Below are 57,671 nucleotides of genomic sequence, written 5' to 3'. Positions count from 1 at the left end.
GCTCGCTGGAGTACAGCATTGCCTATCTTCATGTGCCGCTCATCGTGATTCTGGGCCATGACAGTTGTGGCGCCGTGACGGCCACCAAGGGAGCGGTTGAGACCGGGGACATGCCGGTCGGCTTTATCCGGGACCTGGTGGAACGAATCACCCCCTCCGTACTCACTTCGCTTCGCCGGGACAAGCACGATGTCAACGACATGGTGGTTGAGCACGTCAAACAGACGGCCCAGCGCCTGGTGGAGAACTCCCCGATCATCGCTTCAGCCGTGGCGGAGCAGCGGACCGCCGTCGTGGGGCTTGCATACCGGCTGCAGGAGGGCCGCGCTGACCTGGTCTCGAATTTCGGGACGTTGTGATTTCGGGACGTGGTAGGCACGCGACAGGCGGACGACAGGAGACACCGGAGCCATTTGCCGCTGCGGATCGGGACGGTTCCGCAGCGGCAAATGGCCCGGTTTCGGGCCTGCCTACAGGTGGCGTTATTCTTGGTGTCATGACGCAGACACCGGAGACCCCCGTCCAAGAATCCGATCAGCAGTTCCGCATCGAACACGACACGATGGGCGAGGTCCGGGTTCCGGCCAATGCCCTGTACGGCGCCCAGACGCAGCGTGCCGTTGAGAACTTCCCCATTTCGGGGACCACCTTGGAGCGCGCACACATTCAGGCGCTGGCCCGCGTAAAGAAGGCTGCCGCCACCGCAAACGCAGAATTGGGTGTGCTCGACGGCGAGCTTGCCAGGGCGATCGAAGCAGGGGCCGAAGACGTCATCGCGGGGAAGTACGACGGCGATTTCCCGATTGACATCTTCCAGACCGGCTCCGGCACGTCATCGAACATGAATGCCAACGAGGTCATCGCTTCCCTGGCCAACCGGGTGCTCCAGGAGGCCGGCAGCGACAAGGCCGTTCATCCGAATGACCATGTGAATGCGTCACAGTCCTCCAATGATGTCTTCCCGACTTCAGTACATGTGGCAGCGGCTTCGGCTTTGACGAAGGACCTGATTCCGGCCCTCAAGCACCTGGCCGCGTCGCTGCAGCGCAAGTCGGAGGAATTCGCCACCGTGGTTAAGTCCGGCCGCACCCATCTGATGGACGCCACCCCCGTGACCTTGGGGCAGGAGTTCGGTGGTTACGCCGCACAGGTCCGCTACGGCGTCGAACGCATCAACGCTTCGCTCCCGCGCGTCGCCGAGGTCCCGCTGGGCGGCACCGCGGTGGGCACCGGTATCAACACCCCCAAGGGCTTCTCCGAACGCGTCATCGAACTGCTGGCCCAGGACACCGGCCTGCCGCTGACCGAGGCGCGCGACCATTTCGAGGCGCAGGCGAACCGCGACGGCCTGGTGGAGATGTCCGGCCAGCTGCGCACCATCGCCGTGTCACTGAGCAAGATCAGCAACGACCTGCGCTGGCTGGGATCCGGCCCCAACACCGGGCTCGGCGAAATCTCGCTGCCTGACCTGCAGCCCGGCTCCTCGATCATGCCCGGCAAGGTCAATCCTGTCATCTGCGAGGCGGTATTGCAGGTCTGCGCTCAGGTGGTCGGCAACGACGCCACGGTGGCCTGGTCGGGAACCAACGGCGCCTTCGAACTTAATGTGGGTATCCCCGTGATTGCCGCGAACCTGCTGGAGTCCATCCGGCTGCTGGCTAATTCCACCCGCGTCATGGCGGACAAGATGATCGACGGCATTGAGGCGAATGTGGAGCGCGCCCGCTTCCTGGCCGAGGCTTCCCCATCCATCGTCACCCCGCTGAACAAGTTCATCGGATACGAAAGCGCCGCCAAGATTGCCAAGCACGCCATCAAGGAAGGGCTGACCATCCGCGAGGCGGTCGTGGCCCTGGGCTTCGTGGAGCGCGGGGAACTGACGGAAGAACAGCTGGACACCTCCCTGGATGTGCTGTCCATGACGCGGCCGCCGCAGTAGCCGTATCCGCGGCAGGAATTTGCCGCACCAGCGACCGCGCTTCACTAATGACGGCGCTGGTCATGGTGCTGACCGGAGGTCCAACGGACTTGATGGACGACGGCGGACACGGGCTTAAGGAGGCCGCGAACCGTTAGCGCGAGAAGTACGTCTCACCGGCGAAATCGAGGGCCCACTGCAGCCGCTGCAGATGTGCCTCCCCCAGCGGCGGTAGTTCATCGAGGCCGAACCAGCCGACCGCCGTCGACTCGTCGTCATTCACCCGTGCTGCACCGGACACCGCACGGGCCCGGAACACCAGATTCATGAACTGGCAGCGGTCCTTGTTGACGAATTCCACGGGAGGCTGGCTGTGCACCGCGACCAGACTCTCGATCAGCACCACAACGCCGGTCTCCTCCAGCACCTCACGGGCACCGCCCACCGCGGGTTCCTCACCCGGGTCCAGGATCCCGGTGATCAGAGTCCACTGCGCCGTGTCGGCGCGCTGGCCCAGCAGCACCCTGCCGCCGTCGTCGAACGCCGCCACCGTCACACCGGGCAGCCACAGCAGATCATGGCCAATCTTTTCTCGCAGGGCCAAAATGAATCCGGGGGTAGGCATACCCCACCTTAACCGGCGGGGACAAGCATGACGGCGAGGGCGCCTGCCAGCATAAACGGACCAAAGGGTATCTGCGTCTTCGGGCCACCCAGCCGCGTGACGATCAGCACGATGCCGCACAGGCCTCCAAGCAGGAACCCCGTCATCGTGCCGAACAGCACCTGCGGCCAGCCGAGGTAGCCCAGATACAGTCCCAGCAGGGCAGCCAGTTTTACGTCTCCCAGTCCCATTCCGGCAGGGTAAATCAGCCGCAGCAGTAGATAAAAGGCCCCCAGCACCATCGCCCCAAGCAGCGTCCGGACCGCGGTACGGAAATCGCCGGCGGCAAAACCAGCCGCCAGCAGAAGCACCATTGCCGCCCCGAAGGACGGAAAGACAATCCGGTCCGGCAGCCGGTGACTGCGGATGTCAATCACGGTCAGCCGCACGGCCGCCAACACCAGTCCGGCGCAGGCCAGCAGCACCAACCAGGCCGCCACTGGATGGTCCGTCCAAAGCCCGGTCAGGCGTGTGATCATAGCTGGATATTACTGGACGGTGCCCTGCGCGCCCAGACCCGGGAAAGCTGTGGACATGACTGAGTAAACTGTGGATATGACTGGGCCCGTGGAGCAATTCAGAGACTTGTGCAGGTCATCACCGTGGAAATGGCAGAGCCTGCGCTTTGAACTGCGTTTCCGGCAGGCGCCCGGGGCCTTCGACGCCATGGACGCCGCGGGCGACCCAGCCGAGCCAGGTGAGCCAGGTGCCCCAGCCAATTCAGACGAATCAGCCAGCCAAGCCAGCCAAGACGCCGCAGACGGCGCAGAAGGCCCGGGCAGCACGGACGAAACCGGCGCCGTCCAGGAACCCGATGCGACGGTCAACTGCTGGCTCCGCCGTCCGCATGCACTTCGCGTGGAGACCCCGGATGGCACGCTGCTGCACAGCACCACGGGGATCAACGATTCCAAGGACGGCCTGTTCATCAGCGGCCGCCGGAAGCCTTGGCTGTTGCCGGCCCATCTGGTCACACCGGTGTACGACGACGGAGGCCTGGTCCGCCGTCGTCCGGAAGCCGCCTACGGTGAGCCCCGGTTCGGCGACGGCCGGTTCCCCGCACTGCTGGACCCGGTGGAGCTCGCCGGCGATGCCCCGGTTCCGCTGGATTTCCCCTTTGCCAACGTGACCGAACCGGGTCCCATTGCCCTCGTGGATCATGAGGGCCGGCCGGCGCTGGAGAGCATCCTGACGCCGAACCCGTCGTACCGGCCGGTGGTGGCGGAGCATCCGTTGCTGTATCCCGGACGAACCGCGGTTCGCATCGACGCCGGCACCGGAGTCTGCGTCGCCAGTCAGTCGTTGGATGGTCCCACCACGGGGGCCGGGCACTGGCTGAAAATTCTGGGCGTGGACGAGTACATGCTGGACGATCTCTTCGTGGAGGTCAGCATGGGGCTCACCGATGTCCGCAGTCACATCAGCTGGGACGTCGGGCCAAGCGCCTGAACAGTCCTGCCGCCCGCCCCAAAACCTCTGCGCCCCTTGCCCCAAAAACACCACACGCTGCCGCAAAAAACACCACACGCTTACAGGCCAGTGGGTACATCTGCCCCCGAAAGCTCCCGTCCACAGGGCAGATGTCCCCACTCGGCGGGTCAGATGTCCGTGCCTTCGAGCAGTTCCGTGACGAGTGCGGCGATCGGTGATCGCTCAGACCGGGTCAGCGTGACATGACCGAACAGCGGATGGCCCTTGAGGATCTCGACGACGGCGGCAATCCCGTCATAACGTCCCACCCGGAGGTTGTCGCGTTGGGCGACATCATGCGTCAGCACGATTTTGGAGTTCTGCCCAATTCTGCTCATCACCGTCAGCAGCACGTTCTTCTCCAGCGACTGGGCCTCATCCACGATCACGAAAGAGTCGTGCAGGGACCGTCCGCGGATGTGCGTCAGCGGCAGCACCTCGAGCATGCCGCGGTCCATCACCTCTTCGACCACCTCCTGTGAAACCAGCGCGCCGAGGGTGTCGAAGACCGCCTGCGCCCAGGGGTTCATCTTCTCGCTCTCCGATCCGGGCAGGTAGCCGAGCTCCTGACCGCCGACGGCGTACAGTGGGCGGAACACCAACACCTTGCGGTGCTCGCGGCGTTCCAGCACAGCCTCAAGTCCCGCGCACAGGGCCAGCGCCGACTTCCCGGTCCCGGCCCGGCCGCCGAGCGAAACAATGCCGACCTCCGGATCCATCAGCAGGTCGATGGCCAACCGCTGCTCCGCCGAGCGGCCGTGCAGCCCAAAGACGTCCCTGTCACCCTTGACCAACCGGACCTGTTTGTCCGCACCGACCCGGCCCAGTGCCGAGCCGCGGTTCGAGAGCAGCACCAGCCCCGTATTAGCAGGCATTTCCGCGGCCGCGGGGATGAACACCGGCTCATGGTTGTACAACGCGCCGACCTCGTCATCGCGGACGTCCAGTTCGGCCACCCCGGTCCAGCCCGAATCCTTGACCAGTTCGTTGCGGTATTCGTCCGCCTGCAGCCCCATCGCCGAGGCTTTCACCCGCATCGGCAGGTCCTTGGACACCACGGTCACGTTGCGGCCCTCATTGGCCAGGTTTTTGGCCACGGCCAGGATTCGGCTGTCATTGTCCCCATTGCGGAATCCGGCCGGCAAAACGTCGGAGGAAATGTGGTTCAGTTCCACCCGCAATGATCCGCCCTCTTCCCCGAGTGGGATCACCTGATCCAGGCCGCCGTGCTTTATCCGCAGCTCATCGAGCAGCCGCAGCGCCTTGCGGGCAAAATACCCCAGTTCGGGGTCGTGGCGTTTCTTTTCCAATTCGCTGATGACCACGATGGGCAGGATGACTTCATGCTCGGCAAAGCGGAGTATCGCGTGCGGGTCGGAAAGCAGCACCGAAGTGTCCACCACAAAGCTATGCTCCGCCGTCGTCTGTTCAACCTGGGCTCGTTCAGAAATAGCCACATCGACTCCAGTCCCGGGCGCACGCACCCGGATTTACTAGGGGTGAGGCGGGCGGCCCGGTAGGCCGCACGCGGCCCCGCGATGTATTCCGCGCAAAAACGCGCTTCATAGCCGGCCTCCCGATCGTCAGGCATTGGGCCCTCCGATAGCACCTAAACTACGCCTAATTCTGGATTTTACGCGTTCCGGCCACGCGGTGTGTCGATGAACAGCGGGTGAACGACTGCCGTCCGCTGTGGACAGCCCGGGATGCCGTTACTCGTGAACCGGAACCCTGCGGGATATCAACGTTGCGGTCAGTATTCCGGCAACCGCCAACCACAGCGCGTCCAGGCTTAGCGCATGGTATGCCAGACCGCCCATGATGGAGCCGCAGGTCAGTGCGAACCACAGCAGAAAGTACCGCAGCCAACCGAGCCTTTCGCCACCAGCGAGCGCCCCCGCAATCCGCTGCCCCATCTTCACCAACGTTCCGGTCATATAGGTCAGTCCGATGCTCACCTCCCCGTCACGTTCAAAGACGACGTTCTCCGCGCCCATGGCGAACGCCATCATCGGAGGAACCAGGGACACCCAGAAGCCAGCATCGAACAACACAGCCGCGGCTGCCAGCATCGCTGCGATGCACAGCAGAACTACGATGCGCTTGTGCACCGGTACCGTCCGGCGCAGCAGCGAACCGGCAATGACACCTGTCAAAAATGCTGCCACCAGACCCATCGCCAGGGCTACACCCAGCCAAGATCCGTCGGCCAGAAGGGCACCGGCCCGGGTGGAGTTGCCGCTCATAAAGGAAACAAAGTAGCCACCCAAATGTATAAAGCCGATGGCGTCAACAAAACCGGCGACCGCCGAAAGCCCGACGGCGAGGACTATTTCCGTCCGGTGGTGCCGGTGCATCGGATTTTTTCGATCCGTTCAGGCGCCGAAGCGGCGCTGCCGGCCGGCGTAGTCCCGCAGTGCGCGCAGGAAATCAATCTTCCGGAAGGCCGGCCACAGCGCCTCACAGAAATAAAACTCGCTGTACGCGCTCTGCCACATCAGGAAACCGGAAAGCCGCTGTTCACCGGAAGTGCGGATCACCAGATCCGGATCGGGCTGGCCGCGGGTGTAAAGGTACTTGGAGATGTCGTCCACGTCGAGTTCATCGGCGAGCTTGCCGATGTCATGACCCTTGGCCACGGCGTCGTGCAGCAGCTCACGCACGGCGTCCACGATCTCGCGTCGGCCACCGTAGCCTATGGCCACGTTGACGTGAATGCCCTCCTGCTCGGGACGCCGGGCAGCGAGCGTGGACAGCCGGTCCGAGAGGTAATCCGGCAGCAGTTCCGGCGCTCCCATCGCGTGGACGCTGATCTTGCTGTCCGCATCCAGGATGTCCAGGGTGTTCGCAATGATGCCCATCAGCTCATCGAGCTCATCGGGCGAACGGCTCATGTTGTCCGTCGAGAGCATGTACAGCGTCACCACCTTGACGCCCAATTCCTGGCACCAGCCGAGGAACTCGAGGATCTTATCCGCCCCGGCCTGGTGTCCCTGGCGGGTAGGTGCGTTGAATTGCCTGGCCCAGCGCCGGTTTCCATCGACCATGACGCCGATGTGGTTGGGGATCCTGTCCAGTTTCAGCGCCCGGGTCAGCCGGCGCTCGTAGAAGTCGTAAACCAGTCCGGGCAGCCTCTTGGGCGACAAGTACGGCTGCAAAGATTGTCACCTGGCTTCCACTGCTGGGCCCTAGCGGCCGCGCTGATATGCACCCCCTACGTTACCCCGCGGTGCGGCCCTGTGGGCACCGCGGCGGCCCTGCCCGGGTCCGGCATCCGGGCGCCGCACAGGGACTGCCCGCGCGGGGAGACGGCATGCTCAGTTAGAATCCGGATATGAATGGCACGGCGTCTTCTCCCTCCCCGGCCTCCGGGAATCCGCAGCAATCCGCACGTTTTCCGACCCAGCCAGCGCACCGCGCCGGCGCTGCGGCCGGGTCGGACGGGTCGGCTGGTGGTGGGTTGGCAAACGGGGCGCCGGACGGCGGGTACGGTCCGCTCGGTGCCGCCGCGGAGAAGCTGGCGGATGCCATGGAGATCAAGCCCAGCTGGCGGGGCTGGATCCACGCCGGTGCGACACCGGTGGCCATTATGGCCGGCATAGTGCTGACCGGCATCGCCACGTCGCCGCTGGCCAGCATCACCTCCGCCGTGTACGCCATTACCGGAATCCTTCTTTTTGGCACGAGTGCGCTATATCACCGCGGGAACTGGCAGCCGAGGACCAAGGCCGTGTTAAAACGACTGGACCACACCAACATCATGCTGGTGATCGCCGGCTCGTACACTCCGCTCTCGGCACTGCTGCTGCCGGAGTCGAAGGCCACCTTGCTGCTGTGGGTGATCTGGACCGGGGCCATCGCCGGAGTGCTCTTTCGGGTGCTGTGGGTGGGTGCGCCGCGCTGGCTCTATGTGCCGATTTATGTGGTGTTGGGGATGGCGGCGGTCTTTTTCATGCCGGATTTCTTCGCCGCCAATGTCCCGGCAAGCGTGCTGATTTGTCTGGGTGGAGCGTTCTACATCGCCGGGGCGGTGGTGTATGGCATCAAAAAACCCAACTTCAGCCCGCAGCATTTCGGCTTCCACGAACTCTTCCATGCCTTCACCGTGGTGGGATTTGCTGCCCAGTTTGTGGCCATCGTGATCGCCGTCCTGCGCTGACAGCTGATCGCTGCCGGCTGCCGGCTGCTGTGGGATGCCACCGGCGGTTCGCGGGCGCTCTGCAGACTACGCGCTCTGCAGACTACGGGTTCAGGGCCCGGCGCAGCTCGTCGGCCGTTGCCACGGGTTGCAGGCACACCATCATCCGGCAGACGTAGGCCAGCGCCGACTCCCCGCTCCCCCGTCCGGACAGCAGCGGTACCGAAGTCCCAATGCCGCTGCCACCGCTGGTGCCGCTCCCAACGGCGATGATCAGTCCCGGCGAAGGGTCCAGTGCCGCCCCGCGCAGCAGCTGCGCCCGGGCCGGCGTGTCCGGGCCGACGATGGCGACTTCCAGCGGGCCGGCCAGCATAGCCTGCGCGGTGGCCAAGGCGCAGCCCGCTGCCCGTGGGGCCTTGACCGCCACCGTCGGCAGCCATCCCAGCAGGCCTTCCGCCAAGGCGCGGTGCCCGGTGGATCCGCTGTAGCCGGCATAGCTGAGCAGGGCAGCGGCGAAAGCTGACGTCCCGCTGGGGGTGGCGTTATCGAACGGATCCGCCGAGGACACCCGTCCGGCGGCATTAAAGACCTGCTCGGATTCCGGCGCGGAATCCGCCACCGCGCCGTCCCGGACAAAGCGCCGCTCGGCCGCCAGCAGCAGCTTTTCCGCCAGGACGTACCAGCGTTCGTTTCCGCTGGCCGCGTAGAGCGCCAGCAGCCCGTCGGCGCAGAACGCATAATCCTCCAGCAGTCCGCCGATGCCCCGCGCTGCAGCGGCGTGGGAGACGCGGATCAATACCGCACCGTCCCAGTGCACCGTCTCTAAGTAGTCCGCGGCGGCCGCCGCAGCCTGCAGATAGGTGGGTTCGTCCAGCAATAACCCGGCATCCGCAAGTGCCGCGATGGCCAGCCCGTTCCAGCCCGCCACCACCTTGTCGTCGCGCTGCGGCTGGACCCGTCCGGCGCGCTGCCGCAGCAGTTCGGGGCTTACCCGTTCCCAGATCCGGCGGTCCGCCGGGGCCAGCGGGCCAGCGGGGTGCAGCGGGGATCCGGGGTGCAGCGGGGATCCGTCCGGTGCGCGGTCCCGACCCGCCGAATTCCCGGCCGCCCGGACGCGGCCAGCGACATTCATCATCCGCGCGAGCCGCGGCCCGTCGTCCGGATATCCGGCTGCCGCGGCCCCGGCACTGAGTTGCTCAGCCGTCCACAGATAGGTCGCGCCCTCCCGGTGCACGCCGTCGATCACGGTATCGGCGTCCAGGGAGGAGGCAAACCCGCCGCCGTCCACCCGCAGCGCGTCCAGCAGCCAGCCGGCCGTCATCCGGACCACGCGCTCGGCATCGGCGCGGGGGAAGTCCGACCCGTCGGGCAGCCGGAGCCAGTGCGCACAGACCCGCAGCAGCGCGGCATTATCGTAGAGCATTTTCTCGAAGTGCGGCAGGGACCAGTCGGCGGTCACCGAATACCGCGCAAAGCCGCCGGCCAGCTGGTCGAACAGCGCCGAACCGGACATCGCCGTCAACGTCCGGGATGCCATCGACCGTGCTTCGGCGGCGGCGGGACCGCCAGCGGCGGCGTGGCGGAGCAAAAATTCCAGGACCGACGACGGCGGGAACTTGGGGGCGGTGCCGAAGCCGCCCGCGGCGCGGTCCTCGGAGGCAGCCAGCGCTCGCACCGCAGCGGTCAGGATGTCCGCGCCGGGCGGTTCTGCGGGCAGGCCGAGGCCCGCGATGTGGTTCAGCGGACTGTGGGCCAGCCCCGCTGCCAGCTGCGCGGCGCTGTGCTCGACATCACCGCGGCGCTGCTGCCAGGCCTCGGTCACTGCCTCAAGGACCTGGCGGAAGGATGGCCGGCCTGCGACGGGCCGCGGACCGAAGTACGTGCCGGCATGGAAGGCAAGCCCGTCAGGTGTCAGGAAGACGCTCATCGGCCAGCCGCCCTCGCCGCTGATCGCCTGGGTCGCGGCCATGTAGACCGCGTCCACGTCAGGACGTTCTTCACGGTCCACCTTCACCGGCACAAAATGCGCGTTCAGGTACTCCGCGCTGACGTCGTCCTCGAATGATTCGTGGGCCATGACGTGGCACCAATGACAGGCCGCGTAGCCGATGGAGAGAAACACGGGAACATCCCTGTCCCGGGACTGCGCAAACGCCGCGTCGCCGAAGGGCTGCCAGTGCACCGGATTACCGGCATGCTGGCGAAGATACGCGGACGGCTCAGCCGCCAGCGCATTGGACCCGCTCGGGTCAGCTCCGCTCGTGGGGTCCATCAGCCGGTCCATCGTCCTGTTTCCCGGATCCCAGGAAGTCCCCATCGGGGCCGTGCTTGCCGCCCGCGTAGTTCTGACCCGAGGCGGGCCGCCCGGGCCGCCCGCCGCCGTCGTCCGCCCGCAACAGTCCGCCTGCCCCCGGATCTTTGTCACCTTGACCCCCGTCGCCCTCCGCAGCGAGGGCATCTTCCTCGACCTGGGCGCGGTAGCGGACCCGACGGATCCGCTTGACCATGTCCCGGATGAGGAAAAACATGATGACCACCACGCCGAAGGTGAAGAGGAACCCGAGGAAACCCGGGCTGACCTGATCCGGATCCAGCCCCGGCCGGATGGTCGGGGAATCGCTGGGCGGCGTGGTGGCCAGCAGCAAAATCAAATTAGGCAAAGTCAAACTTTCTCTGGTCCCCATGGCGCTCTTCCGGCGGCCGGCATGTCACCGCCGTGCCCCTATCTATCGTAGGCCAGCAAACAGGTCGTGCTCCGGCAGGGAAGTGTCCACCCGGCTCTCGATCAGCGAATAATCCTCCCAAGGCCAGATTTTTCGTTGCATATCCGCCGAGACGGCGAAGAAGAAACCCTCCGGATCCACCTGCGTGGCGTGCGCGCGCAGAGCAGCTTCACGGGCCTCGAAGAAGTCGCCGCAGTCCACCTGAGTGGTGGCCGGATGCCGGCCCACCGGCGGCTTGTGCCCCTCCGCATCCGCTTCCATCCAGGCCGCGATCCGCTCAGCGTAGGGCGACTGGATCCCTGCCTCTTCCAGGGCAAAATGCAGCGCCCGGAAACGCGCCGGGTTGAACGCGAGGTCGTAATACAGTTTGGCGGGCTGCCAGGGAGCTCCGGTGCCCGGGTAGCGGTCCGGGTCCGCTGCGGCGTGGAACGCTTCCACGGTCACCCGGTGTGCCATGATGTGGTCCGGGTGCGGGTATCCGCCGTTTTCGTCGTAGCTGATCACCACCTGCGGTCTGAATCGGCGGATCAGCCGCACCAGCGGGGCCGCAGCCCGTTCCAACGGCTGCCGGGCAAAGCAACCGAACGGCAGCTCCGGCAGCGGCTCCCCCTCCGGCAGCCCGGAATCGACAAATCCCAGCCACTGGTGCCGGATGCCCAGCGCCGCGGCGGCCGCGGCCATTTCGATCCGGCGGGCGCCTGCCATGTCCCGAGCGGAGTGTGGGTCCTGTGCCATTGCGGGGTTCTGGATGCCGCCGCGCTCACCCCCAGTGCAGGTGGCCACCACCACGTCAACGCCCTGGGCCACATAGCTGGCCATCATCGCGGCGCCCTTGCTCGCCTCGTCGTCCGGGTGCGCATGTACTGCCAGCAGACGCAGGCCTGCGCCGGGGCGCTCATCCACTGCGGTCATTGAAATACCTCCGGGTGATCGGAACTCATCTAAGCGGAACTCGCAGCGAGCCCCTGGCGAACTGTCCAGTTGGACAGGCGCCGCCGAAACGCCGTGCCCGCCAACGCCGTTTCCGTGAACGCCCACCTGGGAACGCGTGCATAAAGACTCTCCATAAGAACGATAAACTGAAACGGCCCGGACCACCGTGTCCGTAACCCTGATCAACCGCGCTGGATTCATCCGGCACAGAAGAAACCGTGTGGACCCAGTGAGCGTTTCTGATTCATCGGCAGCTACCAGCGTAGCCACTCGTTATGGCACGCCCAAGCGCGTGGTGCCGCGGCGGCAGAAAATACTCCTCACGACCGTTATCGCCGTCCTGGCACTGGTCTTTGTCGCCTGGCTGGCCTTGGGCCGCGGCGAGGCGCCGGTGACCAGCAAAGACATCGGATTCTCCGTACAGGACGGCACGATGACCCAGGTGGATTTCCAGGTGGTCAAGAACCCCGGCGACACGGCGCAGTGTGCCGTGAAGGCGCTCGGCTCCAGCTTCGCCATCGTTGGTTGGGACGTCGTTACCATCGGCCCCAACGCTGCGGACTCGGGCACGGACCAAGGACGGACGACGGCGCAGCGCGCTTGGGTACGGACCGAGTCGCCCGCCGTGTCCGGCGTGGTGGACAGCTGCTGGATCGTCACCGCAAAGTAACCAGCGGGGGTAGCCGTCTTGGTGCACATCAGGTAGGCATTTGGGTGGAATGGGCGGCGCAAAGCGCGGTACCGCCGTCGGCATCTTGGGATTATCGCGCTTGTTGCCTACACTGGATGCATACCTTGCCCCGCTTGAACGGCTACTGCAGTGTCCCTCGGCACTTTCCGGTGGCGTCCGTCAGCGGGGTCTTTTGCTTCTCAGTACCCAAGGAGAACCCTGTGTCTACCCCTAACAGCGCACCCGCAGCCTGGCTCACCCAGGAAGCCTTTAATCGCCTCCAGGCTGAGCTTACGGAGCTGTCCGGTCCCGGCCGTGTTGAAGTGGTCAAGAAGATCGAGCAGGCCCGCTCGGAGGGCGACCTCAAGGAAAACGGCGGTTACCACGCGGCCAAGGAAGAGCAGGGCAAGATCGAGGCCCGCATCCGCCAGCTGACCGAGCTGCTCCGCGACGCCCATGTGGGCGAGGCTCCGGCCGACGACGGCATTGTGGAGCCGGGCATGCTGGTGGTGGCGAAGATTGCCGGCGACAAGACCACGTTCCTGTTGGGCAGCCGCGAGGTGGCCGGGGATACCGACCTGGACGTCTTCAGCGAGCGGTCGCCGCTGGGAGCCGCAATCCAGGGACATCAAGCCGGCGACTCGCTCAGTTACACGGCCCCCAACGGCAGGGAAATTCAGGTGGAGGTCATCTCCGCCAAGCCTTTCACGGGCTGATTTCCCGGCGGTCTGGTGGTTCCGCCGTCGAGCGGGGAGGTATGCCCTTGGAGCGGCGCTTCAGGTGGCATACTTTCCCGCTCGTCGCGTGTTCGGCGGCGGACGGTGTCTTCGGCGGCGGACGGTGTCTTCGGCGGCGGACGGTGTCGAGGTGCGGCGGCGTCAGTGGACGACGATGGGCTGAAACCCTTCGGTGCGCAGCGCCGTGAGAACCTGTTCACAGTGCACATGGCCCTTGGTCTCCAGATTGACCGTGATGGAGACGTCACCCATGCTGATGGATCCACCGACGCGGGTGTGGTCGACGCCGGTTACGTTGGCGTCGTTCTCGGCAATGATCCGCGAAATGGTGGCCAGCGACCCCGGGCGGTCATCGAGCATCATCCGGACGGTCATGAACCGGCCAGCGGCGGCAAGACCCCGCTGGATCACCTTGAGCATCAGCATAGGATCGATATTGCCGCCCGTGAGAATCACCGCGGTGGTGCCCGGATTCTCAATCTTGCCCTCCATCAGCGCGGCCACACCCACGGCGCCGGCCGGTTCCACCACCATTTTGGAGCGTTCCAGCAGGAAGATCAGGGCCCTCGCCAGCGCGTCTTCGCTGACGGTGACGACGTCGTCGACCAGTTCACGGATGATCGAGAATGGCAGCTGCCCGGGCCGGCCCACGGCAATTCCGTCCGCCATGGTGGATACCTTTTTCAGCGGCACCAGGGCGTCCGCGGCCAGCGACGGCGGATACGCCGCCGCGTTCTCCGCCTGAACCCCGATGATCCGGATGTCCCGTCCCAGCTCCTGCGCCTTGGATTTAATGGCGACGGCGACGCCTGCCAGCAGTCCCCCGCCGCCGACCCCCATGATCACGGTGTCCACGTTGGGGATCTGTTCCAGGATTTCCAGACCGATGGTCCCCTGCCCGGCAACAACGTCGACGTTGTCGAACGGGTGGACGAAAACAGCTCCGGTTTCATCCGCGTAACGCTGAGCCTCGGCCAGCGATTCGTCCACGTTGTGTCCGTGCAGCACCACCTCGGCGCCGTGCCCGCGGGTGGCCGCCAGCTTGGGCAGCGCAACTCCGAGCGGCATATAGATCCGCGCCTTGATCCCAAGCGCCTTCGCCGCCACGGCAACACCTTGGGCATGGTTTCCGGCCGATGCCGCCACCACGCCCCGAGCCTTTTCCGCGGCGGTCAGTTTAGCCATCCGCACATAGGCCCCACGCACCTTGAAAGAACCGGCCCGTTGGAGGTTTTCACACTTAAAGAAGACCTCGGAACCGGTCTGCCGGCCCAGCGCGCGCGAACTTTCAATGGGAGTGAGAGCAATAATATCCGCCACTAAACGCTGCGCGTCCTCGATGTCGGCCAGGGTGACGGGAAGGTCGCTGAGTGCGTTCACTGATTGTTCTCTCTCGTGCTGGAAGGGGTCTCGTCCGTTGACTGGGCTCGGGTGGCAGCGCCGCGGCGGCGGGCGCGCACGCCGCGGATATCCCGAAGGGCTGTGGGCGTCGGGGGCCCGCTGCCGGTGTCAGTGAGTGCCCCCGGGTTTCCGCTGCCGGGCGGTCCCGATTCGTGTTCCCAGCCGCGGACAGCAATATAGCGGACGGCGGAATTGCATACGGCCAGCAGCGGCACCGCAAAGAGCGCCCCGGGTATGCCCGCCAACCCGGCGCCGGCGGCCACGGTCAGGATCACCGCGACCGGATGCAGCGAAACGGCCTTGCCCATGACCAGCGGCTGCAGCAAATGGCTCTCCGCCTGCTGGACCAGCAGCACAATGCCCAGCATGATCAGGGCATTGACCCAGCCGTTGGCCACCAGCGCCAGCAGGACGGCCACAATGCCGGTGACCAGGGCGCCGATCACCGGAATAAACGAGCCGAACAGGACCAGGACACCCAATGGCAGCGCCAGCGGCACACCGATGATGGCCGCTCCGGCACCGATGCCCACGGCATCAATCAGTGCAACCAGGACCTGGATCCGCACGTAGCTGACCATGGAGCCCCAGCCGCGGCGGCCGGCTCCGTCGGTGGCCTGTCGTGCGCGTTGTGGCAACAACGTCACCAGGAACAACCAGATGCGTTCGCCCTCGAGCAGGAAGAAGACCAGGACGAAAAGCGCCAGCAGCAGCCCGGCAGCGAAATGCCCCGCCGAACTCCCGACGGAAAGGGCGCCGCTGAGGATGCTGCTGCTGTTGTTCTGCAGAGCGTTCAGCCCCTCGCCGATGTACTTGTCCATGTCCGCAGCGGAGACCTGGAGCGGCCCGCTGGAGAGCCATTGCTGGACTTGTTTGATGCCTTCACCGGCTTGGCCGCGCAAAGCGGAGAATCCGGCAACCATTTGCCGTCCCACCAGCGTCAGCGCACCGGTAATCACCACGATGGCTCCGACCACCGTGACGGCGACGGCGAGGCCCTTGGGTAACCGGTGCCTGCGCAGGAATGCGACGATCGGACTTATCAGCGCCGCCAGCAGCGCGGCCACCATAATGGGAATCACCAGCAGTGTAATGAAACTGAGGAGCCACAGGATAGCTCCGCTCACCAGCAGGATCAGGCCCAGGCGCCAAGCCCAGGCGGCCGCGATGCGCACCCCGTAGGGCACATCCTGGTCAACAGGACTGCTGGACGGATCATTGCTCTTGGTCGGTGGCGACATGGGTTAATAATTCCCCACCGCCGAGGAATACCGAAACCGTGTCCAGCGCCGGCCCGGTCCAAACCGTTGTTCAGCCCAGATCAGCGCTGATTCCCCACCGCATGGTGAACGCTTCCCCGGGCTCGAGCCAGCCCAACCCCTGCCCTGAATTGAAGGCATCCCCCGGCCCGGTCATCGGCTCAAGGGCCACGGCCCGGCGTCGCCCGGGCACGCGGTCGGTGATGAACAGCTGCACATAGGGGCACATGGGCTCCTGCCAGAGCGAGACCGAGCGCCCGTCCGGCGCGCTCAGCGTTTGTCGCGCTTTGCCGCCGTCGAACACCAGATCCGTGTAGGAGACATCGAGATCGAGCTCCCCCACGACGCCGCCGTAACGCAGATCGGCCGGCCCGGAGACGGTTTCGGCTCCCCTCGGGATCATCCGCTCATCGGTGAGCAGACGGGTCGCTGCGGAGATTCGAATGGTCAGCTCTTCGGTGGGCACCTCCCCGATCCGCAGGTAGGGATGGGCGCCGAGCACAAAGGGCGCCCTGGCCGCCGAGCCATTGCGCAGGGTCTGGCTGACGCACAGGTCAAGCTCCGCCGAGATCGAGTAGCGGACCTGATGCGTCAGCAGGAAAGGGTAGCCGTGCTGCGGATAGATGTCTGCCTTTAGCAGCACATGCTGCGGCGATCGTGCCACCAGCGCATAGCCCGTGTTCCGCAGCAGTCCGTGGATGGCGTTGTTCAGCGGCACCTCGGTGATGTCCAGCTGCTGGGCCGCCCCGTTGAGGTTCCACCGACCGCCGTCTATCCTGTTGGCCCACGGTGCCAGCGTGATACCCGCGCCACCCGGCGGAGTACGGTCGTCCGGGTAACTTTCGGTCAGAGCGGTCCCGGCCCTGGAAAACAGCCGCAGTCCGGCGGCAAGCGAGACGACGACGGCGGTCGCGTCGCCCCGGGTCAACGTGTACTGGGTGCCGGTGGCACAGCCGGGCGGTGAATGTTGTCCAACTGAGGGCTGGCCGGAAGAGGGCTGCGCTGGCGAGGAGAGCGGATCCGTCATTTGACCACGGTATCCTAGCTTCAGCCGAGTAGAGCTGTTATATTTTGTTTGAAAGTATTCGAATTTGATGGATGTTGCTACAGTGTACTTCACCGGCGGATCAACAGTGGAGCGGAGCAACAGTGGAGCGGAGCAACAGTGGAGGGAGCCCGTGATGCTTGCACCGGAAAGACAGTCACGCATCCTCAAAGAGCTGCAGCGGTATGAAGCCGTCCGGGTTACGGACCTGGCGGCGGCACTGGGTGTCAGTGAGATGACCGTGCGCCGCGATATCGAGGCTCTTGACGGCAAGGGGATGCTGCGCAAGATCCACGGCGGTGCCACGCGCCTGACGAGGCTGAGCGCCGTCGAACCCGGTTTTGCCAGCAATTCGGACCTCCGGCCGGAGGCCAAGGAAGCCATTGCCCAGGAGGCGCTCGCACTTGTCAAGCCGGGGATGACCTTGGCGCTGACAGGCGGGACGACCACCTACCGGCTGGCCACCCTCCTGAACCGGGTGGAAGGGCTGACCGTCATTACCAACTCACTGAAGGCCGCGGAAGCCCTGTATCAGCTGCAGCCGGCTGATGGGAGCAAGGTCATCATCACTGGCGGCGAGCGCACACCGTCCGAAGCGCTGGTCGGTCCGGTGGCCAGCGCAGCGATCCGCTGCCTGAATGCCGACATCTGTTTCATGGGCGTCCATGGCATTGACGCGCGGCGCGGCTTGACCAGCCCCAATTTGGTCGAGGCACAGACCAACAGCGCCTTCACCGCGTCGGCCGAGCGCCTGGTGGTGCTCGCCGATCACAGCAAATTCAACGTCCGCAGCCTGGCCTCGGTGGCCGAGCTGAGCGACGTGGACACACTGATCACGGACGACGGCGTCAGCGCCGCCACGGCGGCGATCTTCCGGCCCCTGGTCCGGACCCTTCGCCTCGCCGTAATCCCCCCTTCACGAGCTTCTTCTGACTGGAGCGCACTATGACAACGGCCACAACCACCACCCTGGCTGACGGCCGCGAGCTCATCTATTTCGATGACGGCGACGCCGTCCGGGCGCACCTCGAGCGGGACCTGCGTCCACTGTTGCCGCGCTCGGACGCTGACACCGGTGATATCCGCTTTGACGCGCTCACCGGCGACTGGGTGGCCGTCGCGGCCCACCGCCAGAGCCGTACGTACCTTCCACCTGCTGACCAGTGTCCGTTGTGCCCCAGCAACAACGCGGGAAACCTCTCCGAAATCCCGGCGCCCGACTACGACGTCGTCGTCTTTGAGAACCGCTTCCCGTCGCTCGGACCTGCACTGGGAGCCGCACCGCAAAATCCCAGCTGGGGCACCAGCGGCAGCGCCTTTGGGCGCTGCGAAGTCGTTGCCTTCACACCGGAGCACACCGGATCCTTCGCCGCGCTGACCGAGACCCGGGCCCGAACGGTCATTGATGCCTGGGCGCAGCGCACTGCCGCACTCAGCACTCTGCCCGGGATCAGGCAGGTCTTCCCCTTCGAGAACCGCGGTCAGGAAATCGGCGTCACACTGCACCACCCGCACGGCCAGATCTATGCCTACCCCTACATCACCCCGCGGGCAGCCGTGATGGCGGAGGCAGCCCGGCGGTTCTACGACGCCGCCGGCGCCCGGGAGACCCTTACCGGGTCCATCCTCGGTTCCGAGCGGCAGTCCGGGGAACGGATGATCCTGGAGGGCACGCATTTCAGCGCCTACGTGCCGTTCGCCGCCAAATGGCCGCTCGAAGTCCACCTCACCCCGCACCGGCAGGTACCGGACATTGCGGCGCTGACCGGTGTGGAACGTGACGAGCTGACCTGGCTGTACCTGGACCTGCTGGCGCGGCTTGACAATCTGTACGACACACCCACACCTTATATATCCGGCTGGCACCAGGCACCAGTGGACGACTTCTTCCGGCCCGCAAGCTACCTGCACCTGCAGCTGACTTCCCCCCGCCGTGCGGCGGATAAGCTGAAGTTCCTTGCCGGTTCGGAAGCTGCCATGGGTGCCTTCATCAATGACAGCACCCCGGAACAGATCGCGTCGGCGCTTCGGAACGCCGGCGGCCGGCAGGACTCCCCACACGCACGCCTGAAGCGGAAGGTCCACTAACATGCGCAGTCCCTTGGCCCGCGACGAGCTCACCGCCCGGTTCATGGCAGCGTTCGGCCACGCACCCGACGGCGTGTGGGCCGCGCCGGGCAGGGTGAATCTGATCGGCGAGCATACCGATTACAACGAAGGTTTCGTGCTGCCCTTCGCCATCGGCCCCACAGCCAGGGCCGCGGTGCGCCGCCGGACGGATCGCACGGCCCGGCTGATCTCCAGCTACGGCGACGAGGGTCTGGTGACCGTCGATCTGGAGCGGCTGGCGCCGTCGAACATGCACGGCTGGACGGCCTACCCGCTGGGCGTGGCCTGGGTGCTTGGCCAGCAGGGCGTTTCCGTACCCGGATTCGATCTCTTCCTGGACTCCTCCGTGCCCACCGGCGCCGGGCTTTCCTCTTCCGCGGCGATCGAGTGCGCGGTGGCGCTGGCGCTCAACGAGCTCACGGGAGCCGGGCTGACCCGCGAGGAACTGGTCCCGGTCGGACAACGCGCCGAAAACGAGGTGGTGGGAGCGCCGACGGGCATTCTGGACCAATCCGCGTCCCTGCTGGGCACCGAGGGCCATGCCGTTTTCCTGGACTGCCGCAGCCGGCGTGCCGAGTCCGTTCCGCTGGATCTGGCCGGTACCCAGCTGGTGCTCCTGGTGGTGGACACCAGAGTCAGCCACGCGCACGCGACCGGCGGCTACGCATCGCGCCGCGCATCCTGTGAACTCGGCGCCGAGGTGTTGGGCGTGCCGGCGCTGCGGGACCTGGGCGCGGCCGATCTGCGGGAGGCCGCCGGGCTGCTGGACGATGAAACCTACCGGCGGGTCCGCCACATCGTCACCGAAAATGACCGCGTGCTGGCGACCGTCAAGGTGCTCGTCGAGGAGGGGCCGGCCGCGATCGGCGCGCTGCTGACCGCAAGCCACGCATCCATGCGGGATGACTTTGAAATTTCGTGTCCGGAACTCGATCTTGCAGTGCAGACGGCCCTCGCCAACGGTGCCCTCGGCGCGCGGATGACAGGTGGCGGTTTCGGCGGTTCCGCCATCGCGCTGATCCCGGCGCCAGCGGAGCAGACCATACGGCAGCAGATCCTGGCAGCCTTTCACTCGGCCGGTTTCCGGCCACCGGACGTCTTCACCGTCACCCCGGCCGCCGGAGCCCGGCGCATCGCCTGATGCCCCCAGCGCCTAGGAAGACAGCGTTTGCGTGAGGCGGTGTTTGAGCACGACAGCGTTTGAGATCGGGCGTTTGAGGAAGGTCAGGCGTTTGAGTGAGACGGTAATCACGTCCACAATGGAGTCATGTCTGCATCCACGCCTGCGTCCGCTCCAGAAGCGGTTATTGTCTCCGTTGCCCGCGGCCCCATCGGCCGGGCGTTTAAGGGCTCCCTCAAAGACGAGCGCCCGGATGACCTGGCCGCTGCCATGGTCGGGGCCGCCCTGACCAAGGTTCCGGAGCTGGATCCGGCTACGCTCGATGACCTCTACCTGGGGTGTGCCGAGCCCAGCGGGGAAGCCGGCTCCAACATGGCCCGCGTGGTGAGTGTGCTGGCCGGCCTGGACACCGTTCCGGCAGCCACCATTAACCGCTTCTGCGCCTCCAGCATCCAGACTCTGCGGATGGCCTTCCACGCCATCCGTGCCGGTGAGGGGCACGCCTTTGTCGCGGCAGGCGTCGAATCCGTCTCCCGTTACCGCGATTGGAGAGGCGCAGGAGAGACGGATAGGGGCAACCACAATACAAGGTTCGACGGCGCCGGCCGCCGCGCAACTGCGATGGCAGCAGCCAACACAACGTGGACCGACCCGAGGTTGGACGGTGAGCTGCCGGACATTTATCTCGCCATGGGCCAGACAGCGGAGAACGTGGCCACCTCGCTGCGCATAGGCCGGCATGAGCAGGATCAGTGGGGTGTGCAGAGCCAGAACCGAGCCGAGTCGGCCGTGGCCAGTGGTTTTTACGCCCGCGAGATCACCCCGTACACCCGGCGCGACGGCGTCGTGATCGATCGGGACGACTCCCCCCGCGCTGGCGTCACGATGGAATCCGTCGCCTCACTACAACCGGCCTTCCGGCCCGATGGCACGGTCACCGCGGGCAACGCCTGCCCATTGAACGACGGCGCCGCTGCCGCCGTCGTCATGAGCGACCTCCGGGCCCGCGAACTGGGGCTCACGCCAATGGCGCGCATCGTGTCCACGGGAGTCAGCGCTCTCTCGCCGGAGATCATGGGTCTGGGCCCGATCGAGGCCACCCGCCGCGCCCTGAACCTGGCCGGTCTAGGTATCAACGACATCGACCTGGTGGAGCTGAACGAAGCCTTTGCCGTGCAGGTGATAGCCAGCCGGCGCGAACTGGGCATCGACCCGGCCAAGCTCAACGCCTTCGGCGGGGCCATCGCACTCGGCCACCCCTTCGGCATGACCGGCGTGCGAATGGTCACCACACTGCTGAACGGCCTGGCGACGACGGACGGCACCTTGGGCTTGACCACCCTGTGTGTGGGTGGCGGGCAGGGCATGGCACTCGTCTTGGAGCGGTTGAATTAACGGGTGGGAGGCTGCGGAGGGGCTGGTGGCTGCTGCCGCCCGGGATCGCTGCCCCACTGCTGGCCGGGCTGCTCCGCCGAATATTCCCCACCGTGGGATCGGTGGCCCCAGCGGCCTGGACCTCGCTGAGTCTCAGCAGCGTGCGGCGGCTAATTATTTCGCATGATGGCGAGTAAGCGCAGGATCTCCACATACAGCCAGACCAACGTCACGGTCAGCCCGAACGCGGCGGTCCAGGAGTACTGGGCCGGAACCCCGTTCCGCACGCCGCCCTGGATGGAGGTGAAGTCCATCACCAGCGAGAAGGCCGCCAGGCCGATGGCCAGCAGGCCCAGCACCAGCCCGAACGGGATGCTGGTCCCCGGGATGTGCATGCTCCGGATACCCCAGGGGCTATCGGTGACGTTGAAGATCATTAGGCCGAAGTTCAAAAGCGAGAACACCAGGTAGCCGCCGATGGCTATCATGAAGATCTTCGTCATCTTCGGAGTCGCCCGGACCTTGCCGCTCTTGAACAGCAGCAGCGTCACGGCGAAAACGGACAGTGTGCCCAGCACGGCCTGCACCACGATGCCCGGGAACATGCCCTCAAGGAAACCGGAGATGCCGCCCAGGAACACGCCCTCCGCAGCCGCGTAGAGCATCATCAGCGCCGGTGACGGTTCACGCTTGAACGAGTTCACCAGACCGAGCACCAAGCCGACAATCATGCCGGGGATGGTCAACACCGGGAAGATCCAGCCCACGGCTGCCCCGGCCAGCACCAGAGCAAGCATGCCCACGGTCTTGATGATGACGTCGTCGAGCGTCATCCGGCCTGTCTGCACGGGACCGGCCGATGGGGCGTTGTACAGGTCCTGCAGCTGCTGCGGATTCAGCCCGGCATCTTTGGTCGCGTAATCGGCGCCCTGGTATCCCTGGTTCTGCAGCTGGCCTTGGAACGCCGGCTTGGGATTGAAATTCTTGTTGTTGGCAAATACGGGGTTTCCGCTGACAGCCATGATGCGGTGTCCTCCACTCGGGGGCAGGTTATCAAACCTAAGCCTAACAAGTTTGACGAATCGCCGGGGGAAATAGTTCCGGCCATCCCTGCGCCCGGGAGCTCGATTCGCCTGTCGATCGCGTTCCTTTGCTCACAGGATTCCACGCGGGTCGGCCGATTGCCAGGCTGGGAGCCGGACCAAATAATATGATTGGGAATCCCTGAACAATAGGCACAAATCGTAGCCAGAGCTTTGGGCGTCGACAATGAGAGACTGCTGGGCGGCCAGGAGTTCAATGGCCAATCCGACGTCTATCGTGGCCGGGTCGATGTGGAGGAGATTAGCGACCGCTCCCCGGCGGTGGCCACCACCTGCGTCGCGCAGCGGAATAATGGCCTGCCACCTCGCAAATTGAAGTCCCCAAAAAGAGGGCCCCTGCTCTGCATAGCCGCAGGTCAAGAGCCTCTTTCATTGTGCCCCAACAGGGACTCGAACCCTGACTGTGCAGATTTTAAGTCTGCTGCCTCTGCCGATTGGGCTATTGGGGCCCGGCGTCCAGCGTACTCGATCCGCTGTACAGGAGGGAAAACACGCTCACGAAACGCGAACGGCGCCCGCCGGCGGGAACCGGGAAGGGCGCCGTCGGGCACCAAAATCTGCCAGCGTTACTCGGCCCCGACCGGGACCCCGTTTTTCGCGGCCGTAGCCGAAGCGGAAGCCGGCGCGTCGGCCGGCTTGGCCGCCGGCTTCGGCGCGGGGCCCGCTGCGGCGCGGAAGGCCGCGCGGGGACGGTCCAGGTCCAGCAGCGCCGTGGCGTCCCTGCCCACAAACAGGCTGATGAACCAGGCCGAAATGACGCGCCATTTACGCTCGAACGTCGGCATCGCCAGGCCGTGGTAGCCGCGGTGCGCCAGCCAGGCCGGCCAGCCCTTGAGTCCGACGCCCATAATGTTGGCAACGCCCTTCCACTCACCGAAGCCGGCCACAGCACCGAGGCTCTTGTGCTTGTAATCCGTCAGCGGCTTGTCAAAGCGTGAGGCCCACAGGTTGCTGGCCAGACGCTTTGCCTGGCGGAGTGCGTGCTGGGCGTTCGGGACGCAGAAGCCCGCTACTCCGCCGCCGGTCAGATCCGGAACGGCGGCGACGTCGCCGGCCGCCCAGGCGTTCTTGATCGCCCCGAATTCACCGGTGACACGCAGATCAGCGCCAACCTGGACACGTCCGCGCGGATCGATCGGGAAGTCGGTGGAACGGACCATCGGGTTTGCCTGCACTCCTGCGGTCCAGATCAGCGTGTCCGCGTCAAATTCCTGCGCGACGGTCTTATCCGGCATATTGATCAGGCTCATGTGGTTGTCCACGGCGCTGGCCAGGGAGGTATTGAGCAGAACCTCGATGTTGCGGCTGCGCAGGTGCTCAATGACCCATTCCGACTGCGGTTGCGTGACCTCGGGCATGATCCGCCCCATCGCCTCAACCAGCACGAACCGAAGTTCTGCGACGTTCAGCCGCGGGTTCTGCTTGGCCGCGGTGCGGGCCATGTCCTCGAGTTCGGTGATGGTTTCGATGCCGGCAAAACCGCCGCCGACGACGACGAACGTCAAGGCGCGCTTACGCTTGGCCGGATCCGTCTCGGTGGAGGCCGCTTCGATCCGGTCCAGGACCTGGTTGCGGACGGCAACGGCCTCTTCGATGGTTTTCATGCCAATCCCGTTTTCCGCCAGGCCGTTGATCGGGAAGGTCCGGGTGATGGAACCGGCTGCCACGACGACGTCGAAGTACGGGAGTTCAAAGTGCTCTCCGCCGTCCGCCGGGGCTACCACGGCGGTGCGGTTTTCATGGTCGATGCTGGTGACGGAGCCCTGGATGAGCTCGGTCTGCCGCAGGTGCTTGCGGTGCGAGACCACGGCGTGGCGGGCCTCGATAGTGCCGGCAGCGACCTCCGGAAGGAAGGGCTGATACGTCATGTAGGGCAGCGGATCAACCACGGTGACGATGCCACCGGCGCTGGCGATCTTCTTCTGCAGACGCAGTGCCACGTAGAGGCCGACGTAGCCGCCGCCGACTATGAGAACGCGCGGACGATCCAGGAACTGGGGTGTAGGAGCCATGCCTCCATGGTACAAGACTTTGTGAAAACATTCACTAACGGTTTCCGGGTTCGCTCTCAGCGGGAGAATCCACGGGTTTCCGGCTCCCTGGGGCCACGGCTGGGCGCGATGGGGGGCTGCCGTACCGGTCGGCGGACCGGTCAGCGGTAAGGTCGGCAGACTGGTCGGCGGCGTCCCGCCCTCGGCGGGCTACGAGCAGGTGAATGGTCCCGCCCGCCAGGATGGCCAGGAACAATGCCAAGAAGCCGATCACCACGGTGCCGGGCAGTGCACCGTCCAGCTCCGACGGTGCGAGCGCCACCGGAACCGTCGGAACAGGCAGGGCCGGGGCAGGCGCGGATGTCGCGCCCGGGCTGCCGGGCGGGGTATGCGCAGGGATAGCCTCGGTGCGCCGATGAACCCGAATCCAGTCGGCGATGCTTCCCAACGGATTTTCGCTCACGACCGGAACATCCGCCGTCACAGCGGCCTCGGCGTCGAGCAAGCCGTAACCGTACAGCGCATTGGGGATCGGCTCGCCTTTCCCCTTGGCAGTCGTCACGATCCGGTTGATCACCTGGGCCGCCGACATGTCCGGAAACTCGGACCGGATCAGCGCCGCGACGCCAGCCACGATCGGTGCCGCCCCCGACGTACCGCTCCAGTCCGCGTACCCGCCGCCGGGCAGACCGCCCACCAGCTTCTCCGCCGGCGCGGAGACCCCGATGGTGATGCCTTGGGAGGAGGAATCCTGGCTGACCGTACCGTCATGGTCCAGGCCGGCCACAGCCAGGACGCCCGGGATGGTGGCCGGCGCCCCGACCTGTGCGCTGCCGGTCTTCCGGTTGCCCGCGGCCGCAACGATCACCACGTCCTTTTGCTGGGCATAAAGAAATGCATCGTCCCAGCTCTGCGGCCAGGCCGTCGAGGTGCTGCCCAAGGACATGTTGATCACCTTGGCGCCGTTATCCACTGCCCAGCGCACGGCAGCGGGTATCTGTTCCTCGACGCTTTTCCCGGATGGGTTGGTGCTGCCCAGCCAGGCGGAAACCGTCAGCAGTTGGGCCTCGGGAGCCACCCCGATGACGCCGTCGTCTCCGGGTCCTACTTGAGTCGGGATGGGCCTCCCGTCGGGACCGGCCGACGCCGAACCGGACGCCGCATGTCCACGACCCGCCAACAGGGTGGCCACCAGCGTGCCATGCACCGGCTCAGCGCCGATCCCCTTCTGGCCATCGGCGCCGCCGGAACCGGAGACATCGGTGCCGCCGACCACGGCACCGTTGAGATCCGGATGGGTGCCGTCAATACCGCTGTCGATGACGGCAACCTTAACACCAGCGCCCTTGGAGACATCCCAGGCCTTGGTGATGCCGTACGTGTCGAGCCAGTACTCGCGGTTGCGGATGTCGTCGGCGCTTGCCGGCGAGGCTGTGGCAAGTCCCGCCATTGACATTCCCGCGAAGACGGCAAGCGTGAGCAAGACCGCGGCTGCGGGCCGCAGCATCGTTGGTAGCTGCATCTATTTCCCGTCATCCTCGTCAGTGCCGACCACATCGGTGTTGACCTCTTCAGCCGTGGCCACCGGTGGCCACGGCTGAAGAGCCTAGTCCTGCCGGGAGATCCCCAACGCTATGCCGTCCAGAATATCGTGTTCACTCGCCGTAACCGAGTCGACCCGCCCCGCGGTGAGGACACCGAGCCTGGCGACCACCGTCCGCCAGATCAGCGCACCGGCACCAATGACATCCACCCTGCCCGGATGCATAAACGGCAGTGCCTGACGCTGTGCGCGCGTCATCTGGAGCAGATCCGTGCAGGCCCGGATGATCTGGGCTGCCGGCAGAACGGCACCGTGGATCTGCCCGCGGTCGTAACCGGGCAGGTTCAGAGCCTGCGCCGTGATGGTGGTCACCGACCCGGCCACGCCGACCAGGCTGTCCACCTCCGCCAGCGGTACGGTGGCCAGCACGGCGGAGATATTGTCCTCGATTTCGGCCTCTGCCGCGGTGATCTCGGCAGCCGTCGGCGGATCACTGAGCAGGTACCGCTCGGTGAAGCGCACGCAGCCCATATTTGTGCTGATTCCGGCCTGGACACCCGCGGAGTTTCCGGCCACAAATTCAGTGCTTCCGCCACCAAGATCCACCACGAGCGCCAGCGGCAGGCCCAGGCCGGGCAGCACGCTGGCCGCACCTGCGAACGACAGGGCCGCTTCTTCGTCGCCGCTCACCACTTCCGGTTCAACTCCGAGTCGGGCGCGGATTCCGTCGATGAAGACCTGCCGGTTCTGCGCGTCCCGGGTCGCTGAGGTGGCCACGAACCGCACGCGCTGTGCCCCATGGGTCCTGATCAGCTCCGCATAGTCCTCCGTGGCGGCGAAGGTCCGCGCCAGCGCCTCCTCCGTCAGCCTGCAGGTCGCATCCACTCCCTGTCCCAGCCGGACCACCCGCATTTCACGGTGCACATCCGTAAGGACGCCGTCGTCGTTATCGGCAATTAACAGGCGGATCGAATTCGTTCCGCAATCAATGGCGGCTACACGCATGGGAGACCTTTCTTGGCGCAGTTCATTGGCCGGAGAGGCCCACGTTAGCCCGTGTTCGTCCGGGGCGGGGACATTACGGTGTCTGGTGCATGTGTTTAACATGCCGGCTCAGGTCCCGGGCCGGAACGGGACTCTCCGTGTCCCAGGCACCGACGCAGTAGCAGCGGTCCCGGGTCCACCATTCGACTATCCCCTCGATAGTCTCATCGCCCAACGGGTTGACGCCGGGGCCGGCAGCCAAGGCATGGCCCACCAGGACATGCAGGCACTTCACCCGGGTGGGCATGCCGCCGGCCGAGATGCCGTCGATCTCGGGGACGGGACCGGTACCGGCCCGTGCGCCGATTTCCGCCCGAGCCTGCAGATAAGCCTCATGCGCGCTGCGGTAGGCTGCCGCCAGTCCGGGCTCGGCCAGAAGCCGCTCGCTCATCCGGTTCATCAGGCCTGCGGCCTCAAGCCGCGAGACGGCGGCCGTAATCACGGGGTGGGTCAGATAATACGTCGTCGGAAAGGGGATTCCATTACTGAGCCGTGGAGCGGTGGCGGCCACCAGTGGGTTACCGCAGACACAGCGGGCCGGTATTTCGACGACGTCGCGGACCGGGCGGTTAAGCTGGCGGCTTAGGGTGTTCAGATCCTCAGCCGTGGGGACACGTCCCGAATCGGATGCGGATGTGGGGGCTGGTGTGGTCACCGACGTCCTTCCTGGAAAATTGGGCCGTGGTGGTCCGTGGCCGCGGGGCTGTGGCAGTGGCGGTGCTGATCGGTCCACCAGTGTCAGGGGTACGGAATGCTAGCCGATGGCGGACCGCTTGATCGATTCCCAGAGCCCGTCGACCCACGGCAGGTTTCCGTTCGGAGCAGCCTGGGACTTCGAATCCATGCTCTTCTCCGGCTGCGCGCTTATTCCATCGGCTCCGTACACCCAGTAGCCGGTTTCTCCTGGCATCACCATGTTAACCCGGTCCCGGGCCTGCTGCTTGTTGTACGCCGGGTCGCTCCAGCGGGACAGCTCGCTTTTCAGGTCCGACTGCTGCTGCGTTTTGGCTGCGATGTCCTGGCTCAACGCGGTAATCTGCGCCCGCTGCTGCAGATACGTGTGTACGGAGGGCGCGAGCAGTACGGTGATGGTCAGCAGGACGACGGCGAGGGCCAGCAGGCGCCCGGAGAAGGCACGGGCCGGAACCGGCCTCGGCGCCGCGCCGGCTGCGGAGCCGGCCGGCTTTGCGACTGCGGGTTTACTGTCCGACGATCTGCCCGGTCCGCGGTTGCGTCCCCACGGCTTCCTGCCCCACGACTTCTTGCCCGAAGGTGTCGGGCTGGCCGCCCCCGACGAGCCGATCACCGATGCGCCGCCTGCTGATGAACCGGACGCCGGTGAACTGTCCGACGAAGCGGCCCGGGGCGTGCCGTTGGGCAGCTCGCCCGGGCGTCCGTCTCCGGCGCTCCCGCCGCGCGCACCGGCGGGTGCCTGTGCGCGGGGGACTTTGGGACGACGGGTGGTCATGATTCTCCTGAAGTTCGGCAGTAGCTGCGGCCGGGCTCCCGGCCAGTTCACGCCCGGCGGCCGGGGCGCCGCGGCTTCACGAGTGAAGGCCGCGGCGGGACCGGCTAAGGCTTGGAGTTAACCTTAGCCAGTCGCGGGGCCTTACTTGGCCGTGAAACGCGGGAAGGCGGCCGAGCCGGCGTAACGCGCGGCGTCGTCGAGCTCTTCTTCAATGCGCAGCAGCTGATTGTATTTGGCCACCCGCTCGGAACGCGCGGGCGCACCTGTCTTGATCTGACCGGCATTCGTGGCAACACAGATATCCGCGATGCTGGTGTCCTCGGTCTCACCGGAGCGGTGCGAGGTAATCGTGGTGTATCCGGCGCGCTGAGCCAGCGACACGGCGTCGAGGGTCTCCGTCAGCGTGCCGATCTGGTTCACCTTGACCAACAGGGAATTGGCCGTCTTCGCGTCGATTCCGCGCTGCAGCCGCTCCGGGTTGGTGACGAAAAGATCGTCGCCCACGATCTGGACCCTGTCGCCGATGGCGTCGGTGAGGGTCTTCCACCCGTCCCAATCGTCCTCGTCCAGCGGGTCCTCAATGGAAACCAGCGGATAGTCACGAACCAGTTCCTCGTAGTAGGCGCTCATGTCCGCAGCCGTCAGGGAGTTGCCCTCGAACTGGTAGGTGCCGTCCTTAAAGAACTCCGAGGACGCGACATCCAGTGCCAGTGCCACGTCCTTGCCGGGGGTGTAACCAGCCTTCTTGATGGCCTCCAGGATTAGATCAAGCGCGGCACGGTTGGACGGCAGGTTGGGCGCGAAGCCGCCCTCATCTCCCAGCCCGGTAGAGAGCCCCTTCTCCTGCAGCACGGACTTGAGGTTGTGGTAGACCTCCACTCCCCAGCGCAGGCCCTCGGAGAATGTTGCCGCGCCGAGCGGGACCACCATGAATTCCTGGATGTCGACATCGGAATCCGCGTGCGACCCGCCGTTGAGAATGTTCATCAGCGGCACGGGCAGCACATGGGCATTCGGGCCGCCCAGGTAGCGGTACAGCGGCAGGTCTGAGGAATCCGCGGCGGCACTGGCGACGGCCAGCGAAACACCCAAGATGGCGTTGGCGCCCAGGTTTGACTTGTTCGGGGTGCCGTCGAGCTCCAGCATGGTCTGGTCAATCAGTCGCTGGTCCGTAGCATCGAAGCCGATAAGCGCCGGCGCGATGGTGTCGATGACCGCGTCGACGGCCTGCCGGACGCCTTTGCCCTGGTAGCGGCCCTTCTCATTGTCACGGCGTTCCGCTGCCTCGAAGGCGCCGGTGGACGCGCCGGACGGGACGGCCGCGCGCCCTACCGATCCGTCGTCGAGCCCCACCTCTACCTCAACCGTCGGGTTGCCTCGGGAATCCAGAATTTCGCGTGCATGAATGGCATCAATAATGGCCATGGATGGCTCCTAAGATGTGTTGTCCAGAGTCTTGGGTAACTGGCGGATGGAAGTCGACCTCGCTGTCCTACCTAGCCTAGCGCGTTGCCGGCGGCCCAGACCCACGTCCAGCCGACACCGGGGCTCGGGAGCACGGTTGGGGACGTGTGGTCGCCGCGCGGAATCCGGGATCGGATACCGCGGAAGATTCGAAAAATGTCTTGACTGTCCATTTACAGCGATATATCGTTGACCTATCGCGAAGTTTCTTGAAGAACACCCGCAATCCCGGGGCAACGGCGTGAGCGTGTCCGCCGCCCGGGCCACTGGGGGCGTCCCGGCCGTCCAACCGGCCGCGCCAGACAGAGCAAGCATCCAGACAGAGCAAGCAGACAGACAGAGCAAGCCGGGAGGAATCCCCCGGCATACCTCCCCTGTTAGAACGAAAGTACTCATCATGAACAGCAATGAAGCTTTCCCCAACGACAGAAATCCGGCCGGCCGGGAAGGCGAGGAACGGCAATCCTTCGGCGGCCCACCACACGGATGTGGCCAGCACGACCACGGCCCGTCGAACGCCCACGGTTCCCCGCCGGATCCGGCGTCAGAATCGTGCAGCGACCCCTCGGGAGAGTCCGGACGCGGCTGGGGTCCGGGCGGCTGGGGTCCAGGCGACCGGGATCCGGGTGCCCGGGGCCACCGCGGTGGTGGCCGCGGGGGTCCCGGTTTCGGAGGTCCGGGGCTCCCGGGTTTCGGCGCCCCGGGGTTCCCGGGCTTCGGCGGTCCGGGGCTCCCCGGATTCGGCCGGGGATTCGGGCCGGGCGGCCGGGCCCGCAAGGGCAATGTCCGCAGTGCCATCCTGTCCCTACTCAGCCAGGCTAGCTACAACGGTTATGGCCTCATCAAGGCCATCGTCGTCCACACGGATGGCGCTTGGCGTCCCAGCCCCGGATCCATCTATCCGGCCCTCGCGGCGCTGCAGGCCGAGGAGCTCATCAGCCCGGTCGGCGAAGGGCGCCGGACCGAGTTTGAGCTCACGGGGCAAGGCAGGGACTATGTGGCCGGTCATCACGAGGAAATGGCCGCGGTCTGGCAAGAGGTCAGCGAGGAAGCGGGCGTCGGCCAGGAACTGCGTCTGAGTAGCGGCAAACTCATGGGGGCGGTACGGCAGATCGGCGCCGACGGCACCGAGGAGCAGCAGCGGAGCGCCACGGCAGCCCTCGACGTAGCGCGCCGTACCATCTACAAGCTGCTCTCTGACTGACCTGCCCTCAGGCCACTTGTCCACAGGACAAGGCAGCCTCCCGAGCACCAGCTCCCGATCAGCCGTCCCCGAGCCCCGGATCTCCTGCACAGTCCGAATGAACAGCACAAACAACTGCCCGGCAGCCGCGGCCCGAAAGCGGGTCCATCACAGCTGCCGGGCAGTCGCTTAGCCGGGGCTGATTTCGGAGGTCTGGAAGCGGCGGACGGCCGAGCGCAGGGCACGCTCGGCGTCCAGCCCGGCCGCACGCGCGGAGCGGACGACGGCGAACAGCACGTCCCCAAGTTCGTCCTCCGTCCGCGGGCCGGAAGCGGCGAGGCCGGCACCGGCAGGGTCAAGCAACCCCGCGCCAGCCGCGGAGCGCGCGCGGGCGGCGCGGTCCAGCGATTTCTGCGCCAAGGCCAGCGCTGGCAAGGCTCTGGGGATGCCGTGAAACGGGGACTCTGTGCCGGCGCTGACTGATTTCTCCCCAGCCGTGAATTCCCCCGGCTTGGCTTCGCCCGGCTTGGATTCGCCTGCCTTGGATTCCCCAGCCTGATTCTCCCCGGCCTTGATCCGATGCCAGGTGGTTTCGATCGTGGCGATGTCCGTGGGGAAGGTGTCCTGCAGCGATCCGTCCGACTGGAAGACGTGCGGACTACGGCGGATCAATTTATCTGCCAGGGCCTGCGCGACGTCCGCAATATCAAAGCCACCTACTTCCTGCGCCAGCCGGGCGTGCAGCACCACCTGCAGCAGGATGTCGCCGACTTCGCCCTTGATCTCGTCGCCGGATCCGGTCTCGATTGCCTCGACGAGCTCGTATGACTCCTCAATGAGGTACTGCACCAGCGATTCATGCGTCAGCGCCCGCATCCAGGGGCAGTGCGTCCGCAGCTGATCAATGACCTCAATTAGGCGCAGCAGCGCCGTTGCCGGGTCGGCTGGGGGAGGCATGTCAGCGTCCGCCGGTATAGGCCTCAATGAGGTGATCGGCCAGCGCCTCACGGTCCTCCAACGGCAGGAAGGCCGCCTCCGCCGCGTTCAAGGACAGGGCCAGCAGATCATCCAGGTCATAGTCGAAGATGTCCACCAGCAGCTCGAACTCATCGGTAAGCGTGACCCCGCTCATCAGCCGGTTGTCCGTGTTGATGGTCACCCGGAAGCCGGTCTGGTACAGCAGGTCCAGTGGATGGTCCGCGATGCTGCCGCCGAATCCGGCGATGGCCCCCGTCTGCAGGTTCGAGGACGGGCAGATTTCCAGCGCAATACCGCGGTCCCGCACCCAGGCGGCAAGCTCCCCCATGGTCACGACGCCAACCGTGTCCTCATCATCGGCACCGTCATCGGCACCGTCGAAATCCCCGCCGGCCGTGCGGGAGTCCGCGCCGGCTTCCTCGGCGTCCTCCGCCGCGACGTACTCCACCTCGATGTCCTCGGCGATGCGTACGCCATGCCCCAGCCGCTGGGCACGGCCGTGCACCAGCGCGTCCTGGATGCTCTCCAGTCCGGCTGCTTCACCGGCATGCACGGTCGCCGGAAAATTGTGCTCGGCCAGGTAGGTAAAGGCGTCCTTGAAGCGCGAGGGAAGGAAGCCCTCCTCCGCCCCGGCGATGTCAAAGCCCACGGCCCCGGAGTTCCGGTGGCGGACGGCCAGCTCGGCGATTTCCTGGCCGCGGTCCGCGTGCCGCATGGCCGTGATCAGCTGCCCCACCTGGATATGCCGTCCTGATTCCTCCACCGAGGCCACCCCGGCTTCCAGACCTTCCTGCACGGCTTCAACCGTTTCATCCAGAGTCAGGCCGGCCGTCAGGTGCTGCTCGGGTGCCCAGCGCACTTCGCCGTAGACGACGCCGTCGTCCGCCAGATCTTCAACGAACTCCCGGGCAACCCGGATCAGGCCGTCCCGTGTCTGCATTACTGCGATGGTGTGGTCGAAGGTTTCCAGGTAGCGGACCAGCGAACCGGAATCAGCCGACTCGCGGAACCACTCGGCCAAGGCCACCGGGTCCGTGGAGGGCAGCTTATGCCCGGCCGCGGCTGCCAGTTCGATGATGGTGGCGGGGCGGAGACCTCCGTCCAAATGATCGTGCAGGGAAACCTTCGGCAGGCTCTGCAGGTCCAAAGCCTTCTCGGATGCGGTCATGGCGTCTTGCGCGGATTCAGTCACCGTTCAACTCTAACGCCCTGATCCCTGGCGCTGTCGGTTCGCACGCCGTCCGCCGCGGGAGTCCCGGCCGGCAGCGGATCGGCCGACGGCGGCACTCGGGTCGCCGTCGTCGCCCGTTCCGCCTCCGCCCGGTCGGGTTGGTCCGCGGCTGGCTGACTTCCTGCTGACTGACCCGCTGCGGGGCTGGATTTCGCCCGTTTGCCGAGCCATCGGTGGAAGAACTTCATCGCGTTATCAACGATGAAACCCATGAGGATGGCAAACACGATGGCGATGCCCACGCCCAGCAGCGGGTTGTGATGCACCCATCGTCCGGCAAAGCTACCGATGCCCACCGAATATCCGGACCAGGTCAGGGCCGCGGCGAAGTCCAGCCAGAAGAACTTCTTCCAGGGGAAGCGCGTTGCGCCGGCGGTGAAGTTGACGGCAATCCGGCCCACCGGAATATACCGAGCGGTGAAAATCAGGATGGCTCCGCGCTTGTCCAGTTCCTTGCGCGCCCACTCAAACGCCTTCGCCGTCCGCGGCCTGCGCATCCAGCGGAATCGGGTGACGCCGAGCTTGCGCCCCAGGAAATAAGCAATGTTATCTCCCATGATGGCGCCGATGGCGCCGCCGGCCAGCAGCAGCCAGATGTTCGGCTCCCCCAGCCTGGCGGAAATCGCGGCGAGGGCCACAATGGCTGTTTCGCTGGGGAGGAACAGAAAGAAGCCATCGATCAGGCAAAAGAGCATCACCAACGGCACAATCCACCATTGGTTTGCCGAATGCTCAATCAAACGGTTCAGCTCGCCCATGAGGTGGGGTAAGGCATTCAGCAGGTCCACTGGGGACGATTCCTCTCCGGGGGTGGGATACTATAGTTTCCCACGCCACGGGCACCCGCGCCATCAATCCTTCGGCCTACATTTCGCGCCCCTGCTCCACCCTGGGGATGAGCCTTCCGGCCGCATTCCTAGCCGATGCGACCAAGGATGAGCTTGGCCGCCGGCCGCGAGCCTTCCGGAGCGATCAGCACCGCCTCCGCGAGCGCTTCCCGGGCCCGCGCGAACTTCTCTGGAGTGTCCGTCAGCAGCGTCATGAGTGGCTCCCCCGCCCGGACCAGTGCACCGGGTTTGGCGTGCATCCGCACGCCGGCTCCAGCTTGGACAGCGTCCTCTTTGCGCGCACGCCCGGCACCCAGGCGCCAGGCTGCGACGCCGACGGCCAAGGCGTCCAGCCGCAGCAGGACCCCGTCCGCCGGAGCGTAGATCACGTCCGATTCCCTGGCCGCCGGGAGCTGTGCCTGCGGGTCACCGCCCTGGGCCGAAATCATCCTGTTCCAGACGTCCATTGCCCGGCCGTCCTTGAGCGCCGCCGCGGGATCGGCGCCGTGCACGCCGGCGCCGGACAGCATTTCTTCGGCCAGCCGGACGGTCAGTTCGACGACGTCTTCCGGGCCGCCGCCGGCGAGCACCTCGAGGGACTCCTGAACCTCGATCGCGTTCCCGGCGGTCAGCCCCAGTGGCGTGTCCATATTTGTCAGCAGCGCCACGGTACTGACCCCGGCGTCCTGGCCCAGGGCCACCATGGTCTCGGCCAGCTCGCGGGCCATCCCCTCGGTCTTCATAAAGGCCCCCGAACCGACCTTCACATCCAGCACCAGGGAGCCGGTGCCTTCGGCAATTTTCTTGCTCATGATCGAGGAAGCGATCAGCGGTATCGATTCCACCGTGCCGGTGACATCACGGAGCGCGTAGAGCTTCTTATCGGCCGGTGCCAGCCCGGCACCGGCGGCGCAGATCACGGCCCCCACCTCGCTGAGCTGGCGCATCATGTCGTCATTGCTGAGTTCGGCCCGCCAGCCCGGAATGGATTCCAGCTTGTCCAGGGTACCCCCAGTGTGACCGAGCCCCCGGCCGGAGAGCTGCGGGACGGCCACACCGAACACCGCGACCAGCGGCGCCAGCGGAAGCGTGATCTTATCCCCTACGCCCCCGGTGGAGTGCTTGTCGCTGGTGGCCTTGGGTGCTCCGGCCGGACCGCGCAGGCCGGAGAAGTCGAGCCGTTCTCCGGAGGCAATCATGGCCGCGGTCCACGCCGAGATTTCCTCCCGCCCCATGCCATTGAGCAAGATGGCCATGTTCAGCGCGGCCATTTGTTCCTCGGCTATGGTGCCGCGCGTGTAAGCGTCAATGGTCCAGTCGATTTGCCCGCGCGTCAGCGTGCCGCGGTCCCGCTTGGTACGGATAATGTCGACGGCGTCGAAGGTCTCGGTCACGGGGTTTCCTCCAGATGTTGGGGCCCGAACGCATCGGGCAGCACTTCGTCCATTGTTTTGATGCCCCGGGTGGTCATGAGCTGCATTCCGGGCGCGCGGAATTCATACAGCAGCTGCCGGCAGCGACCGCACGGCATCAGTACAGCACCCTGCGAGTCCACACAATAGAAAGCTGCCAGCAGTCCGCCGCCGGACAGCTGGAGATTTCCGATCAGGGTGCATTCGGCGCAGAGTGTGAGGCCATAGCTCGCATTCTCCACATTGCAGCCGCTGATGATCCGGCCATCGTCGGTCAGCCCCGCTGCGCCGACAGGAAACTTCGAATACGGCGCATAAGCGCGCAACATCGCTTCCCTGGCTGCGCCGGCCAGCGCGGCCCAATCGACGGGATCTGCCATCTCCCTAACCCTTCACATAGGGGACGCCGCTGGCGGCCGGCGCGCGCGACTTGCCCACCAGCCCCGCCACGGCCAAGATGGTCAGTGCGTACGGCAGCATCGCCAGGAACTGCCCGTCCACCGGGGTGACCGCCAGCTGCAGGATGCTCTTCAGGTTTCCGGCCACGCCGAACAGCATGGCCGCAAGAAAGGCGCCGATCGGATTCCAGCGCCCGAAGATCAAGGCCGCCAGGGCGATGAACCCGAGGCCGCCGGTCATGTCCTTGCTGAAGCTGCTGACAGCCACCAGCGTGAAGTACGCGCCGCCAACGCCGGCCACCGCTCCGCCGGCGAGCACGTTCAAAAACCGGGTGCGGTTGACATTGATGCCCATGGTGTCCGCCGCCTGCGGGTGCTCTCCCACGGCACGGATGCGCAGCCCCCAGCGAGTGTGGAACAGCGCAAACCAGATCCCCGCCACGAGTACCAGCATCAGGTAGCCCAGGATGGACTGGCGGAAAAACGTCGGCCCGATGATCGGGATTTCGCTCAGTAGCGGGACCGGCAGGTTGGGCAGGTGCGGCGGCTGGTTGTAGATGGTGGCACCGCCCACCTTGATCTTCATGATCTTCTCGAAAAGGAATCCGGTCAGGCCGGCCACCAGCACGTTCAGCACCACCCCAACGATGATCTGGTTGACCAGGTATTTGATGCTGAACGCCGCCAGCATAAACCCCACCAGCACCCCGGCGACGGCAGCCGCGAGCAGTCCGGCGAAGGCATTTCCGGTGATGGAACCGACCAGCGCCGCGGTAAAGGCCCCCGCGAGCAGCTGGCCCTCAATGGCGATGTTGACCACACCGGAACGTTCGCACAGCACTCCCGAGAGCGAGCCGAACACCAACGGGGTGACAATGAGCATGGCCCCGGTGGACAGCCCCACCAACGTGATGTTCTGCGTCTTAGTGCCGCCGATGATCCAGATCAGGAAACCGGCCACGAACAGCACCGTGAAGGAGGATGTCACCGCCCGCGACGTTCTGCCCACCGTCCTGGTCTGCAGATAGGACATCGCCGCCAGGACCACACAGCCCAATGCGGCGATGATGCCGGTAATCTTCGCGGGCAGCACCAGGTCCGGCAGCTGCCAGGCATCCGAGTCCTGCGAGAGCCGGAAGGTTGCCCGGCCATCGGGTCCGAAGACCGCGAAGACGACGGCGGCGAACGCCGCCATGAACCCGAAAGCGATCGGTACTTTCCAGCTCCGGACGGCAAGCTGGTCCCGGACTGTGCTGGTCGCTGTGCTCATACTGCAGCTCCTCGGGTGGCCTGCGCGGAGATGGTCGGCGGCTTGATGGTCGGCGGGTTGATGGTCGGCGACTTGACCCGGAAGATCGCGCGGATCAATGGCGGCGCTGCGATGAACAGCACGATCAGGGACTGGACCACCAGCACAATGTCGATGGAAACGTCCGCGTTGACCGCCATGGAGGTACCGCCGGCTTTGAAAGCGCCGAAGAGCAGCGCGGCAAAAAAGGTGCCCCAAGGGGTCGACCGGCCCAAGAGGGCCACGGTGATGGCGTCGAAACCGATATTGCCTGCCACATCCGCGTCCAGCGACCGCTCCGTGCCGGAGATCTGGGACACGCCGGCCAGTCCGGACAGCCCGCCGGAGATCAGCATGACCACAATGTAGCCGCGGGAGACCACCATCCCTGCTGTCCGGGCGGCATTCGGGTTCGCCCCGATGGCCCTGAACTCGAAGCCCAGGGTCGAGCGGTTCAACAGCCAGGCGATAGCAATCACCGCGAGCACCGCCAGAATGAATCCGGCATTCAGCCGGAAGTTGGGCCCCAGCAGCAGTGGGAAGACCGCAGAGCCCGGCATCGGGGGGCTGACCGGGTTGGAGCTGGCCGGGTCCTTGAGCTGATTCTTCAGCAGGTACAGCACCAGATTGACAGCAATGTAGTTGAGCATAATGGTCACGATCACCTCATGCGCCCCGGTGCGCGCCTTCAATAGACCGGCGATACCACCCCAGATGGCGCCGCCGACAGCCCCGCCGACGATGACGACCAGCAGATGGATGCCCGGCGGGAGCTGCATGCCGAAACCGAGTGCGCCGGCAAAGATGGCGCCCAGGATGATCTGCCCCTGCGCGCCGATGTTGAACAGCCCGGCGCGGAAGGCAATGGTCACCGAGAGCCCTGCCAGGATGAGCGGCGTGGCGAAGGTGAGCGTTTCGAAGATTCCCAGCTGCCCCAGCCAGGTCCGCGCGGTCGGGTCATAGGTGGCGCCGCGGAACAGCGAGCCGTAGGCCTCCGACACGGCGGCCCACATGGCGGCAAAGGTGTCGCCGGGCTGGGCGAAAAAGTACCCGGCTGCGGCGGCGACGCGTGCGTCCGTGACCGCGATCAGGACCGCGCCGATGAGCAGGGCGACGACGACGGCGAGCACCGAGACAAGTCCGCTGCCGGTCATAATTTCGCGGATCAGGTCCTTGCCGCGCTCGTCCTTGCCTGGGCCTGTCCGCGGCAGTTTCATCGGGGCCGCGGCCCCGGTCAGGTCCGCCCCGCCAGGGCTGCCGGCCGGGGCCGCCGAGAGGCTGTCCTCAGGGGCCGGTTCGGTCCGCGGATCAGTCAAGACGGCTCTCCTTTTAATGTCGTGGTGGCGCTGAGCTGGGCCCGGGCTTCGTCCGCCGAGAGCCCGGCCATCATCAGGCCCAACAGATCACGCGATGACTTGCCGGGCACGATGCCCATCAGCCTGCCCGCAAAGAGTACGGCGATGCGGTCCGCGAGCTCAAGCACCTCATCGAGCTCGGTGGATACGATGATCACCGGCGTTCCCTGATCCCTTTCGGCCACAATGCGCTTGTGTAAAAACTCGATCGAGCCCACATCCACCCCGCGGGTGGGCTGGGAGGCGATAAACAGCTTCAGCGGCCGGGACAGCTCGCGCGCCAGCACCACTTTTTGCTGATTTCCGCCCGAGAGCTTATCGGCGGGCGCCTGCGCAGAGGGTGTGCGGACATCAAATTCTTCGATCTTGCGGGCCGCGTGTTCGGCGATCGCCGTCCGGTTCATCATGGAGCCGCGGGAGAACTCCTTCTTGCCGTAGAGATCCAGCACCAGGTTCTCGGCAATGCTGAAGGCGCCGACCAAGCCGTCAATCCTGCGGTCCTCGGGCACGAATCCAACGCCGGCGTCGAGCACCTGCCGGACCGAACGGCCCACCAGTTCATGGCCGTCGAGGGTAATGGAGCCCCTGACGTGCCTGTGCAGGCCGAGCACGGCCTCCGTCAGTTCCGTTTGGCCGTTTCCCTGCACACCGGCGACGGTGAGGATCTCGCCGGTGGCGACGGCGAAGGACACGTCGTCCACCAGCCGCGTTCCGTCGTCGGACATCACCGTGAGATTTCGGATCCGGAAGACCTCCTCCCCCGGCCGCGCCGGGGCCTTGTCCAGGCTCAGGTTGACCGACCGCCCCACCATCATGGAGGCCAGGTCCGTGGTGGAGGCCGACGGGTCCGCAGTGCCGACCACCTTGCCGCGCCGGATCACGGTGATGCGGTCCGAAATCGCCTTGACCTCGCGGAGTTTGTGCGAGATGAAAACGATCGAGGTGCCGCCCGCCGTCAGCTGGCGCATGATGTCCATCAGCTCGTCGGTCTCCTGCGGGGTGAGCACCGCAGTCGGTTCATCCAGAATCAGGATGCGGGCATCACGGACCAGGGCCTTGATGATCTCGACTCGCTGCTGGACCCCGACGGGCAGCTCCTCGATCACGGCGTCCGGATCCACATTGAAACCGAATTTGGCGGAGATCTCCCGGATCTTCTTCCGCGTCTGCTCCAGATCCAGAACGCCCCCAAGGCCAGTGGACTCGCGGCCCAGGGCAACGTTTTCCGCGACGGTGAAGACGGGAACCAGCATGAAGTGCTGATGGACCATGCCGATCCCGGCCGCCATGGCATCACCGGGACCGGAGAACTTGACGGCTTGCCCATCCACCAGGATTTCGCCCGAAGTCGGTTCATAGAGTCCGTAGAGGACATTCATCAGCGTCGACTTGCCGGCACCGTTTTCGCCGAGCAGGCAATGGATCTCGCCGGGTTCCACCACGAGATCGATGCGGTCGTTGGCCACCAACGAGCCAAAGCTCTTGGTGATGCCCTTGAGTTCGAGTTTCAAGGTTGCAACCATTCTTAGGTTTGTGTCGGAGGCCGGCACACTTTTCACGACAAGGACCTGGGATCCGCCCCGCCGCTGCGGCGGGGCGGAACCGCGGACATTTTTCCTGCCTACTTCTTCGGGCTGGCCGGGGACTCGATCTTCAGCGTGCCGGAGATGATGTCCTTCCTGATCGCATCGAGTTCGCTCTTGGTGTCCGCAGTGACACTTGAGTCCAGGTCATGGAACGGAGCCAGCGCGACGCCGTCGTTCTCCAACGTCCCGACATACGGCGTCGGATCGAACTTGCCGTCCTTGTCGTCCTTGACAATGTTCTCCACCGCTTCGCCCATCTTCTTCATGACGGAGGTCAGCAGCACGGCTTTGAAGGCCGGGGCCGTCAGGTAGCCGTCCGAGTCAACCCAGACCAGCTTGGCGTCTTTGCCGGCGGTGTTCGCCGCCAAAATGGCATCGCCGGCGCCCTTGCCCAGCGGGCCTGCCACGGGCATGATGATGTCCGCCCCGTCGTTGAGCAGGTTGTTGGTGGCCTTGGTGCCCTCCTGGACCACGTCGAAGGTGTTCGTGAAGACACCCTGCTGAGTTTTCTTGTCCCAGCCCAGCAGCTGGACGGACTTGCCCTTTTTCTCGTTGTAGTACTTGACGCCGTCGGCGAATCCATCCATGAAGATTGTCACGGTGGGGATGTTGATGCCGCCGAAGGTGCCCACCTTGCCGGTCTTGGTCTGCGCGGCGGAGGCATAGCCGGCCAGGAACGCAGCCTGTGCGGTGTCGTAGACCACCGGCTTGACGTTCGGCAGGTTAATCGAGTTGTCATCAATGATCGCGAAGTGCGCCGAGGCGTCGGACGTGGCCACCTTCTTGGTGGCGTCCGCGAGCAGGAAGCCCACGGTGAAGGTCAGGTTGCAGCCGGCGTTGGCCATCTGGTTCAGGTTCGGCTCGAAGTCCGCCTTCGTGGTGGACTCCGCCTGCTTGATCTTGATGCCGAGGTCCGTTTGCGTCTTCTTCAGGCCCTCGTAGGAGGACTGGTTGAAGGACTGGTCGTCGAATCCGCCGGCGTCGGAGACGATGCAGCCGAGATAGTCGCTGGCCCCCGCCGTGCCACCACCCGACGGCGCCGGTGCAGCGCCGCAGCCGGTGAGCAGGAGCGCGGTTGCACCCAAGGTGATGGTTCCAACGGTGGCGCTGCGTTTCAGGGCACCGGGCAAGGACAGTGCGCTGTGCAGTGGGTGATTCAAAGTTCCTCCAACAGAGATTGAGCGCAGCGAACAGCAGCGGTTCAATGAGTGTCCGTTGGTCACGGTGCGTAACACCGGGACTCAAATTCTGTTGTCACTGATATCTTCGAAGCGCTGCGCTATGGCGCGATGATGATAATACCCTAATGGGTGATTCAGCCCACCTGCACCTTTCGACGCCGCCGATGCCTCATCGTTGGAAAGTCGTTACCTGTCCGCCCTCGCCAAAACGGGGCGGCGCCGCGAAGGAGGGGCGGCCCCGCGAAGGAGGGGCGGCGCAGCTGCGTTGTCGCGGGGACGCCACTCCTTCGAGAATGCCCGAGGATGACCGGTAGAGGAGGTGCGGCCAGCTGTGAGCACTATCTTAGTGACATGGACAAGAACAGGCTTCGGAAAACGCTGGAGGTGCGGTGGCCTCCTGGTGGGCCTGTCGCCTCGATTCAGATGAGTTTATGGTTTCCAGCCGCCGTTTGGGAGCGGGACATGTCTGGTCTGCAAGCCCATTTCTCCACCAGCGGCGGCGCATGTACGTGTAGCCACTTCAGCGCTGCGCGTCTTCACGGATGCTAAATTTGGGACTGCGGCAGCAGTATCCACATCAATTCCGCCTCTGCGCTGTCGCAGAACAGTGCCGGCCCCGATGTGACGGGACATCACTGCCGCTTGGAGCCCCGGGAAACTGTCCTGGTCAGTATCCGCGGCGAGGGGCCGATCTCGGTGACTTCGCTCGAGCGAACCGTCGTCGATTGTGCCAGAATCGGCGGGTTTCAGCGGGCCGTAATCATCGGGGACCATGCCCTGCGCAAAGGTGCGAGCCTGCAAGGGATACAGTCCCTGGTCGCATCAATGCATCAGCTATCGGGCGGATTTCGCGTGGCCGGCGCTCAAACTGATCCTGGAATTTGACGGGAGATCGGAATACTTCGATTTTGCCCCGACTGGCCAGGTTATTTTTGAGGAACGACGGCGCGAAAAGGCATTGATGGAGTTAGGTTGGAGATTCATCCGGATCCAATGGTCCGATCCGGGGCGCCCGGGCGAGCTGCGGACGCGGATTCAAGCAGCGATAGCCCGTGCACGCGAAGGACTGGCCGCATGAAGACGGGGCTCGCTCGCGACAGCGGTGCTGGGCCGCATCGTCTTCGCGGGGGCGCCCCTCTTTGATGGTCGGTCCTCCATCCAGCGGGGCAACCTCGGCCTGTCAGTCCAGCGTCACGACCATTTTCCCGGTGTTGGCACCGCGGAGCAGATCGATGAAGGCCTGCGGCGCGTTTTCCAGGCCGTGCACGAAGGTCTCATCGAAGCGGACCGCACCGTCGCCAAGCCATCGCGCCATTTTCCCGGCGAATTCCTCCGCCAGGTACTGGTAACTGCCCACGATGAACCCCCGCAGTGTCAGCTGCTTGCCGATCGCCAGCGCTAGATTCCGTGGACCACTGACCGGCGCTGTGCTGTTGTACTGCGAGATCGCCCCGCACATGGCAACCCGGCCGAACCGGTTCAACACTGAGATGGCGGCCTCAAGGTGTTCGCCGCCCACATTGTCGAAGTAGACGTCGATTCCGGCCGCATCCGAGGCGCCGGGCGTTGCGGCGCCCGTCCGTTGCAGGGCAGCCTTGAGCTGATCCTTGACCGGTCCGTCGTGGTAGTTGAAGGCCGCGTCGAAGCCCAGCTCCAGCAGCCGTGCCACCTTTTCCGACGAGCCCGCGCTGCCGATCACGCGTGCCGCGCCGAGGTTTTTAGCGATCTGCCCCACCAGGGATCCCACCGCGCCGGCGGCGGCGGAGACAAAGACGGTATCTCCGGGCTTGAAGGCCGCCACCTCGGTCAGGCCGGCATAGGCGGTGAGCCCGGTCATGCCGAGGGCGCCGAGGAACGCCGTCGGCCGCGACAGCGTGCTGTCCACGGTCCGGGCCTCCCCCTCGGCCAACACCGCGTAGTCACGCCAGCCCAGTGCGTGGACAACGACGTCCCCCACTTTGTGTGCGGCGCTGCGCGAGGCAATCACCTCGCCCACCGCGCCGCCGTCGAGCGCCGCATTCAGGGCAAACGGTGGGCTGTAGGACTTTACATCGTTCATGCGGCCCCGCATGTACGGATCCACGCTCATGGCCGTATTGCGGACCAGGATCTGACCGTCCGCCAAAGCGGGAATGTCCGATTCCGTGAGCCGGAAGTTCTCCGGCACGGGCTCCCCCTGCGGACGGGACGCGAGCTGCACCTCGCGGGTGGTGCGGGGAAGTGCTGATTTATCGACGGCGGGAGTGTCGTGGTTGTGCGATTCATTGCTCATGCGGATGCCTCCATTGCGGGTTGGGTAACGGTTCTGATGCTGCTGCAGGCACTCATGGCCGGCGGGGCCAGGATGCTCAGTTCGACGCTGATATTGCCGCGGGTGGCATTGGAGTATGGGCAGATCAGATGGGCCGCCTCGGCCAGTTCCCGGGCGGCGGATGGCTTCAACCGTGGCAAACCGATCTCCATCCGCACGGCGATCCCGTAGGCACCCTCGCCGACTGCGCCGAAATCGACGTTGGCGGTCACCGTGGAACCGGAGACATCCGCCTTGTGGCGACGCGCTGCCAGCCGCAGAGCGGAGTGGAAGCAAGCGGCATAGCCGGCAGCGAACAGCTGTTCCGGATTGGTTCCGTTGCCGTCTCCGCCCAGTCCCACCGGCGCTGCCAGTGTCACCTCAAGCTTGCCGTCGGAGCTGCGGGCCTGGCCGTTGCGTCCATAGCCGGTGGCATGGGCTTGTCCGGTGTAAAGAATTTCCATGGCCGTCCTGGGTGGTGGGGGGGGGTGGTGGTGGTGGTTTTCAGCTTGCCGCAGCGTGCAGGGCAGCGGTCAGCCGGGATAGTGTGCCCCGCAGTTGATCCAGCTCGCCGGGGCCGAGGCCCGCTGCCTCTGCCAGCTGCTGCGGAACCGCAGCTGCCCGCTCGCGCAAGGCGGCGCCGTCGTCCGTCAGGTGCACCTGAACCCGCCGCTCGTCGTCGGCGCTACGCTGACGCCGCACCAGCCCGGCGGCCTCCAGCCGCTTGAGCAGCGGGGACAATGTACCGGAATCCAGTGCGAGCTCCTCCCCCAGCTCGCGCACCGACGCGCCATCCCGCTCCCAGAGCAGGAGCAGCACCAGATACTGCGGATACGTCAGCCCCAGCTCGCTGAGCATTGGCCGGTAGAGCGCAGTGGCAGCCCTGGAGGCGGAGTACAGCGCGAAACAGACCTGCCGCTTGAGAACGTCGCGCCCATCCATGCCTCAAACGTAGTACACAATTCCATTGTGCAAAACCTATCGGATAGACGCCTGCCCTTCGCCATCCACGTCCCCCGCTTATCCCAGGCACCCGCCTCCTCCCCCATGGATGAGGCAGGCAGCGCGCGGGGTTAAGTGAGGTCGCGGATGGCCCGCAGGGCGGCTGCCCCGAGCACCCTGATCCCCAGACCCAGCGCACGCTCATCCACAATGTAATCGCCGCGGTGCAGATCGTACTGTTCCCCGCCGGGCACGTGCGTCCCCAGCCGCATCAAGGCTCCCGGTGTGTCCTGCAGGAACCAGGCGAAGTCCTCCCCGCCCATTGACTGCGGCGCCAGAACGACGGCGTTCTCGCCCAGTTCGGCGCGGGCCGCGGCCTCGATCAGCGCAGTTTCATGTTCCGAATTCACCACCGGCGGAACGCCCCGGGTATGCTCCAACAGGACATCCACGCCGTACGGCGCGGCGACCTGCTGCACCACTTCGTCCAGCAGCTCACCGGCCGCGTGCCAGGCCTCGCGGTCCAGGCAGCGCATGGTGCCGGCCATGAAGCCGGTGCCCGGAATGGCGTTCGGCGCGGATCCGGCACCGATCTGGCCCCAAACCACGGACACGCCGCTGCGCACATCCACCCGGCGGGAGAGAACGGCCGGGACGTTGATGGCGATCTCGGCCAGTGCGAAGACCAGATCCTCGGTCAGGTGCGGACGGGAGGTGTGTCCGCCCCGGCCGGAGAGTTCTATCTTGATGGTGTCCGACGCGCTGGTGATCGAGCCGATGCGCGTACCGATGTGTCCCAACTCGATCCGCGGGTCGCAGTGCAGGGCCATGATCCGCGGCACGCCCTCCAGCGCGCCCTGGGCAATGCAGTCCAACGAGCCGCCGGGCATAATCTCTTCGGCGGGCTGGAAAATGATCCGTATCGTAGCCCCCAGCGGCCGCTGCGCGTGCATGTCCGTCAACACCAAGGCGATTCCCAGCATCGTGGTGGTATGGATGTCATGCCCACAGGCATGGGTGACACCGTGGTTCCGGGAGGCAAACGACAGGCCGGTTTCCTCCATGACCGGCAGCGCATCAATGTCACCGCGCAGGGCGGTGGCGATCGGGCCGTCGCCGACGTCAACAAAGAGCCCGGTGCCCGACACGCGCCGCGGTGCCAGACCCGCGGCGATGAGCCGTGCCATCAATCTGTCAGTGGTGCGGAATTCCTGCCGCGAAAGCTCCGGATGTGCGTGAAGATCCCGTCTGAACGCCAGCATCTCGGCGATTCTCGGTTCCAGCCAGGGGTTTATCAGAGCTGTCGGTTCGGTCTCTAATGAGTAATTGCGCACACAGAAACTCTAGCGACCCCGGACCGCATCAAGGTCATTCACGGCCCAGAGTTACGGCCGCGCCCCAACCCGCCGGTGAACCCGGTCCGGCTATAGAACGTCAGTGTCGCCGCTGGCCTTGAGATGGTCCACGGCGCTTTTCACCTGCTGTGCGTGCGCCGTCGTCGTCACGAGCAGTGCATCAGGGGTGTCCACAATAACGACGTCCTTGATGCCGATCAGCGCAATAACGCGCTTGGTGTCCGTGACTACGACGCCGGAGGCTCCCTCGGTGAAAACGCGGGCCCCCTCGCCGACGACCGTGACGTCGTCGACCTCTTTGGCGCTGTTGAGCCGGCCGATGGCGGCAAAGTCTCCGACGTCGTCCCAGCTGAACGTTCCCGGAATCACGGCGACATCGCCGGCGTCGGCCGCAGGTTCGGCCACGGCATAGTCAATGGCCGTTTTCGGCAGGGTGGGCCAGATCCGGGCCGTGATTTCCTGCTGCTGGTCCGTATCCCATGCGTTGGCGATCTCGGTCAGGCCGCTGTACAGTTCCGGCTGATTCTGTTCCAGGTGCTTGAGCATCAGCGCCACCGGAGCCACAAACATGCCGGCGTTCCAGTTGTAGTCGCCGCTGGCCAGGTACTCCTCGGCCACCGCCTCGCTCGGCTTTTCCACAAATTCGACGACGGCATGGGCGCTGGGCGCACCGGCGATGTCCAGTGCTTCACCGGTGCGGATGTAACCGAACCCTGTGGAGGGGTGCGTGGGTTTGATGCCGATGGTGACGATCTTGCCCGTCGCGGCGGTGAAGATCGCCTCACGGACGGCGTCCTGGAAGACGCCGTCCGGGCTGATCACCTGATCGGCGGCGAATGAGCCCATGATGATGTCAGGGTCCCGGCGGTAGAGGATGGCGGCGGCCAGTCCGATGGCGGCCGCCGAGTCCTTAGGCTCGCTTTCCAGCACGAAGTCCGCGTCCTTGATCTCGGGCAGCTGCCGGCAGACGGCCTCCCGGTGGGCAGTGCCTGTTACCACTACCACACGATCCCCGGCCAGCGGCGCCAGTCTGTCGTAGGTGGCGCGCAGCAGCGTGCTGCCCGAATTCGTCAGGTCATGAAGGAATTTCGGCGCGGCGGCCCGGGACAGCGGCCATAGCCTGGTCCCGACGCCGCCGGCCGGGATGACCGCATAAAATCTGTCCAGTGTCTGCACTGACCGGTTTTGCGCGGACCACTCTTCCGCGGACCGTGCGGCCGGTGTGCCTAAAGATTCAGTATTCATCACCCGTCAGTCTAGTGGACAGCCCACAACGGCCTGCGCGGCCCCGTCCGGGCACGTCGGCCACGTCCGGCCACGTCCGGCCCACGTCCGGGCACGTTTATGCGACGTCGGGCCACGTCCGGCCAAGTCCGGGCACCTTTCGGCGCCGGAACGCCCCTGCGGGACCAATGCGTAACGCCTGTGACCAAGGCGATAGAGCAAGGAGCGCCTAATTTGAATAAGCTGTAAGCGAAGCCTACATTTAGGCCTGAGCTACGAGTGCTCTCGCAACGAGCGTAACCCCGCGTGGAACCACGCTAGCGCCGCTGTGATGCAGAGAGGATTATTGCGTGCCGACAAAACCAGCTGGCACTCTGTACCGCGGCCGAGAAGGCATGTGGTCCTGGGTGGGACACCGTATTACGGGTGTTGTGATTTTCTTTTTTCTGTTGGTGCACGTCCTGGACACTTCGTTGGTGCGCGTGTCCCCGGAAGCGTATAACGCCGTCATTGGCACGTATAAGAACCCGATCATGGGTCTGGGCGAGGCCGGTCTGGTCGCCGCAATCGTTTTCCACGCGTTCAATGGGCTACGGATCATTGCCATTGACTTCTGGAAAAAGGGCAACAAGTACCAGGCTCAGCTCCTCTGGGCCGTTCTGATCCTGTGGGTCGTGGCGATGGTGCCGTTCCTGATCCGCCAGCTTTCCATCGTTTTCGGGGGGAACTAAACATGGCAACACCTATAATCGACGCCCCGCGCAGCGGCAAGATCGATGTGAAGTACAACCGCAGCAAAGGCGGCAAAGGCAGCTTCGAGATGGTCGCGTGGCTCTTCATGCGGCTCTCCGGCGTGGTGCTGGTGGTTTTGATCTTCGGTCACCTGTTTGTGAACCTGATGGTCGGCGACGGCGTCCACGCCATCGACTTCGGCTTCGTGGCCGGCAAATGGGCCAGCCCGTTCTGGCAGATCTGGGATCTGCTCATGCTCTGGCTCGCCATGCTGCATGGCACCAACGGTGTGCGGACCATCATCAACGACTACGCCGAGCGCAATGGAACGCGGATGGCGCTCAAGACCGTGCTTTACGTCGCAACGGTGGTCATCATCGTCCTCGGCACGCTGGTCATCTTCACCTTTGATCCGTGCCCGGCCGGCGCCGTGACCGACCTGCCGTCCTTCTGCACCGCCCGCTAACAGCAGCGGCAGCAAGAACAGCGCTCCGCACCAGCCGCTTCGCCGCGGCCATCAGGAAGCACCCACACGCTTTAACCGCAGTTTGAGAGAAAGAGCATCCAGTATGCAGGTCCATAAGTACGACGTCGTTATCGTCGGGGCCGGTGGCGCGGGCATGCGTGCCGCCATCGAATCCGGCCAGCGCGCACGCACCGCTGTACTGACCAAGCTCTACCCCACCCGCTCGCACACCGGGGCGGCCCAGGGCGGCATGTGCGCCGCGCTGGCGAACGTGGAGGAAGATAACTGGGAATGGCACACCTTCGACACGATCAAGGGCGGCGATTACCTGGTGGATCAGGACGCCGCGGAGATCATGGCCAAGGAGGCCATCGATGCGGTGCTGGACCTGGAAAAGATGGGCCTGCCGTTTAACCGCACCCCCGAGGGCCGGATTGACCAGCGCCGCTTCGGCGGCCACACCCGTGATCATGGCAAGGCGCCCGTCCGGCGCGCCTGCTACGCCGCGGACCGCACCGGCCACATGATCCTGCAGACGCTCTACCAGAACTGCGTCAAGCACAACGTGGAGTTCTACAACGAGTACTACGTCCTGGACATGCTCATGGTCGATGAGGAAGTCACCGTCGACGGCGTCACCAGGATCCACAAGCGCGTTGCCGGCGTCGTCTCCTATGACCTGGCTTCCGGCGAACTCCACATCTTCCAGGCCAAGTCCGTCATCTTCGCCACCGGCGGCGCCGGCAAGGTCTTCAAGACCACCTCCAATGCGCACACGCTGACCGGTGACGGCATGGGCATCGCCTTCCGCCGCGGCATCCCGTTGGAGGATATGGAATTCTTCCAGTTCCATCCGACAGGCCTTGCCGGGTTGGGCATCCTGCTTTCCGAGGCGGCCCGCGGCGAGGGCGCGATCCTGCGCAACTCCGAGGGCGAGCGCTTCATGGAACGCTACGCCCCGACCATCAAAGACCTTGCCCCGCGCGACATTGTGGCCCGCTCCATGGCCAATGAGGTCCGCGAGGGCCGCGGTTGTGGTCCGAACAAGGATTATGTCCTCCTGGACCTGACCCACCTCGAGCCGGCGCACATCGACGCCAAGCTCCCGGACATCACGGAATTTGCCCGCACCTACCTTGGTGTGGAGCCCTACACGGAACCGGTTCCGGTCTTCCCGACGGCGCACTACGCCATGGGCGGCATCCCGACGAACGTCCAGGCCGAGGTCCTGCAGGACAACGACACGATCATTCCGGGCCTTTACGCCGCCGGCGAGGTCGCGTGCGTCTCCGTGCATGGTTCCAACCGGCTGGGCACCAACTCGCTGCTGGACATCAATGTCTTCGGCAAGCGTGCGGGCATTGCGGCAGCCGAGTATGCCCAAACCGCCGATTATGTCGACCTCCCGGACGATCCCGAGGCCTACACGGTTGAGCTGCTCAACCATGTCCGGACGTCCGACGGCGGCGAAAAGGTCGCGCTGATCCGCAAGGATCTGCAGGACACCATGGACACAAACATGCAGGTGTTCCGCACGGCGGAGACCCTCAACCAGGTGCTCACCGACATTTCTTCGATGGAGGAGCGCTACCAGCGCATCACCGTCCAGGACAAGGGCAGAAGGTTCAACCTTGATCTGCTCGAAGCCGTGGAGCTGGGCTTCCTGCTGGAACTGGCCAAGGTCATGACCGTCGCCGCGCTGCACCGCGAGGAATCCCGCGGCGGGCACTTCCGTGAGGACTTCCCGGAGCGCGACGACGAGAACTTCATGAAGCATTCCATGGCCTATAAGGTCCAGGAGACCGCCAATAAGGAGCACACGGCCGGCATCCGTCTGGGAACCAAGCCGGTTGTCTTTACGCGCTACGAGCCGATGGTGAGGAAGTACTAATGAGCCCCATTGAAACTGCCGAAACGGCCCCCGAGCCGGCTTCGAAAATCGAACTGCCCGCCCACGTTGGCGGCGGCGGCGAAATCCCCACCTTCAACATCACCTTGCGCGTTCGCCGGTACAACCCGGAAATTTCCGAGGACTTCAGCTGGGAAGACTACGAGCTGACCATGTACGGCACGGACCGCGTGCTAGACGCCCTGCACAAGATTAAGTGGGAGCACGACGGTTCGCTGTCCTTCCGCCGCTCCTGCGCTCACGGTGTCTGCGGGTCCGATGCGATGCGCATCAACGGACGCAACCGGCTGGCCTGCAAGACGCTGCTGAAGGACCTGGACACGAAGAAGCCGATCACGGTGGAGGCCATCAAGGGCCTGCCGGTGGAGAAGGACCTGATCGTGGACATGGAACCGTTCTTCCAGTCCTACCGCGAGATCATGCCGTTCCTGATCAACAAGGGCCACGAGCCCACCAGGGAACGCCTGCAGTCCGCCGAGGAGCGCGCCCGCTTTGACGACACCACCAAGTGCATCCTCTGTGCGGCGTGCACCTCCTCGTGTCCGGTGTTCTGGACGGACGGCCAGTACTTCGGGCCGGCCGCGATTGTGAATGCGCACCGCTTCATCTTCGACTCCCGCGACGACGCCGGCGACATGCGCCTGGAGATCCTCAACGACAAGGAAGGCGTGTGGCGCTGCCGCACCACCTTCAACTGCACCGAGGCGTGCCCGCGCGGCATCCAGGTCACGCAGGCGATCTCCGAGGTCAAACAAGCCATCCTCAGCCGCCGGGTCTAAGACCCCGCAGGGTACAGGCGCGTCCGCGCCGGTCCCCAACGCGGGTACCTTGGCACGGCGCACGTCGCAGAATCGCGCACACGGACCCGTAGTTCGGGGCTGGTGCGGAGTTGCTGCGGAGCCAATCTCAAACAAGGAGCGGCGCAGCGCCCGGTAGCGCTCGGAGCCCAGCGCCTCCGACCATCGTTCCTCCGCATCGGCGATGATTTTGGGTGAAAGGGCGACGCCGGCAGTTGTCAGCGTCTGGAGGTTCTACACGCCCCGGTTTTCCGTCACCGGTTCCTTGAATGGTTGACGGCCCGGTCTGAGCCGCCGGGTCCAGTCCTCCGCGGCAGACCGGCGCCCCCACCCCCATCGACTGAGCAGCAGGTGTCCGTTTCGGCCCCGTATCGGACATCTACTGCTCAGTCGTTTATCCGGAGGGCTCCTCAGGCACGCCGCAGGGATCGCGCCCGGCCCCGCTGATCCGCTGGGACAACAGCGGCATTAATGTCGGCCTGCCCCACGGCGGACCACGCGGCCGCAATCAGGAAAACCTGGCTGACGAAGTTGAACCAGATCAACAGACCGATAATGACCGCGAAAGGGGCCAGCAGCGGGTTTGCTCCCGCCCTGGCCAGCAGGAGCCCGCTGAGCAGCTGGAGAACAGTGGCACCCACGCCCGCCAGCAGGGTGGACTGCAGGAAAATTCCGCGGTCCGGTTTCAGCCCCGCTGCCAGCCTGAACAAGATGGTCGCGGTGAGCCAGTTCAGCGCGACAGCCACCAAGACCCCGAGTCCGAAACCTGCGGGATTCGCCACTGCCGGGTCGAGTTTGAGGGCGGTGGTGATGGCGTCCAGCGCACCGCCGAAGATCACCGTCACCCCGGCGGTGAGCACCAGCGCAACGCCCAGCAGCAGCAGCGTCCCGGCGTCTTTAAGCTTCATCATCACGGGATTTACTGTCGGCGCGGGGGCCCCCGCCACGCCCCGCATGCCGATGCGCAGCGACGCGATCCAATTCAGCGCGGTGACGATGGTGACGACGGCGGCGATGATTGCCGTCCACCCGAGCCCGGCGGGATTCAGCAGGGACTGCGGATCGACCAGACCATCGCCGCCGTCGACCTTCAACAGTCCGGGTGCGCTCGTCGCGACGCTGGCAACCAACGCGTCCAGCAGAACCTTGTCGGATTTCAGGACCAGCGCGGCGATCGAAAACCCGGTGGTGAGCAGACCGGTGATGGAAAAGAACATGGTGAAGCCGATGCCGGCGGCCATCACGGGGCCGCGCCTCATGTTGTACTGTGCCATCGTGCGCAGCGGGCGCAACGTGTTGGCTCGGGCCAGCTGAGAGTTCAGCCAGGCGATGAAGACGCCGAGCCGGCCGGCACCCTCCCGCTTGGCGCGCCCATAGGCGGTCTGCTTGCGAATTACCTCAAGCCTGAGTTTTGCCAGCTCGGTCGGCAGCGGCTTCGCATCGTCGGGTGCTTTGTTTTTCAGACGTTCCGCCAAAGTTCAGCTCTTCCTTTAGTAGCCACACACCAGAACTATCATGCTCGTAAAGCCCCATCCCGGTTACCGGGAAGGTGGCCGCAAAGTCCTCCAGCGTTCCCGCGGCCTCGTCCAGACCCGCGGCGCCGATGTCGTGGGCCACGGTGATGTGCGGATGAAAGTTAAAGGCCAGGTCCCGTGCCAGCGGCCCGCTCTGGAGTTTTTCGTGCAGCCGGACGCACTCCTCAAACCCTTCCTGAATCTGCAGATAGACCACCGGTGACACGGGTCGGAATGAAGCGGTCCCGCTGACGGCCACCGTAAAGGGATGCTGCTCCCGCGCCACTTCGCGCACGTGTCCGACGGTTTCCTCCCAGTCCTCGGCGGGCGTGGTGGTCACCAAGGTGATGTGTGCCGGGATGACGGCCCCCAGCCGATCGCCGAAGGAGCGCCTGAAGTTTGTGATTTCCGTGGCCAACGGTTCGGGCAGCGCCACGATGATCCCCACACAGCGGGGGTCAGGATCCGCGCCGGCCTTTAGCCGGCCGTCGGCGTGCGCGTTCAGGAGCTCGCCGCTGCCGGCGGCCCTCGTTGATGCACGCTGATCGGCTGACTTGGCCATGGTGCTAGCGGCCACCCTGCAACGGGAGGAAGCCCATTTTGTCGTACACCTGTCGCAGCGTCACCGACGCAATTTCCCGGGCCCGCCGCGCACCGCCGGCCAGCAGCCGGTCCAGCTCCGCCGGATCGGACATCAGTTCGTTCGTCCGGTCCCGCAGCGGAGTGATGAAGTCGACCATCACGTCGGCCAGGTCCGCTTTCAGATGCCCGTACATTTTGCCCTCGTAGAGCCGCTCCAGTTCGGGGATCTGCTGCCCCGTGAGGGTGGAATAAATGGTCAGCAGGTTGGAGACACCGGGCTTGGTTTCAATATCAAAGCGGACCTCGGTGCCGTCATCCGTCACCGCGGTTTTAATCCGTTTGGCGGCAATCCTCGGATCCTCCAGCAGCTGGATCGACCCGCTGGCGGATTCCCCGGTTTTGGACATCTTGGCCACCGGATTCTGCAGGTCATAGATCTTGGCGGATTCCTTGAGGATCTTCGCATCGGGCACAGTGAAGGTTTCGCCGAACCTGGCGTTGAAGCGCTGGGCCAGGTTCCGGGTCAGTTCCAGATGCTGACGCTGGTCTTCGCCCACCGGCACCAGATCCGTTTGGTAGAGCAGAATGTCCGCTGCCATCAGGGTCGGGTACGCAAACAGTCCCAGCGTGGCGGCCTCGGAACCGCCCTTCTGCGTCTTGTCCTTGAACTGCGTCATCCGTGCGGCCTCACCGTAGCCGGTAATGCAGTTCAGCGCCCAGGCCAGCTCGGCGTGTTCGGGCACCTGCGACTGGACAAAGAAGATGCACTTCTCCGGGTCGATTCCGGCCGCGATGTACTGCGCGGCAACCGTGCGGGTCCGCCTGGCCAGCATGTCCGGCTCGAAATCAACAGTCACCGCATGCAGGTCGGGAATGAAGAAGACCGCGTCGTACTCCGACTGCATCTGCACCCAGTTGCGCACGGCGCCGATGTAGTTCCCCAGATGCAGGGAATCGGCGGTGGGCTTTGCTCCGGAGAGGATGCGCTGGCGTGCTGCAGTCATCAATTCTGAACTCTCAAATCTCGATAGCGGGATAGGTGGGTGCCTAGGGCTGGACGCCGAGCCGGTAATCGACCACCAGCGGCGCGTGGTCGGAGAAGCGCGTGTCCCAGGACGGCGCGCGGTCGACGACGGCGGCGCCGGCCGCCGCTGCCAGTGCGGAGGTGGCCATGTGGTAGTCAATGCGCCAGCCCGTGTCGTTGTCGAAGGCCTGCCCACGCCACGACCACCAGGTGTAGGGGCCCTCAACCTCACCGGCGAGCCGGCGGTGCACGTCGGCCCAGCCGAATTCGTCGCCGAAGAACCTGTCGAAGTAGGCGCGCTCTGCCGGCAGAAAACCGGCCCGCTTGACGTTGCCCTTCCAGTTTTTGATGTCCAAGGTGGTGTGACCGACGTTGAGGTCTCCCACCACCAGGGCATGGTCGCTCTCCCGTTCCAGTTGCGGCAGGCGCGTAGCCATAACGTCAAGGAAGCGGTACTTGTCGACCTGCTTGGGTGTATCCACCTCCCCGGAATGCACATAGGCGCTGACAACGGTGAGCTTTCTGGTCTGCCCGTCGGCGTCGGTGACCCGGTAATCGGCCTCCACCCAGCGGCCGGCGGCGGCGAAGTAATCATCACCGATCCCCACCCGGGTTTCCACCGGTTGGATCCGGTCCCGGCGGGAGGCGATCGCAACGCCGGCGCGGCCCTTCGCCTCGGCCTCGGCATGCAGAATGTGCCATTCGTCGCCGAGCAGGTCCTGCACCACTGCGTCCGGCGCACGGACTTCCTGCAGGGCCAGGATGTCCACGTCCCGCGCGGCCAGCCACTGGGCCATGCCGCGCTTATAGGCGGCCCGAATCCCGTTGACATTGACGGAGGCGATCCGCAGGCCGTTCTTGGGCGCCGTTCCGGGGACGTCTGCCGCCGCAGGCACCAGCTCTGTCATGGTTGCCGTCAGGGGCTCTGTGGCGGATAACTGCCGTGCGGTGATTAACTGCCCCGTGGCCAACTGCCGTGGTGCCGTTGCTGTATTCGTTGACATGCTCACCCGTTCCACTTTACCGTTTCAGCGCATCCCGCAAACCGCGGCCTGTGTCCGCGCTCCCGGCCGGCCGCCTTAGTCGAGAACGACGCCGCTGACCGGGCCGCCGTCGTCGGATCCGCCGCTGTTGCTGACCATGCCACGACCGTTATGGGCGGTGATCGAAATCGTTTCCAGCGCGCGCATCATGGCCGCGGAATCGGCGCCGGTTCCCCGGCCCAGCTGTTCCTCGATTAGGCCGGCCTGCACCTGGATAATTTTGAAGCTGTGGTCCAGCTTCAAATCGCGGATGCCGGCAGAACCGTCGTCGATCAGGGTGGTCCCGCGCGCTTTCTTTCCCGCCGGAGCCGGCGGACCGCCGGCTCCGTTGACCCCGGCCAGGGTGCTTTGGGCCCGGCGGACCTGCTCGGCGCCGAAGCGGGCGGCCTTGTGCACTCCGATGTAGACAAAGGTGGAGAGGGCCAGCCAGCCCAGGGCGACGGCGGCGATGAACCAGCCAAGCACGTCATTGCTGTTGGCCGCGAAGACCAGCGCCACCAGGAAAACCAGGGCCAGCACAATGGTCCCGGTTCCGGTCCATCGGCCGGGCCGCTGCGGGCTTCTGCCACCGTCTTTGCCGAGAGAATACATGCCTTCAGTATGTCAAAAGCCACCGCCGGCGGCAGGACGTTCCACCACCGGCGGAAACCTGAGGTGCCCGTAGTGGGCCATGGGGCGTGAACCGCCCCCTTGTGGGCACCTCACATTGCCAGCGGGTCAGTCCGCGATGATGCCTGTCTGCCGCTCGGCCGCCTCCACCACATTTGCCAGCAGCATGGCACGCGTCATCGGCCCCACACCGCCCGGGTTGGGAGAGAGCCAGCTGGCGACGTCGGCTACGTCGGGGTCGACATCGCCGACAATCTTGGACTTGCCCGTTTCCTCGTCCACCACCCGGCTCACACCCACGTCCAGCACGATCGCGCCTTCCTTGAGCTCGGCGGCCTGGATCATTGCCGGCATCCCCACCGCGGCTACCACCACGTCGGCCATCGCCAGCAGTTCCGGAAGGTCAAGGGTGCCGGTGTGCGCCAGCAGCACCGTCGCGTTGATCGAGCGCCGGGTCAGCAACAGGCCCAACGGGCGTCCCACGGTGACGCCGCGGCCGATCACCAGCACCTTCTTGCCGTTCAGCGCAATCTTGTGCCGCAGCAGCAGCTCCACGATGCCGTGCGGCGTGCAAGGCAGCGGAGCGTTCACCGGGGAACTGACGTTGAGCACCAGCCGGCCCAAATTGGTCGGGTGCAGGCCATCGGCGTCTTTCGCCGGGTCAACGCGCTCCAAAATGGCATTGGTGTCGATGTGGTCCGGCAGCGGGAGCTGGACGATGTAGCCGGTGGTGTTCGGATCCGCGTTCAGCTCATCCAGCACGGCTTCCAGCTCCTGCTGGCTGATGTCCGCCGGCAGATCCCGGCGTACCGAGTTGACCCCGATCTCGGCGCAGTCACGATGCTTACCCCGCACGTACCACTGGCTGCCGGGATCTTCGCCGACCAGGACCGTGCCGAGACCGGGCGTGATACCACGCCTCTTGAGCGCCTCGACACGGACGGCCAGCTCACTTTTCACGGCCGCCGCCGTCGCCCTTCCGTCCAGAACCTGCGCCGCTACCGGCGTGCCGAAGGGAGTCTTTGCGCGCGTGGGACTCATGCTGTTGGTCACGGGATCACCATTCCTCTTGGCCGGGGTACAGCGGAAAATCGTCGGTCAGCTTCTCCACCCGAGCGCGCAGGGACTCGAGATCACCGGCCGGGCCGTTCTTCAGCGCGGTCGCAATGATGTCAGCCACCTCGGTAAACTCGGTCGCACCAAAGCCCCGGGTAGCCAGGGCCGGGGTGCCGATCCGCAGCCCGGACGTCACCATGGGCGGACGGGGATCAAACGGTACGGCGTTGCGGTTGACGGTTATTCCCACGCCGTGCAGCAGATCCTCGGCCTGCTGGCCGTCCAGCTCGGAATTGCGCAGATCCACCAGCACCAGGTGAACGTCCGTGCCTCCGGTCAACACCGAGACGCCGGACTTCGCCACGTCGGCCTCGCTGAGCCGGTCCGCGATGATCTTGGCACCTTCCAGCACGCGCTCCTGGCGTTCCTTGAACTCCGCTCCCCCTGCGATTTTAAAGGCCACGGCCTTGGCGGCGATGACGTGCATTAGCGGTCCGCCCTGCTGACCGGGGAAA

54 protein-coding genes and 1 tRNA gene (2 of these 55 only partly in view) are annotated in these 57,671 nt (G+C 65.3%); 15 read left to right on the top strand and 40 right to left on the bottom strand.

Going from position 1 to position 57,671, the window contains the following annotated elements; translation table 11 throughout:
• A protein-coding gene (locus QMG52_RS01200) for a carbonic anhydrase (protein WP_283558599.1) crosses the window boundary here: on the top strand, positions 1-359 show its 3' portion. It extends 289 nt beyond the left edge of the window; 359 of the gene's 648 nt are visible here — the last part of the coding sequence; its start codon lies off the left edge, out of view; its stop codon occupies positions 357-359.
• Positions 360-496: 137 nt separating this feature from the next.
• Positions 497-1,939 carry a class II fumarate hydratase gene (locus QMG52_RS01195; RefSeq protein WP_283558598.1) on the top strand — a complete coding sequence of 481 codons (1,443 nt, stop codon included), beginning with the start codon at positions 497-499 and terminating at the stop codon, positions 1,937-1,939.
• Between the two features lie 133 nt (positions 1,940-2,072).
• Here the strand turns inward: QMG52_RS01195 and QMG52_RS01190 are convergent, their stop codons facing one another.
• Entirely contained in the window at positions 2,073-2,543 is a 471-nt protein-coding gene (locus tag QMG52_RS01190; protein WP_283558597.1) for an NUDIX hydrolase, read from the bottom strand.
• An 8-nt stretch (positions 2,544-2,551) separates the two neighbouring features.
• Positions 2,552-3,061 carry a prepilin peptidase gene (locus QMG52_RS01185; protein ID WP_283558596.1) on the bottom strand — a complete coding sequence of 170 codons (510 nt, stop codon included), beginning with the start codon at positions 3,059-3,061 and terminating at the stop codon, positions 2,552-2,554.
• Between the two features lie 88 nt (positions 3,062-3,149).
• On the opposite strand from QMG52_RS01185, the gene QMG52_RS01180 reads away from it, so the two are divergent.
• A complete protein-coding gene (locus tag QMG52_RS01180; protein ID WP_283558595.1) occupies positions 3,150-4,031 on the top strand; it encodes a hypothetical protein in 882 nt (293 codons plus the stop codon).
• 149 nt (positions 4,032-4,180) lie between these two features.
• On the opposite strand, the gene phoH2 is transcribed toward QMG52_RS01180, so the two are convergent.
• The 3 genes from phoH2 to QMG52_RS01165 form a co-directional block, all read right to left on the bottom strand.
• Positions 4,181-5,509, bottom strand: coding sequence for an RNA 5'-3' helicase PhoH2 (gene phoH2, locus QMG52_RS01175; RefSeq protein WP_283558594.1), 1,329 nt, complete (start codon positions 5,507-5,509; stop codon positions 4,181-4,183).
• A gap of 255 nt (positions 5,510-5,764) precedes the next feature.
• Complete coding sequence (locus QMG52_RS01170) at positions 5,765-6,409, bottom strand: YoaK family protein (protein WP_283558593.1); 645 nt, start codon at positions 6,407-6,409, stop codon at positions 5,765-5,767.
• 18 nt (positions 6,410-6,427) lie between these two features.
• On the bottom strand, positions 6,428-7,198 hold the full coding sequence (locus QMG52_RS01165) for an isoprenyl transferase (protein ID WP_283558592.1): 771 nt from the start codon (positions 7,196-7,198) through the stop codon (positions 6,428-6,430).
• Between the two features lie 371 nt (positions 7,199-7,569).
• Between QMG52_RS01165 and trhA the strand changes: the two genes are divergently transcribed.
• Positions 7,570-8,211, top strand: coding sequence for a PAQR family membrane homeostasis protein TrhA (trhA, locus tag QMG52_RS01160; protein WP_502920422.1), 642 nt, complete (start codon positions 7,570-7,572; stop codon positions 8,209-8,211).
• Positions 8,212-8,293: 82 nt separating this feature from the next.
• Here trhA and QMG52_RS01155 read toward each other — a convergent pair whose 3' ends face one another.
• From QMG52_RS01155 to mca, 3 genes are all read right to left on the bottom strand, one after another.
• On the bottom strand, positions 8,294-10,462 hold the full coding sequence (locus QMG52_RS01155) for a thioredoxin domain-containing protein (RefSeq protein WP_283558591.1): 2,169 nt from the start codon (positions 10,460-10,462) through the stop codon (positions 8,294-8,296).
• The gene (locus tag QMG52_RS01150; protein ID WP_283558590.1) at positions 10,440-10,850 is read right to left on the bottom strand and encodes a hypothetical protein; all 411 of its coding nucleotides are present in this window, start codon (positions 10,848-10,850) and stop codon (positions 10,440-10,442) included. Before QMG52_RS01150 ends, QMG52_RS01155 begins: the two co-directional genes overlap by 23 nt.
• Before the next feature lie 66 nt (positions 10,851-10,916).
• Positions 10,917-11,825 (bottom strand): mycothiol conjugate amidase Mca, encoded by a 909-nt coding sequence (mca, locus tag QMG52_RS01145; protein WP_283558589.1) that lies wholly within the window; start codon positions 11,823-11,825, stop codon positions 10,917-10,919.
• Between the two features lie 250 nt (positions 11,826-12,075).
• Between mca and QMG52_RS01140 the strand changes: the two genes are divergently transcribed.
• Positions 12,076-12,516 carry a DUF4307 domain-containing protein gene (locus QMG52_RS01140; RefSeq protein ID WP_283558588.1) on the top strand — a complete coding sequence of 147 codons (441 nt, stop codon included), beginning with the start codon at positions 12,076-12,078 and terminating at the stop codon, positions 12,514-12,516.
• A gap of 221 nt (positions 12,517-12,737) precedes the next feature.
• Complete coding sequence (gene greA, locus QMG52_RS01135; protein WP_283558587.1) at positions 12,738-13,232, top strand: transcription elongation factor GreA; 495 nt, start codon at positions 12,738-12,740, stop codon at positions 13,230-13,232.
• A 162-nt stretch (positions 13,233-13,394) separates the two neighbouring features.
• On the opposite strand, the gene ilvA is transcribed toward greA, so the two are convergent.
• From ilvA to QMG52_RS01120, 3 genes are all read right to left on the bottom strand, one after another.
• Positions 13,395-14,633 carry a threonine ammonia-lyase gene (ilvA, locus tag QMG52_RS01130; RefSeq protein ID WP_283558586.1) on the bottom strand — a complete coding sequence of 413 codons (1,239 nt, stop codon included), beginning with the start codon at positions 14,631-14,633 and terminating at the stop codon, positions 13,395-13,397.
• Positions 14,630-15,895 carry an AI-2E family transporter gene (locus QMG52_RS01125; protein ID WP_283558585.1) on the bottom strand — a complete coding sequence of 422 codons (1,266 nt, stop codon included), beginning with the start codon at positions 15,893-15,895 and terminating at the stop codon, positions 14,630-14,632. The genes ilvA and QMG52_RS01125 overlap by 4 nt, the downstream gene beginning before the upstream one ends.
• Positions 15,896-15,965: 70 nt before the next feature.
• Complete coding sequence (locus QMG52_RS01120) at positions 15,966-16,940, bottom strand: aldose 1-epimerase family protein (protein ID WP_283558584.1); 975 nt, start codon at positions 16,938-16,940, stop codon at positions 15,966-15,968.
• Between the two features lie 67 nt (positions 16,941-17,007).
• On the opposite strand from QMG52_RS01120, the gene QMG52_RS01115 reads away from it, so the two are divergent.
• From QMG52_RS01115 to QMG52_RS01100, 4 genes are all read left to right on the top strand, one after another.
• The gene (locus QMG52_RS01115) at positions 17,008-17,907 is read left to right on the top strand and encodes a DeoR/GlpR family DNA-binding transcription regulator (protein ID WP_283558583.1); all 900 of its coding nucleotides are present in this window, start codon (positions 17,008-17,010) and stop codon (positions 17,905-17,907) included.
• Positions 17,904-19,046, top strand: a complete 1,143-nt coding sequence (gene galT / locus QMG52_RS01110) for a galactose-1-phosphate uridylyltransferase (RefSeq protein ID WP_283558582.1) — start codon at positions 17,904-17,906, stop codon at positions 19,044-19,046. The genes QMG52_RS01115 and galT overlap by 4 nt, the downstream gene beginning before the upstream one ends.
• 1 nt (position 19,047) lies before the next feature.
• Positions 19,048-20,208: a galactokinase gene (galK, locus tag QMG52_RS01105; RefSeq protein WP_283558581.1), complete on the top strand. Its 1,161-nt coding sequence runs from the start codon at positions 19,048-19,050 to the stop codon at positions 20,206-20,208.
• A 126-nt stretch (positions 20,209-20,334) separates the two neighbouring features.
• Positions 20,335-21,582: an acetyl-CoA C-acetyltransferase gene (locus QMG52_RS01100; protein ID WP_283558580.1), complete on the top strand. Its 1,248-nt coding sequence runs from the start codon at positions 20,335-20,337 to the stop codon at positions 21,580-21,582.
• Between the two features lie 149 nt (positions 21,583-21,731).
• On the opposite strand, the gene QMG52_RS01095 is transcribed toward QMG52_RS01100, so the two are convergent.
• The 8 genes from QMG52_RS01095 to eno form a co-directional block, all read right to left on the bottom strand.
• Positions 21,732-22,583, bottom strand: coding sequence for a Bax inhibitor-1/YccA family protein (locus QMG52_RS01095; RefSeq protein WP_283558579.1), 852 nt, complete (start codon positions 22,581-22,583; stop codon positions 21,732-21,734).
• 456 nt (positions 22,584-23,039) lie between these two features.
• Positions 23,040-23,113 (bottom strand) — tRNA-Leu (locus QMG52_RS01090).
• Between the two features lie 117 nt (positions 23,114-23,230).
• The gene (locus tag QMG52_RS01085; protein ID WP_283558578.1) at positions 23,231-24,676 is read right to left on the bottom strand and encodes an NAD(P)/FAD-dependent oxidoreductase; all 1,446 of its coding nucleotides are present in this window, start codon (positions 24,674-24,676) and stop codon (positions 23,231-23,233) included.
• Positions 24,677-24,710: 34 nt separating this feature from the next.
• Positions 24,711-26,177 carry a S8 family peptidase gene (locus tag QMG52_RS01080; RefSeq protein WP_283558577.1) on the bottom strand — a complete coding sequence of 489 codons (1,467 nt, stop codon included), beginning with the start codon at positions 26,175-26,177 and terminating at the stop codon, positions 24,711-24,713.
• An 84-nt stretch (positions 26,178-26,261) separates the two neighbouring features.
• Entirely contained in the window at positions 26,262-27,203 is a 942-nt protein-coding gene (locus tag QMG52_RS01075) for a Ppx/GppA phosphatase family protein (RefSeq protein ID WP_283558576.1), read from the bottom strand.
• Positions 27,204-27,276: 73 nt separating this feature from the next.
• The gene (locus QMG52_RS01070) at positions 27,277-27,897 is read right to left on the bottom strand and encodes a DUF501 domain-containing protein (protein WP_283558575.1); all 621 of its coding nucleotides are present in this window, start codon (positions 27,895-27,897) and stop codon (positions 27,277-27,279) included.
• Positions 27,898-27,996: 99 nt separating this feature from the next.
• Positions 27,997-28,710 carry an FtsB family cell division protein gene (locus tag QMG52_RS01065; protein WP_283558574.1) on the bottom strand — a complete coding sequence of 238 codons (714 nt, stop codon included), beginning with the start codon at positions 28,708-28,710 and terminating at the stop codon, positions 27,997-27,999.
• A 141-nt stretch (positions 28,711-28,851) separates the two neighbouring features.
• Positions 28,852-30,135, bottom strand: a complete 1,284-nt coding sequence (gene eno / locus QMG52_RS01060; protein WP_283558573.1) for a phosphopyruvate hydratase — start codon at positions 30,133-30,135, stop codon at positions 28,852-28,854.
• A gap of 436 nt (positions 30,136-30,571) precedes the next feature.
• Here eno and QMG52_RS01055 point away from each other — a divergent pair, with 436 nt between their 5' ends.
• Positions 30,572-31,378 (top strand): PadR family transcriptional regulator, encoded by an 807-nt coding sequence (locus tag QMG52_RS01055; protein WP_283558572.1) that lies wholly within the window; start codon positions 30,572-30,574, stop codon positions 31,376-31,378.
• A 168-nt stretch (positions 31,379-31,546) separates the two neighbouring features.
• Here QMG52_RS01055 and QMG52_RS01050 read toward each other — a convergent pair whose 3' ends face one another.
• The 14 genes from QMG52_RS01050 to QMG52_RS00985 all read right to left on the bottom strand — a co-directional run bounded on the left by QMG52_RS01050 (position 31,547) and on the right by QMG52_RS00985 (position 47,445).
• A complete protein-coding gene (locus QMG52_RS01050) occupies positions 31,547-32,314 on the bottom strand; it encodes a MazG nucleotide pyrophosphohydrolase domain-containing protein (protein ID WP_283558571.1) in 768 nt (255 codons plus the stop codon).
• A gap of 1 nt (position 32,315) precedes the next feature.
• The gene (locus QMG52_RS01045) at positions 32,316-33,527 is read right to left on the bottom strand and encodes an adenosine deaminase (protein ID WP_502920419.1); all 1,212 of its coding nucleotides are present in this window, start codon (positions 33,525-33,527) and stop codon (positions 32,316-32,318) included.
• Positions 33,524-34,354 carry a DedA family protein gene (locus tag QMG52_RS01040; RefSeq protein ID WP_283558570.1) on the bottom strand — a complete coding sequence of 277 codons (831 nt, stop codon included), beginning with the start codon at positions 34,352-34,354 and terminating at the stop codon, positions 33,524-33,526. Before QMG52_RS01040 ends, QMG52_RS01045 begins: the two co-directional genes overlap by 4 nt.
• A gap of 128 nt (positions 34,355-34,482) precedes the next feature.
• Positions 34,483-35,787 (bottom strand): thymidine phosphorylase, encoded by a 1,305-nt coding sequence (locus tag QMG52_RS01035; protein ID WP_283558569.1) that lies wholly within the window; start codon positions 35,785-35,787, stop codon positions 34,483-34,485.
• Complete coding sequence (locus tag QMG52_RS01030) at positions 35,784-36,185, bottom strand: cytidine deaminase (protein WP_283558568.1); 402 nt, start codon at positions 36,183-36,185, stop codon at positions 35,784-35,786. The genes QMG52_RS01035 and QMG52_RS01030 overlap by 4 nt, the downstream gene beginning before the upstream one ends.
• A gap of 4 nt (positions 36,186-36,189) precedes the next feature.
• A complete protein-coding gene (locus QMG52_RS01025) occupies positions 36,190-37,473 on the bottom strand; it encodes an ABC transporter permease (RefSeq protein WP_283558567.1) in 1,284 nt (427 codons plus the stop codon).
• The gene (locus QMG52_RS01020) at positions 37,470-38,807 is read right to left on the bottom strand and encodes an ABC transporter permease (RefSeq protein ID WP_502920418.1); all 1,338 of its coding nucleotides are present in this window, start codon (positions 38,805-38,807) and stop codon (positions 37,470-37,472) included. The genes QMG52_RS01025 and QMG52_RS01020 overlap by 4 nt, the downstream gene beginning before the upstream one ends.
• On the bottom strand, positions 38,804-40,357 hold the full coding sequence (locus tag QMG52_RS01015; protein WP_283558566.1) for an ABC transporter ATP-binding protein: 1,554 nt from the start codon (positions 40,355-40,357) through the stop codon (positions 38,804-38,806). The genes QMG52_RS01020 and QMG52_RS01015 overlap by 4 nt, the downstream gene beginning before the upstream one ends.
• Before the next feature lie 110 nt (positions 40,358-40,467).
• Positions 40,468-41,592 (bottom strand): BMP family lipoprotein, encoded by a 1,125-nt coding sequence (locus QMG52_RS01010; RefSeq protein WP_502920417.1) that lies wholly within the window; start codon positions 41,590-41,592, stop codon positions 40,468-40,470.
• Positions 41,593-42,793: 1,201 nt separating this feature from the next.
• On the bottom strand, positions 42,794-43,885 hold the full coding sequence (locus tag QMG52_RS01005) for an NADP-dependent oxidoreductase (RefSeq protein WP_283558565.1): 1,092 nt from the start codon (positions 43,883-43,885) through the stop codon (positions 42,794-42,796).
• The gene (locus tag QMG52_RS01000) at positions 43,882-44,367 is read right to left on the bottom strand and encodes an organic hydroperoxide resistance protein (protein ID WP_283558564.1); all 486 of its coding nucleotides are present in this window, start codon (positions 44,365-44,367) and stop codon (positions 43,882-43,884) included. The genes QMG52_RS01005 and QMG52_RS01000 overlap by 4 nt, the downstream gene beginning before the upstream one ends.
• 40 nt (positions 44,368-44,407) lie before the next feature.
• Positions 44,408-44,845, bottom strand: coding sequence for a MarR family winged helix-turn-helix transcriptional regulator (locus QMG52_RS00995; protein ID WP_283558563.1), 438 nt, complete (start codon positions 44,843-44,845; stop codon positions 44,408-44,410).
• Positions 44,846-44,976: 131 nt separating this feature from the next.
• Entirely contained in the window at positions 44,977-46,179 is a 1,203-nt protein-coding gene (locus QMG52_RS00990) for an amidohydrolase (RefSeq protein WP_283558562.1), read from the bottom strand.
• A 90-nt stretch (positions 46,180-46,269) separates the two neighbouring features.
• Positions 46,270-47,445 (bottom strand): mannose-1-phosphate guanylyltransferase, encoded by a 1,176-nt coding sequence (locus QMG52_RS00985; RefSeq protein ID WP_283558561.1) that lies wholly within the window; start codon positions 47,443-47,445, stop codon positions 46,270-46,272.
• A 329-nt stretch (positions 47,446-47,774) separates the two neighbouring features.
• On the opposite strand from QMG52_RS00985, the gene sdhC reads away from it, so the two are divergent.
• The 4 genes from sdhC to QMG52_RS00965 all read left to right on the top strand — a co-directional run bounded on the left by sdhC (position 47,775) and on the right by QMG52_RS00965 (position 51,310).
• Positions 47,775-48,155, top strand: a complete 381-nt coding sequence (gene sdhC, locus QMG52_RS00980; protein WP_283558560.1) for a succinate dehydrogenase, cytochrome b556 subunit — start codon at positions 47,775-47,777, stop codon at positions 48,153-48,155.
• Between the two features lie 2 nt (positions 48,156-48,157).
• A complete protein-coding gene (locus QMG52_RS00975; RefSeq protein WP_283558559.1) occupies positions 48,158-48,622 on the top strand; it encodes a succinate dehydrogenase hydrophobic membrane anchor subunit in 465 nt (154 codons plus the stop codon).
• Positions 48,623-48,725: 103 nt separating this feature from the next.
• A complete protein-coding gene (gene sdhA / locus QMG52_RS00970; protein ID WP_283558558.1) occupies positions 48,726-50,513 on the top strand; it encodes a succinate dehydrogenase flavoprotein subunit in 1,788 nt (595 codons plus the stop codon).
• Entirely contained in the window at positions 50,513-51,310 is a 798-nt protein-coding gene (locus tag QMG52_RS00965) for a succinate dehydrogenase iron-sulfur subunit (RefSeq protein WP_283558557.1), read from the top strand. The genes sdhA and QMG52_RS00965 overlap by 1 nt, the downstream gene beginning before the upstream one ends.
• 428 nt (positions 51,311-51,738) lie before the next feature.
• Here QMG52_RS00965 and QMG52_RS00960 read toward each other — a convergent pair whose 3' ends face one another.
• The 7 genes from QMG52_RS00960 to glyA form a co-directional block, all read right to left on the bottom strand.
• Positions 51,739-52,803: a YihY/virulence factor BrkB family protein gene (locus QMG52_RS00960; RefSeq protein ID WP_283558556.1), complete on the bottom strand. Its 1,065-nt coding sequence runs from the start codon at positions 52,801-52,803 to the stop codon at positions 51,739-51,741.
• Positions 52,727-53,404 (bottom strand): 2'-5' RNA ligase family protein, encoded by a 678-nt coding sequence (locus QMG52_RS00955; RefSeq protein ID WP_283558555.1) that lies wholly within the window; start codon positions 53,402-53,404, stop codon positions 52,727-52,729. The genes QMG52_RS00960 and QMG52_RS00955 overlap by 77 nt, the downstream gene beginning before the upstream one ends.
• 4 nt (positions 53,405-53,408) lie before the next feature.
• Positions 53,409-54,428 (bottom strand): tryptophan--tRNA ligase, encoded by a 1,020-nt coding sequence (trpS, locus tag QMG52_RS00950; RefSeq protein ID WP_283558554.1) that lies wholly within the window; start codon positions 54,426-54,428, stop codon positions 53,409-53,411.
• Positions 54,429-54,471: 43 nt separating this feature from the next.
• A complete protein-coding gene (locus tag QMG52_RS00945; protein WP_283558553.1) occupies positions 54,472-55,356 on the bottom strand; it encodes an exodeoxyribonuclease III in 885 nt (294 codons plus the stop codon).
• A gap of 171 nt (positions 55,357-55,527) precedes the next feature.
• Positions 55,528-56,082, bottom strand: a complete 555-nt coding sequence (locus QMG52_RS00940) for a hypothetical protein (RefSeq protein ID WP_283558552.1) — start codon at positions 56,080-56,082, stop codon at positions 55,528-55,530.
• 126 nt (positions 56,083-56,208) lie between these two features.
• On the bottom strand, positions 56,209-57,141 hold the full coding sequence (locus QMG52_RS00935; protein WP_283558622.1) for a bifunctional methylenetetrahydrofolate dehydrogenase/methenyltetrahydrofolate cyclohydrolase: 933 nt from the start codon (positions 57,139-57,141) through the stop codon (positions 56,209-56,211).
• Positions 57,142-57,157: 16 nt separating this feature from the next.
• Positions 57,158-57,671: the 3' end of a serine hydroxymethyltransferase gene (glyA, locus tag QMG52_RS00930; RefSeq protein WP_283558551.1), read on the bottom strand. 779 nt of this gene lie beyond the right edge of the window; only the last 514 of its 1,293 coding nucleotides appear in the window; the start codon falls outside the window, past its right edge; the stop codon is at positions 57,158-57,160.

The sequence above is a fragment of the Paenarthrobacter sp. PH39-S1 genome (genome assembly GCF_030063245.1).
Classification (GTDB): Bacteria; Actinomycetota; Actinomycetes; order Actinomycetales; family Micrococcaceae; genus Arthrobacter_M.
The sequence above is the reverse complement of the archived record's forward strand: the minus strand, read 5'-3'. Positions and strand labels throughout refer to the sequence as shown.

Coding starts and splice junctions, on each gene's coding strand:
- QMG52_RS00945 (WP_283558553.1), bottom strand. CDS start 55,356: ATGACAGAGCTGGTGCCTGCGGCGGCAGACGTCCCCGGAACGGCGCCC.
- QMG52_RS01170 (WP_283558593.1), bottom strand. CDS start 6,409: ATGCACCGGCACCACCGGACGGAAATAGTCCTCGCCGTCGGGCTTTCG.
- QMG52_RS01190 (WP_283558597.1), bottom strand. CDS start 2,543: ATGCCTACCCCCGGATTCATTTTGGCCCTGCGAGAAAAGATTGGCCAT.
- QMG52_RS01185 (WP_283558596.1), bottom strand. CDS start 3,061: ATGATCACACGCCTGACCGGGCTTTGGACGGACCATCCAGTGGCGGCC.
- QMG52_RS01065 (WP_283558574.1), bottom strand. CDS start 28,710: ATGACCACCCGTCGTCCCAAAGTCCCCCGCGCACAGGCACCCGCCGGT.
- QMG52_RS01155 (WP_283558591.1), bottom strand. CDS start 10,462: ATGGACCCCACGAGCGGAGCTGACCCGAGCGGGTCCAATGCGCTGGCG.
- QMG52_RS01195 (WP_283558598.1), top strand. CDS start 497: ATGACGCAGACACCGGAGACCCCCGTCCAAGAATCCGATCAGCAGTTC.
- galT (WP_283558582.1), top strand. CDS start 17,904: ATGACAACGGCCACAACCACCACCCTGGCTGACGGCCGCGAGCTCATC.
- QMG52_RS00935 (WP_283558622.1), bottom strand. CDS start 57,141: ATGAGTCCCACGCGCGCAAAGACTCCCTTCGGCACGCCGGTAGCGGCG.
- QMG52_RS00955 (WP_283558555.1), bottom strand. CDS start 53,404: ATGGCCAAGTCAGCCGATCAGCGTGCATCAACGAGGGCCGCCGGCAGC.
- sdhA (WP_283558558.1), top strand. CDS start 48,726: ATGCAGGTCCATAAGTACGACGTCGTTATCGTCGGGGCCGGTGGCGCG.
- QMG52_RS01075 (WP_283558576.1), bottom strand. CDS start 27,203: ATGCGTGTAGCCGCCATTGATTGCGGAACGAATTCGATCCGCCTGTTA.
- QMG52_RS01050 (WP_283558571.1), bottom strand. CDS start 32,314: ATGCCTCCCCCAGCCGACCCGGCAACGGCGCTGCTGCGCCTAATTGAG.
- QMG52_RS01120 (WP_283558584.1), bottom strand. CDS start 16,940: ATGACGGATCCGCTCTCCTCGCCAGCGCAGCCCTCTTCCGGCCAGCCC.
- QMG52_RS01085 (WP_283558578.1), bottom strand. CDS start 24,676: ATGGCTCCTACACCCCAGTTCCTGGATCGTCCGCGCGTTCTCATAGTC.
- QMG52_RS01100 (WP_283558580.1), top strand. CDS start 20,335: ATGTCTGCATCCACGCCTGCGTCCGCTCCAGAAGCGGTTATTGTCTCC.
- QMG52_RS01000 (WP_283558564.1), bottom strand. CDS start 44,367: ATGGAAATTCTTTACACCGGACAAGCCCATGCCACCGGCTATGGACGC.
- QMG52_RS01125 (WP_283558585.1), bottom strand. CDS start 15,895: ATGTCGCCACCGACCAAGAGCAATGATCCGTCCAGCAGTCCTGTTGAC.
- QMG52_RS01030 (WP_283558568.1), bottom strand. CDS start 36,185: ATGGCAGATCCCGTCGATTGGGCCGCGCTGGCCGGCGCAGCCAGGGAA.
- mca (WP_283558589.1), bottom strand. CDS start 11,825: ATGACCGCAGTGGATGAGCGCCCCGGCGCAGGCCTGCGTCTGCTGGCA.
- QMG52_RS01025 (WP_283558567.1), bottom strand. CDS start 37,473: ATGAGCACAGCGACCAGCACAGTCCGGGACCAGCTTGCCGTCCGGAGC.
- QMG52_RS01055 (WP_283558572.1), top strand. CDS start 30,572: ATGAACAGCAATGAAGCTTTCCCCAACGACAGAAATCCGGCCGGCCGG.
- eno (WP_283558573.1), bottom strand. CDS start 30,135: ATGGCCATTATTGATGCCATTCATGCACGCGAAATTCTGGATTCCCGA.
- QMG52_RS00940 (WP_283558552.1), bottom strand. CDS start 56,082: ATGTATTCTCTCGGCAAAGACGGTGGCAGAAGCCCGCAGCGGCCCGGC.
- QMG52_RS00995 (WP_283558563.1), bottom strand. CDS start 44,845: ATGGATGGGCGCGACGTTCTCAAGCGGCAGGTCTGTTTCGCGCTGTAC.
- QMG52_RS01115 (WP_283558583.1), top strand. CDS start 17,008: ATGGATGTTGCTACAGTGTACTTCACCGGCGGATCAACAGTGGAGCGG.
- galK (WP_283558581.1), top strand. CDS start 19,048: ATGCGCAGTCCCTTGGCCCGCGACGAGCTCACCGCCCGGTTCATGGCA.
- QMG52_RS01080 (WP_283558577.1), bottom strand. CDS start 26,177: ATGCAGCTACCAACGATGCTGCGGCCCGCAGCCGCGGTCTTGCTCACG.
- QMG52_RS00965 (WP_283558557.1), top strand. CDS start 50,513: ATGAGCCCCATTGAAACTGCCGAAACGGCCCCCGAGCCGGCTTCGAAA.
- QMG52_RS01005 (WP_283558565.1), bottom strand. CDS start 43,885: ATGAGCAATGAATCGCACAACCACGACACTCCCGCCGTCGATAAATCA.
- trpS (WP_283558554.1), bottom strand. CDS start 54,428: ATGACTGCAGCACGCCAGCGCATCCTCTCCGGAGCAAAGCCCACCGCC.
- QMG52_RS00975 (WP_283558559.1), top strand. CDS start 48,158: ATGGCAACACCTATAATCGACGCCCCGCGCAGCGGCAAGATCGATGTG.
- QMG52_RS01095 (WP_283558579.1), bottom strand. CDS start 22,583: ATGGCTGTCAGCGGAAACCCCGTATTTGCCAACAACAAGAATTTCAAT.
- QMG52_RS00985 (WP_283558561.1), bottom strand. CDS start 47,445: ATGAATACTGAATCTTTAGGCACACCGGCCGCACGGTCCGCGGAAGAG.